Raw genomic sequence first — 53197 nt, forward strand, 5'->3', positions numbered from 1 at the left:
GACGTGCGGGATGCCGTCCTCGTCCAGGGCCAGCCGTTGTGAGCAGGGCCGCGTCGAGCAGCACCGGGTGGATCCCGAGCCCGCGCGGCGGTCCGGCGTCCGCGTCGGGCAGCGCGATCTCCGCGTACGCGTCGTCGCCGTCGCGCCACACGGCCCGCACGGCCCGCAGGGCCGGTCCGGGATCCTGGCCGGTCTCCGCGAGCCGGGCTAGCATCAGGCCGGGGTCGGCGGGGACCGCGCCCGGCGGCGGCCACGCGGCGGCCCGCCAGTCCGGCGCCTCGCCGGCGGCCGCGGTGAGGAACCCGCGGGCGTGGCAGGTCGCGGCGGAGTGGATCGCCACCGTCCGGTGGCCGTGCTCGTCGGGCTCACCGACGCGAATCTGCACCGGCACGCCGTCCGGCGCCGGCATCGGCTCCTCGACGGTCAGCTCCCCGACCACCGGCGCGCCGGCCTGGCGTCCGGCCGCCGCGGCCAGCTCCACCAACGCGGTGCTCCCCCAGGGCTCGGCCCCGGCGGGCGTCCGGCCCGTCAGCAGCCACTCGTCGCCGCCGGGCAGGGCCACGGCGGCGGCGAGCACCGGGTGCTCCACCTTGGTCAGGCCGGCCGCGGCGACGTCCGCCGCCGCGCCCCGGGGCGGCAGCCAGTGCCGCTGCCGTTGGAACGTGTACGTCGGCAGGGTCACCCGCCGGCCGTACGGGTACACCGCCAGCCAGTCGATGCCGATCCCGGCGACGTGTGCCCCGCCGAGGAACGCCGCGAACGCCGCCGGTTCGTCCTCCCCGGCGCGCAGCGCAGCGAGGAAGGCGGCGCCGGAATCCTCGTCGAGCGTCTGCCGGGCCATGGCGGTCAGCACCGCGTCCGGGCCCAGCTCGAGGTAGCGCCGCACCCCCTGCCGGTGCAGCGCGCCGATGCCGTCGTGGAACCGGACCGCCTCGCGGACGTGGCGCACCCAGTACTCCGGGTCGGTCAGCTCGGCGGACGCCGGCTCGCCGGTCACGTTGGACACCACCGGGATCCGTGGCGGCGTGTAGCTCAGCGCCCGCGCCACCTGCCGGAACTCGTCCAGCATCGGCTCCATCAGGTGCGAGTGGAACGCGTGGCTGACCCGCAGCCGGGTCGTCTTGCGGTGCGCCCAGCGCGGCAGCCACTCCTCGATCGCGTCTAGGTCGCCGGAGACCACCACCGCCTGCGCGCCATTGACCGCGGCGACGCCCAACCGGTCGGTGAGGCCGGTCAGCGACTCGCGCACCTCCGCCTCGGACGCCTGCACCGCGGCCATGCCGCCGCCGGCCGGCAGCGCGCCCATCAGCCGGCCGCGGGCGGCGACCAGCGTGCTCGCGTCGGCGAGCGACAGCACCCCGGCCACATGCGCGGCGGCCAGCTCGCCGACCGAGTGGCCGATGAGCACGTCGGGGCGGACGCCCAGCGACCCGGCGAGCCGGAACAGGGCCACCTCGACCGCGAACAGCGCGGGCTGGGTGTACCGCGTGTCGTCCAGCAGGGCAGCGTCGGGGGTGCCGGGCGCCGCCTCCAGCAGGTCGCGCACCGACCGGCCGACGTGCGCGTCGATCTGGTCGCACACCTCGTCCAGGGCGTCCGCGAACACCGGGTACGCGGCCGCCAGGCCGGCGCCCATCCGGGCCCGCTGCGCCCCCTGGCCGGTGAACAGCACCGCCGTGCGGCCGGGCACGACCTGCCCGGGTGCGACGTCCCCGGCGGCCAGACCGGCCAGGCCCGCCAGCAGGCCGTCCCGGTTGGCGGCGGACACGGCGGCGCGGGTCCGCCACTGCGCGCGGGTGGTCGCCGCGGACAGTCCCACGTCCGGCAGAGTGGCGTCCGGATGCGCCAGCAGGTGTTCGCGGAGTTTGCCGGCCTGCGCCCGCAGCGCGTCCGGGCCGGTGGCGGACACCACGACCGGCGCGGGCCGGTGGACCGGCTCGGCCGGCGGCGTGGCGGGGGCGTTCTCCGGGGCGGCGGTCAGCACCATGTGGCAGCACGAGCCGCCGATGCCGAGCGAGGTCACCCCCGCCGCGACCGGCTGCTCGCCGGCCGGCCACCGCTCGTGCCGGTCGGCGACCCGCAGCCCGAGGTCGTCCAGCGGGATGCGCGGATTGGGGCGGCGGAAGTTCAGGTGCGGCACCAGTTCCCGGTGGTGGACGCAGAGCGCCGTCTTGATCAGGCCGGCGATGCCCGCCGCACCCTCCAGATGGCCGATGTTGGTCTTGACCGAGCCGACTACGAGCGGGGTGGCTCGCGGCGCCCCGTACGCCTCGCCGAGCGCCCGCGCCTCGATCGGGTCCCCGACCGCGGTGCCGGTGCCGTGCAGCTCCACGTACTGCACCTCGCCGGGTGCCAGCCCGGCGCGGCGCAGCGCGTCGCCGATGGTCCGCGCCTGCGCGTCCGCGCTGGGCACGGTGAGACCGGTGGGGTCGCTGCCGGTGCCGACCGCGCTGCCCCGGATGACCGCGTAGATGCGGTCGCCGTCGGCGACGGCCCGGTCCAGCGTCTTGAGCACGACGACGCCGCCGCCCTCGCCCCGGACGTACCCGTTGGCGCGCTCGTCGAAGACGTAACACCGGCCGTCCGGCGACAGCGCGCCGGCGGCGCGGGCGACGGCGGTGCTCAGCGGCGACACGTTGAGGTGGACACCGCCGGCGAGCGCCACGCCGGCCTCGCCCCGGGCGAGGCTCTCGCACGCCAGATGCACGGCCACCAGCGACGACGACTGGCCGTTGTATTAAGATCAGACTGGGGCCGCCGAGGCCCAGCGCGTACGACACCCGGTTGGCGATCATCGCTCGGCCCATGCCGGTCAGCGTGTGCCGGGTGACCTCGCCCGAGGACACCACCAGGTCGGCGTAGTCGCCCGCCATGACCCCGAGGAACACGCCGACCGGCGCGGACCCGGACTCCGGCACGACGATGCCCGCGTCCTCCAGCCCCTGCCAGGCCAGCTCCAGGGCGAGGCGCTGCTGCGGGTCGGTCTCCGCGGCCTCGCGCGGCGACATCCGGAAGAACGCGGCGTCGAACTCGTCGACCCCGTCGACGAACCCGCCACGCTCCGGACCGGTCGCCCGCTCCGGGCCCCGGTCCCTGATGGCGTCCACGCCCCCGCTCAGCAGGCGCCAGTACTCGTCCGGCCCAGACGCCGCCGGTGTCCGGGAGGCGATGCCGACGATGGCGACAGGCTGTCCGTGTGCGCGAGTCATCGCACCCCCGTCATGGGTAGTGTCCCTTGGTGTCCCCGGAGACTACGCAGGTGCTCCGCCGACCAGCCCGCGATGACCAGAACCTGTCAGAGTCGGGCACATCCGCGCCGCCCGCGCCGCCCCGGTGGCAGGTTGCGGTCCGTCCACGCCCCCGGTCTGTCGGGCAGGATGAACGGGTGTGCGAGGTAATCACCGGCAGTGGCGCCGCGGACCGGCTGGACGAGGTCGTCGCCCGCTACCGGCCGGGCCGGATCCTGGTGGTCGGCAGCCCACGCCGGGTCGCGGCGACCGGCGTGCTGGACCGGCTCGGCGGCCGCCCGGCGCGGGTGTTCGACGGCTTCCGCGCCAACCCGGTCCTGCCCGACGTGCTGGCCGGCGTCCGGATGCTGCACGAGGTCGGCGCGGACCTCGTCATCGGCGTCGGCGGTGGCTCCGCGATGGACACCGCCAAGATGATCCGCCTGCTGCCGCCCGACCCCGCTGCCGCGCTGGCGCTGCTGCACGGCGACCGCGAGCCTGACGGTGGGCACGTGCCGCTGATCGTGCTGCCCACCACAGCTGGCACCGGCAGCGAGGTGACCCCGTTCGCCACGGTGTACGTGGACGGCCGCAAACACTCGCTCGACCTGCCGGCGGTGCGGCCGGACGTCGCGCTGGTCGATCCCGGGCTGACCGCGGGTTGCCCGGCGGAGCTGACGTTCTCCTGCGCGTTCGACGCGCTGGCGCACTCCGTGGAGTCGTACTGGTCCGTCCGCTCCACCCCCGCGTCCCGCCGCCTCGCCGGCGCGGCCGCCCGCGGCCTGGTCCCTCTCCTCGCCGGCGGCCAGGAAGCTCTTCTGGCCGGCCGGGCCGACCTGTGCGCCCTGGCGACGACGGCCGGGCTGGCGATCAGCGAGACCCGGACTACGGTCGGGCACGCCTTCGCGTACCCCCTCACGATCCGGTACGGCGTCCCGCACGGCTTGGCGGCCGCGCTGTCGTTGTCGGCCCTGCTACCGGTGGCGTCGTCCGGCCGGGTCGAGGATCCGCGGGGCCCGGGCTTCGTCGCCGACCGTCTGGCCGAGCTGGCCGCGTTCTTCCGGGTGCCGACCGCCGGCCACCTGGGTCCCGCGATCCGCGACCTCATCGCCGTTGCGGGCTTCGCCACCGCGCTGAGCGCTTATGGCGTCCGAGCCACGGACCTGCCGTCCATCGCCGCCGAAGCGCAGGCTTCCAACCGAAGCGGAAACGCCCCTGTGGCGTACGACGAATCCACCGCCGTCCAAGCCCTGCGAGAGGCACTCGACAGCGGGGACCTGTCTGTTGGAAACTCGACTTCGCTGCCCCGCCTGGCCATTTCCTGCCGCCCTACAACGCGCCTGCGCTCTTGACACTTCTGCCGTCAAATTGTACGTGTTTAGAGGCCGCGCAATTAGTGCCTCGTCACGCAGCCATGAACGGGTGATCCGGGTGGCGGATCTTGGAGTTGATTGCGAAGCCGGTCTTAGGTCGAGCGTGTTGGTTGCGCCAGCGGATGTAGGCGCCGATGGCGGTGTCCTGCTCGGTGTGGGTGCGGTGGGCAGTGCCGTTGAGTGCGAGGTAGCGCACGGCGGCGAACTCGGCCTGGATCCAGTTCAGCCAGGACGCGTACGTGGGCAGGAACACCAGGTCGACGCGGTTGGCGGCGCACCAGGTACGGACTTCGGGGTGCTTGTGCGGGGAGAATTTGTCGCAGATCAGGCACAGCTTCTGGTCGGGCCAGTGGCGGCGCAGCACCTTGAGGAAGGTCAGGAACTCGCGCCACCGTTTGCCAGTTCCCAGGTGGCGGTCAGGGGGCCCAGGAAGGGTTGAGTGATCCATTCTTCGTTCAGGGGATGCGAGGTTTGGCGTTGCCAGGCCGCCCACCAGGAACCGCGAGAGAGAAGGGTCCAGCCGGTGGGGCGTCGGGATTCGCGGTGGTGGTGGCGAACGCGCCGTCGCCATCCTCAAGACCTGGAAGATCCTGACCAAGCTGCGCTGCTGCCCACGGCGCGCCACCGTGATCGTCCAGGCCATCCTCGTCCTACACGCCGTCGAAGACGACCGTTGCTCAGGATGAAAATGGCTCTATCAACTATCCACGGGTGATCACCACAACGCATCGACATCCCTTGCTCTCGCGGCCCGACGGCAGCCGCGACACCAACGCGAATCCTTGCAGTCGATAGCCACTTCGTCACAATGCGAGCTATGCGAATGCATGCCTGTTGATGCATGCATGTTGATAACATCAACCGAGACAGCAGCACCACACGGCTATCAACGCCCACGGGCAACACGACGCAGCTCGGGTCAGCCCATGCCGAGGACTTCTCGCAATACGATATCCGCCAGGGCAAGCAAACTGGAGTGATCCGGTTCCGGAATAGCGAAGTTCATTTTCATTGCGTGCTCCACGCAATCCCCATCCAACTCCAGATGATAATTCTTGACGTGGAACGACAAATCTTGCCGCCAGACCCAAGTTCCATCCGTCAGAATCGACGATCCTCCACTGATACGAGCATCGCCGCCAATCACGTCGGTTGTCGACTCCATGATGTCAATTAGCGGAATACCTGAGTCCAGGTAGCTGGCAACCTCGTCATCATGCCAACCAGTAATCTCTCTAATGGCGTCGATGATACTGTTCTTGAAAATGCTAAGACTGGCGCACTCGGTGCTGGTACCCGGTGGGCAGACCCGCTCGAGCAGATCCGTGTCGTACTCGTACGACCAGGTCAGCGCGGTGCCCGGGGCGCCCGGGGTGACCGGGTCGGTGGTGACCGTCGCGACGTGTGGGTGGGCGGCGCCCGCCGGGGTGGACCAACCGATCGTCAGGGTACGGTTCGACGTCACCGACCGGAGCTGGTCCACCCGCCCGTTGGTGTCATAGCGCAGGGTCAGCGCCCGACCGGACGCGTCGGTGACCTTCGTCAGGTGGAAGGCACCGCCGCCGGGCGACTGGGTGAACTCGTACCCGGTGGCGTCCTTGTCGGTCAGCGAGTAGCCGCCGGTGATCGCCTTGAAGACGGAGAACCGGCCGGACGGCGGGACCCACGTGCCGTCGTTGTTACGGCCGAACGACACATCCTGCCCGTCGGGATAGCGGATCGTCGCGGTCTGCAGCACCCCGGCGGCGTCCCGGTCCTCCCGGGCGCGCATGTCCAGCAGCGACGACCAGCCACGGCCGAACGCGCTGTCGGCGCGGGTGTCCAGGCTGTTGTAGTCCCGCGTGATCGACAGCGCGGGACCGACCGTGGCGACCTCGGCGTCGCTGTCCGAGGTGGTGTAGTTGCCGACGCCGGCTTCGTAGCCCTTGCCGCCGTTCTGGGCCAGCGAGGAGGTCACCGCCGGCTGCGGCACCTGCGTCGAGAAGGCGTACGTGACGGGGGCGGATGGTCCGGTGGACGGGTGGTCCGCCAGATGCGGCGGGAGTCGGCGAGCGGGTCTTCGGCGTCGAGGGGTGGATCATCCCAGATGCGGGTCCGATGGTGGGTGAGGTCGAACTGTGGCCAGCCGGGGTCTGCGGTGGCGGCGAATCCGGTCCATGCATGGCGGATCTGGCGGGACAGCGGCTCGAACGCGGCGGGTGGCGGCGTGCCGAGGAACCGGCTGGCGTAACCGGAGGTGGCGGTGCCGAAGATCAGGGGGATGTCGAGCCCGTGGCCGGCCCCCAGGCCTGGGCTGGACCAGGCGAGGTCGTACAGCCATGTCCGTCCGCCGGCTGCGGCGTGGGCTTGGGCGGTCCGGATGGTGGGGATTCGGACCAGAGCGTCGGACAGAATCGTGGTGAACACCTCGGCGTCGCCGGCGCGGGGATAGGCGCGCCGATACGCGTCAGCGCCCGCCGATGGCAGGCCGATGGCTTGTGCAACGGCGGCCAGGTCGACGTCGGGCGGTGGTGGTGGGCCCAGGCCGCGGTACTCCTCATGCGTGTACCCGCAAATGAGGTCCACGTCGCGGCCGGTCGCGATGGCCGCCCAGGCCGGTCCGGTGACCAGGTCGCCGTCGATGACGGGCGAGAAGGCGGACATCCCGGCCGCGCGGTCGCGAAGCGGCGTGTCCTGCACGGCGAGGATCGCCTCGGGCGTCAGGGCCGCGAACCCGTCCCAGGTGGCCGCCACGCCGAGGGCCCGGGCGATCGTCGTCGTGACGACTGCGGCCTCGATCCCGGTCCGGCATCCGGCGGGGATGCTCTGGGCGATGGCGCGGCGGAACAACCCGACCGCGGCGGGCGCGCCCACCAGTAGAGCGATGCACGCGGCGCCGGCGGATTGGCCGAACACGGTCACGTTCGTCGGGTCACCGCCGAAGGCGGCAATGTTGGACTGGACCCACTCCAGCGCCGCGATCTGATCGCGTAGGCCCCGGTTGTCCGCCACGCTGGGAAGGTGGCCGAAGCCTTCGAACCCGACCCGGTAGTTGACGGTGACCACCACGACACCACAGCGGGCCAGCGTGGCCGCGTCGTACTGGGGCATGCTCGCCGCGCCGTGTTTCCACAGCCCGCCGTGGATCCACACCATCACCGGCAGAGCAGCCGCGCCGAGGTCCGGGCTCCACACGTTCAGCGACAGACAGTCCAGGCCGTCGCCGGGCCGCCACGCTGACGGCGCGCCCGGCGCGGGGGCCAGCTGAGGTGGGGCGCATCCGAACTGCCCACAGTCGCGGACGCCGTCCCACGCCGACGCCGGCACCGGTGGCCGCAACCGCAGCGGCCCCTGCGGCGCCGCCGCATACGGTATGCCTTTGAACGCCGCGACTCCGCCGACGTCACGCCCACGGACTCGCCCCAGCCCCGTGGCCACCACCGGCTCCGTCACGACCGCACCTGCCGAGCGGGCGTGGAGGTGCCCGATCCGGACGGGCCTCGACGTCGTCCGGCCCTTCTGCGCGTTGGTGTGCCGTTGTCGTCCGGCGCCGCGATCGCCGCGCGCACCAGGCGGAAGAACAGGGCCCTGCGCTCTTGCCACACCTGCGGGTCCGCACTGACCTTCATCAACCCGTCCGCGGCCGCCACCAGCAGCCCCGCGATGTCCTCGGCAGTGGCCTCGACGGCCGACAGCTGCACCTGACCCGCCGCCACCGCCGCGTTCAGCGCTGCGGTCAGCCTGGTCACCAGTTCCGCGTGAGCGTCCCTGACGATGTCACTGGCAACCCCGAGCCCGGCGTCGAGCAGCTCCCCACGGTGGACGCTCGACGAAACCTGCGCCATCAACGCCCCGATGTACGCGGCCATCGCGGTGTCGATGCGTGCCACCACGTCGTCCGGCGCGGCCAACGCCGCATCAACCCGGTCGAGCGCCCAGGAGTGCGCCCGCCGCGACCCCGCCCGGAACAGCTCTTCCTTCGTCGGAAAATGAAGGTAGAGCGCGGCACGAGACATACCGGAGGCGCGGGCGACGTCCTGCATGGTCGTCTTGCCGTAGCCGTACTGGCAGAAGACGCTCATTGCGGCATCCAGGATCTGTTCGCTCCGATCGCTTGTCACGCCAGCAGCTTGTCACGCTGGACAATGATCGTCAACATGTCTAGTCCTGCCGAGGGTCGAGGTCGATGCCGTGGTGTGAACCCTGTTGAGCTGCTGCGCGAGCAGATCGAGGGCGCGTCGCCGGATGTGGGTGTTGGTAAGAATCGCGACACCAGAGGCCAAAAAGATGATCTAGGTGTGAGGGCTGGCATCTCAAACGGCGGCAGTAGCGCGCGCCTTCCCGCACACCTCCAGGAGCGGCAGGCCGGCCGCGTACCGCCGGAAGAAACCGGCGGTCGGGGTGTCCGCCGTCGCGACGGTGTCCGGAGTGCCTTCCGCGACCACCGCACCCCGTTCGGACCGGCTCCCGGCCGCTTCACCAGATCTCTCGTCACGTGGCTGGTCCCGATGCGGCCCGTGCTGCGGATCAGGACTGGGACGCCGCAGTGAGCTTCGCGATGTCGGGGGCGTAGACGGTCATCCAGTGCGGATGCAGCCGGTAGTAGACCACGTCGTTTTCCCAGTCGAAGAAGTCGTCGCCGCCGTAGAAGTCCTTGAAGTACGCGAGCAGGTCGGGCCAGTCCGCGGCCGGCTCGCCGTCCTGGGGGTTGAGGATCTCCACCTTGCCGTGCGTGAACACGCCTAGGTCCTCACCGCGCATATGCGCGGCGCTGACGGCGGGCCGCGCCGCGAGATGGCGCGCCTTGGCGGCGTTGCGCGCCGTGCCAAAGTGCCACTTCCCGTGCAGGAAGTGCCCGTCCACACCGCTGATCCGTGGCTCGCCCTTCGCCGTCACGGTGGACAGGGCGAGGGTGCGCATGCCGGTGAGGACCTGGGTGAGCTGCTCCGCGGTCAGTGTGCTTTCAGCCTTGATGATCGAGCGGAGGTGCGAGGTGGAGCGGGAGAGGGAGGCGTCAAGGAGGGCCTGAAGCTCTTGGAGATCTTCTGAAGTTTCGCGCATGGAGGTCCTTATCTGTCCCATATGTATCCGTGGTGCCCAGTCCGCGCCGTCGACGCCGACCGGTGAAGCCATACTCGACCCAAAGTCTGACACCTTGTGTCATATTTCTTCCTCTGTCTTGCGGACATCACCGCCCCGGTAATCATCGGCAGGATGCCCGGCCATGGATCCCCTAACGAGACGCCAGCACAGACGCCGATGGCCGAGCCCCCACACCACCTACCAAGATCCACTATTTGGCCCCTGGTGCCGCCGTTCTTACCAACACCCCGATGTGTTGCAGGCGATGATCAAGACGTTCGCGCAGGCGTTGATGTCCGCTGAAGCAGACGCGATCTGCGGCGCCGGGTATGGGCAGCGCAGTGACGAGCGGGTGAACTCCCGCAACGGCTACCGGCAGCGCAAGTGGGACACTCGGGCCGGGACGATCGACCTGGCGATCCCGAAGCTGCGGCAGGGCTCCTACTTTCCGGACTGGCTGCTGACGCACCGGCGGCGGGCCGGCGTCGACCGGTTCCGGGCCGGCCACCCGGTGAAGGTGACGGATGCCCTGTTCGGTCTCACCCCGAGCAGCCGGGACGGGTCGCCGTCGTGGATCCGCGTGGACGACGCGCATCTGATCGGCGACGACGTCACGCCGGCAGTCCGCGACGGCGTCGGCATCGACCGGCGCTCGGCCAGCGCCGCCGCGAACTACCTCCACACCCGCCAGGTCCTGCCGGCCGGAACCAGGTTCGCACTGCGCCTGGTCGCCGACACCCCGACCGCCCTGCACGACGCCACGATCCGCGGCGCCGACCTGTCCGACCCCGCCGGCCTGGTCGCCTGGCTCACCGGGGCGGCCCCGGCCAGGCCACATCCACCTGCCAAGGACACCTCGCCGCAGGAAGTTCCGCATGACGGCCGGCTGCGGGTCGCCGTGGCCTGGCGGCCGATCGGGCCGCTGCTGGTCCGCGACTCGCTGCCCGGCACCGTGGTCGCCACGCTGCCGCTGACCGACACCACCGCCGACGGGACGGTGCGGCTGCTGCTGCCCGGCTCGTCGATCCGCGGTGCCGCCGCGCAGGCGCCGTGCCCGTCATGAAGTGTTGTCGGGAACGAGACACCCGGCGGCGTTGCGACCGTGGTCGGTCACCTCGCAGGATCACACCCTCAACGCCATGACGGACGCTGCTTCCCAGTACGTGGCGCTACGCCTGGGGAACCGGCGGAGGCACGGCGGTCGCCCACCTACTCGACGGGAGCCGAACCATGAGCCGGCGGAAGTCCCAACCTGAGGAGAGCGACCCCTCAGTCGGGCGGCTGGTCCTGGTCGAGTACTACCTCACCGAGGACCGGGCGTTGATCTTCTTCATCACTGCGGAGTCCGCCGAGCCTGAGCTGGTGACCGTGCCGGTGGACGCCCGACAGCTCGACGAGCTGGTGGTGCCGATGGTGCACGCGCTGGACCGGGTGGCCGAGGATCCGGCCGCGCTGGAACAGGCCACCACCGTCCTCGGCGATCCGATACTGGTCGGTCTGGTCGCGCCGATCTTCGACCGGATACGGCCCGGCGACTGGATCTACCTGGTGCCGCACGGGCCGCTGCACCGGGTGCCGCTGCACGCCGTGCCTTGTCAGGGTGTGCGGCTGGCCGACGCGCACCCGGTGGCCTACACGCCGAGCGCCTCGGTGCTGCGCTACTGCCAGGCCAACCGGCGTGGTGACCGGTCGACCGCACTGGTGGTCGCCGACCCGCCCGGCACCGAACCGCTGACCTTCGGGCAGGTGCACGCCACCGCGCTCAGCGGAAGGTTCGACTGCGACCGGATGCAGGGCGCCGACGCCAGCCGGGCCGAACTGCTGCGTCGGCTCGGCGGCCCGGCCCCGGACGCGGTGACCGCTGACGCCGGCCACCGGCCACCGCCGGGGATCCTGCACGTGGGTGCGCACGGCGTGTTCGACCCGGAGGAGCCAATGGGTTCCGGTGTCGAGTTGGCCGACGGTCGCCTCACCGCCACCGACATGTTCGGGATGCGACTGACCGGGACCCTGGTGGTGCTGGCCGCGTGTCGTACCGGTGTCTCCGACACTCGGCCCGGGGACGAACTGCTCGGCCTGATCCGGGCCCTGCTCTACGCCGGTGCACCGGCCGTGCTGGTGAGCCTCTGGAAGGTCGACGAACTCTCCACCGCGATGCTGCTCGACGAGTTCTACCGGGGCCTCGGCGACGGGCTGCCAGCCGTAGTGGCGCTGCACCGGGCCCAATCGTGGTTGCGCCGCCGGACCATCGCAGACCTCCTCGCCTACGTCGAGCAGGCCCGGGACCGCGCCGGGCCTGACCACCCGGCGGCGTCGCGGCTTGCCCTCGCCGAGGCGCGGATCCGACTGGTGGCCCGGGACTTCGTCGGCGCGACCAACGCCGCGCAGGCGGCCCTGACGCTGGCCGGCACCGATCGGGACCGCCGGCGGGTGGAGAACGTCCTGCATCGGGCCCGCTTCCTGGCCGGGGCGGGTGTCCGGGTTCCGGTCGACCTCGGTCGCCGGTTGTACGGCAGCTTTTTCTTCTGGGCGCCGTTCGTCCTTGTCGGAGACTGGGACTGACCGGGTGGGACGCGACAACCGACCGGCGGGGCGAGACAGCCTTCGACCGGTGGACCATGGACCCGACCGGCAAACCAGGAAGGAACCGGGAGCGTGAGCCTGACCGCACGGGATCTGATGTGCACCGACCATTGTGTCGTCGAGACAGACTCCGCGCCGCCGGACCGGGCCGACGAGCTGACCCTGGGGGTCGATGAGCGGGGGACACCACGCTGGGTGGTCGGCCCGGGCGGTCGGGGTCCGGCACTGCTCGTCGCGGCGTCGACACCGGTGGACGAGCTGTTGACGTCGAATGCCCTTGTCCGGCTGCTGGACGAGCATCTCCCGGCGCTGGTGGTGGTCGACGACTCCGGGCGTCCGGTTGGTGTCGTTCCCGCCGAGGCGCTCGGGGAACAGCTGTTGCGGCAGTTGGACGGCGACAAGTGGGCGGCCTACGGCACCGACGTGCTGGCGCCCCCGGATCCGGGTGTCATGGGTGATCCGCTCCTGGCCGGGCGGCTGAGGCCCCCGACGGCCCCGATCCGGATCTTCTGCGCGTATTGCGGAGCACTCAACCACCTCGACGAGTTCCCGGAGCCGGACCGGGACTGCGCGGCCGGTGGGCACCGGCTGGAACCGGACTGGCGGTGACGGTGGGCGCCCTCTTCGAGTCCGCGACCGCGCTGCTGGACCGTCGCCAGCTGACTGCGGTGTGGCTACCGCTGCTGGTGTTCGTCGGCACGCTGGGCACGGTGGCCGTGGCCGGGGTCGGGTGGGGGACGGCCCGCACCTGGTGGAGCGGGCTCGGCGCCGAGGGCAGCGCCGCCCTGGTCGTCGCGCTGGCCCTGCTGACCATCCTGCTCGGACAACTGCTGACCGCCTGGCGCACCGGTCTGATCCGGCTGTTCAGCGGCTACTGGCCGGCGCTGCCCGGCCTGACCTGGCTCGGTCGGCAGCTGACCGCCCGCCACCAGCGGGTGCACGCCGGTCGGACGGCCGGGGACCCGACGCTCTTCCTCGGCTATCCGCGACGGGCGGACCGGGTGCTGCCCACCCGGCTCGGCAACGTGCTGCGCGCCGCCGAGGAGCACGCCGACCGGTACGGCCTGGACGGGGTGGCGGCCTGGCCGAGGCTCTACGTGGTGCTGCCCGAGCAGTTCGTCGCCGCCTTCTCCGGCGCTGCCACCAGTCTGGAGGCGGCGGTGACCATCAGTGTCCTGGGCGCCGTCTTCGCACTGCTCGGTGGCGGGCTCGCTGCGGCACTCCTGCCCTGGTACGGCGCCGTCGCCTGCGTGTGGGGCGGGATCGGCGTCGCGCTGCTGGGCTACCGGGCGGCGGCGCGGGCGGCGGTGCCGTACGCGCAGCTGGTCCGGACCGCGTTCGACGTGCACCGGTTCGCGTTGCTGGAGGCGATGCGGCTGGAGTTGCCACCGAGCTTCGGCGCGGAGCGGGAGCAGTGGCGCCAGCTCGGCAAGGTCTGGTATTCCGGTTGGCCGGACAGTGACCGCGCTTCCGCCCTGCGGTATCCGCAGCCGGTCGAGCAGGCGGAGTCGGCGGAACTCACCGGGCCGAGTCGACCGGCGTCCACCGTGTCGTCGGAGGTGTCGCAGCAGCCGGAAACAGCCACCCCGTCGCCCGCGAGTGCTCCGTCGGCCGTCGCCGCGCCGGGCCCCGCAGGTCGGCGCTGGCTCCTTCCGGTTCGGGCGGTCGCGCTCGTGGTCGTCCTGCTGCTCGGGGGCGTGGCGGCCATCGTCGCCACGAGCCGTGCCGGTAGCACACCGGTGGCCGCCCGGGCGGTGCCGGCGTTCCACGTGCTGGCCGCCGCCGACGTGCGGGGACGGCCCGACAAGAAGGAACTCGACGAGCTCCTCGGCCGCTACACCGTTCGTGCCGTGGCAAAGGGCCGGCCGCTGCTTACCCGGGAACTGGGGCCAAAGCTGCCAGGTGGGGCGCTGGCCGGTCGCACCGTCGTGGCGGTGCCCGCCACCGGCCTGGCCGATCGGATCGGGCGGGGCGAGCGGGTGACCCTGGTGGTGGTTCCGGCGGCACCGGAGACGGGGCCGCCGGCACCTCCGGAGCGCTTCGTCGACGTGCTGGTGCTCGACCGGCTCGACCGCGATCCGCGCCCCCTGGTGGTGGCCGTCCCCAGCACCCGGCTCGACCGACTGCTGGCCCTCACCGCCGGTGGCGCGGTGCACGTCGTCGTCGATTGACCGCCCGCCACGGAGGGAGCCAGATGGCCAGCGACAGGAACGCCGGGCAAAGCGGGAACGACGAGCCCGGCCCGGAAGAGCTGCGGCGCCTGCTGAGCGAGCTGCCGCTGCCGGCGCTGGAGCAGATGCTGCGCGAGATGCTCGCCGACCGGCTGCGCGACTCGGACCTGCGCGGTGCCTTCGAGGCGAGCCTGAACCTGACCGAGGTGCTGATCCGACTAGGTCGGTTCCGGGCCGCGTTCGCCGTCAACGAGCAGACCCGTGACCTGGCCGGTAAGGCACCGGTCGGGCTGTGGAGCCGGCGCGCCGCCGAGGTGCAGCACCTGCGCCTGCTGCACGAGTTGGGCCGCGACGACGAGGCCCTGCCCCGGATCGCGGAGCTCCTGGGTGAACTACTCGATCCTGCCTCGGCTGCCGACGAGGTCGCTCACAGGGCTGGCGGCGGGGCCGACGAGGTTGTCGGCGGTGGCGAGGTGCGGGAGGTGTTGCTGGACGTCGGCCGCAGCGCCGCCGTCGCCTTGGGGCAGTGGCATGCCGCGCTCGGTTTCAGCCAACTGCATCTGACCCTCCTCGACGCCCGACAGGCGCCACCGGTCGAGATCGCCAGGGCACAGCTCAGCCGATCGATCGCGCTGCGGGCGGTCGGTGAACTCGATGCTGCCGACACCGTGCTGCTCTACTGCCAGGAGGTCTTCACCGACGCCGACGACGGGCCTAATCTGACCCGGGTGCTGGGCAGCCGGGGCAAGGTCGCCTGGGCGCGGGGAGACCGGGGAGCGGCCGTCGAGTTGCAACTGGCCACCCTCGGTCTGGCCTACCGGTATCCGGATCGGCACACGGTCGCCACCGCGCACCGGCACCTCGCCGATTACCTGCCCGAACCAGCGGCGGCACAGCGGCTGGCGCACGGACTCGCCGCCGCAGTGGTGCACCGCCTCACCGACGACGAGGCCGAACTCGAAGCGACGGTCAGTGAGATCGTCGCCCGCGCGCCCGGCGACGACCTGCTCGACGCGGTGTGCGTCGAGTGGCTGGTCACCGAGGTGGAGCGGGTGGACGGGGTTGGGTTCGTGGCGTTGACGTCGGAGTTCGGCCTTGACGCCGAAGCGGTCGACGCGATCCTCGCCGAACTGGTGCCGACGCTGCGCGGGCGGGCACCGGCCGGCAGCCGGCACACCAACAGGATGCTGCGCCGCTGGGAGCCGGCGATCGCCACCCTGGTCGCCGCCGTCAGCGGCGACGTCCAGGCCCGCCGCGCCCTGGACGAATACCTGGACCTGCGGGAACAGAGTCCGGAGTGGACGCGGCTGGTCGCCGCGCTACGGGCGATGGCCGACGGCGTCCGCGATCCGGACCGGTTCGTCGCCGGCCTGGACGACATCGACGCCCGGATCGTCGGCCACGCGTCGGACGCCCTGGCCGGGCGGACCCGCCTGCTGGCGACGCCGGCGGACCTGCCGGCGGCGCTGTACGACGCCCGGCAACGTCACCGCGAACTCGTCCGGACCGTCGCGGCAGCCGCGCACGGCCACCCTGTCGCGCTGGAGAAGCTTCGGACGTGGCTAGACGCCAGCGCCGGTCTCCCCGATACCGGCCCGCTGCTCGCGGCGGTGGGTGCCATCGTCGTCGACGGACTCGCCAACTCCACCGACAGTCTTGCCGGCCGCCGCACCGATCGTCGCGCTGCCGGTCGTGCCGCCCGTCGGATCAACGTCGGGGCCCTGACGGCGGACCTGACCGACCCGCAGGCAGCCCTGATCCGGGCCATCGTCGACGAGATCGAACTCTCCCCACCGCCGCCACCCGATCCCGGCGAGGCGGCGGCGCTGCGGGTTAGGGCTGCGCTCGACCGGGAACCCGACCTCAGCCCGGAGGAGCTCCGAGGTGCCCTTGAGCATGGAGTGGCGGTGGACGACGTGCTGCGGCGCGTTGGCCAAGCCGTGGACCGCTGGGTCGGCAAGGGAGCCGTCGAGATCGCGGTGACGCTGCTCAACGTGGTGGTCTACCGGCTGCTGAGTCGGGGTGACGCGACCAGGGCACTGGCTCCGGCCGAGCGTCTGGTGGAACTCGCGGTCGCCGGGCTGCCCGATGGCGGCCGGCGCCATCCCCCGGAAACGGACGCGTCATCTGGGAGAGCGCAGGTGACCGTCGAACCGAGCGCGCGCAATCTGATCGACGCGACAGCCTTCGATGTGGCCCACCGGGCCTATGCCGGCACGTCCGCGAGGGTCGGCCCGGCCATCCCGCAGCGCGCTCCGGCCCCGCTCGGCATCAACGTTCCAGCCGAGGAGATCGACCGGGCCCGCCGCTGGGTGGTGCTGGCCCGCCGGCTGCCGACGGAGGACGAGTACACCCGGGCCCGGCTGACGCTGGCCGATGCGCTGGTCAGCTCCGCCGGTGGGGACCTCGACCGGGCGCTCGACCAGGCTCGGACCGCCCAAGGGATCTTCGCGGCCCGGTCCGACGCGGAGGTCGAAACCCTGGCGACGTCGATCCTCGCCGGAATCCACCGGCAGCGGGGTGAACTTCGGGCGGCGCTGACTGGCTACGACCGGCTGATCGAAGCATGGGGCACCGCACCGGACGGCAGGGAACTCGCCCTGGCCGAGACGTACACCACACGAGCTCAGGTGCGGGCCACGCTCGGCCACCACCACCGCGCCCTCGCCGACCTTCAGCAGGCGCTGGCCCTGGTCCGCCGGACACCTGGTCCGCACGGCACCCTCGCGGAGGGGCCGATCCAGGCTGGTCTCGGAAACCTGTACGAGGAACTGGGCGACCTGCCGGCGGCGGCGACCGCCTACGAATGCGCCTGGTCGATCGCGGTACACACCGGGCACCGGACCGCCCAGGCGGCCGCACTGCACACCCTCGGTGGCTTCTTCGGTCGGCTCGCCACTGGAGAACTCGGGCCGGTCAGCGGAGGTGAACTGCTCCGGCTGATCGGGCTGCTACCCCGCCTCGGTCTGCCGCTCGACCAGATCCCGGTGGAGGACGGGGCCCGTTCGGTGGCGATGCTGCTGATGCGTCGGGCCGCCGCGCTCTACCGCGAGAACAACAACGAGCAGGGCTGGGCCCGGGCCACCAACGACCTGACCAACCTGATGCCGCCGGAGCGGGACGCGGAGGCGCTCGACCTGCTAACCGAGGTGTTTCGGGTCAAGGAGTTGATTGGTGGCCGCCTGGATCAGGCGACCACCCTGGCCAACCTGGCCAGCCGGCTGCGGTCGCTGGGCCGGGTCGCCGAGGCGGTGGCGGCATACCGGGACAGCCTGGCGATCTCCCGCCCGGCCGGGTACTTCGAGTCCGCCGCCGCCTCCGCGCGCAGCCTGGCCGACCTGTACGCCGCGCATGGCGAGCTGGCCTCGGCCGAGCCGTTCTACGCCGAGGCAATGGACCTGATTGAGGCCAGCCGCCGGGAACGGCCGCACGACGACCGCTCCCGGATCAGCTATGTGCGCGGCAGACAGGGCGTCTACCAGGGACTGGTGCGCTGCCTGCTGGCCCGGGACGGGGTCGGTGAGGCGTACGCGGTGGTGCAGCGGGCCAAGTCCCGGGCGCTGGTGGAACTGGTCGCCGTCGCGGAGATCCGACCCACCGCCCCGGCCGACGACCGCTTCGCCGCCCTGCTGGAGGCCGAACATCGACACCTGACCACCCTCCGCAGTGGCACGCCCGGCGGTGCCGCCGTCGAGGCACTGGACCAGCTCCAGGCCGTCTACGACGAGATGGCCCGGCACGACCCCGGGTACGTGGCGCTACGGCGCGGATCCGTCGCCACCATCGAGGAGATCCGACACCTCCTCGGGTGATGGCGGCATGAGAGCTACCAATGCAGGTGGAACTTGACCAATAGCCACGTCGTGCCGGTTGTCCCGTCGGCGGGACAACCGGCACGACGGGAGCCTGGTCACCTACGCTGTTTCGTCGAGCGCGGCAGCAGCGGCCTCGTCCAGGATGCCGGCGATCCACCGCTCGAAAGTCCCGGTGCTCCGCTGCGCCGCCGCCTGCCACCGCAGCAGGCGATCCGGTCGGTACCGATGCGCGGACGAGTCACCTCCATCCCGCGACGCCCGGCCGAACCACTGTGGGCGGCTCGAAGGCTTAGGCGCAGTTGGTTACGCGACCACCTGAGATCCTCGGCCCGATCGAGCCCCAGCTCCTGTTGGTCCTCCGGCAGTCCCGCGACCAAGGCCAACGGTCGGCTCGGTGAGGTGCAGGGGCTGGAGTCGAGCCTCAACGCGGCCGTGAACAAGATCGTCAGCCTGGATCGCAGACTCCAACGCCAACAACCCGGACCGGTGGCCCTCGGTCTTCCAGCGCGGCCCTGCCGCTCCCGGAAATGTCGTGTCGGCTCGACTCACACCGTCATCCTGGTTGTGACGGAGCCAGCTGGAACCACCAGGACGGCCATAACTGCGCCCACCACGAGCTGACTCGCCGTCATCGCCAGTCATTGAACGTAGCCGCCGCCCGCACCTTTGGGCGGCGGTTGGCAGCTGGCCGCGCGTTGTCTGCGGCGTGTCAGTGCATCTGATCTTGGTGCGGCTCGGCTACGTCTCGTCGAGGCCGTGGTATCTGGATTCGTCCGTGCCGTCGTGATCGCCGCTTTCGGCAACCATCTCTTCTCCGGTCAAGTGTCAGTTGACATCGTCGCCTGGATCAACCAAGGACTATCGCGGCATCGGGTTTGCCCTGTCCGGAACGGCCGACTCTGGGACCGGAGGGTTAGCATCCGTCGCGGCGCGGACGAACTCCCGTACCCGGGCGGTCGTGTTCGCCTCCAGCCAGACCGGTCCTCGCTCGATCGGCGGGGCGTCATGGATTGGCACGTAGACGATGTCAGGGCGGGGGTGGTAGCGCTCGGTCTGCTCGCCCACCGGTAGCACACCCCGGCCCAACGCGACGAGCGACAGCATTTCCGAGAAGGTCTTGCCGTGTGGGCCCTTGGGAACGGGTCGGCCGGCCGGCGTGTGCTCGGGTGTGCGGTCGCGCTTGAACTCGGCGGAGGTCACCGCCGGGTACTGGACGACCGGGTGATCGGCGAGCACTTCCAGCGACACCGACGTCCGGCCGGCCAGCGGGTGCGTGGCGGCCACCGCCAGCACGCGCCGCTCCACCATCAGCGCGGGCCCGCGGGCCATGCCGTCGAACGGGTAGGCGGCGACGAGAATGTCGATCGAGCCGTCCAGCAGGCTGGCCCGCGAGTTGGACAGCTGCACCTCGCGCACGTCCACGTCGCAGTCGGGATGCCGAGCGGTGAACAGCTTGACCGCTTTGAGCAGCACAGGCGCGAGGTACTCGCCGAGGAACGCTACCCGCAGCCGGCCGGTCACGCCGCGGCCGGCCTCGACCGCCCGGCGCAAGGCCGTGTCCATCTGTTCGACGAGCGGGGCCAGGTCGTCGGCGAGTTGCCGGCCGATGGGCGTGATGCGGACGACGCGACTAGTGCGCTCGAACAGCGGAGCCCCGAGCCGCCGCTCCAGTTTCCTGATGACGTGGCTGATCCGCCCAGTAGTCACCCGCAGGCGTTCGGCGGTACGGCCGAAATGCAGCTCCTCGGCAAGCGTCAGAAAAGTCTCGATCTCGTGTCGCTCCAGCACCCGCCACTCCTTCGTTGAATCCGAATCAACGACCGTAGCCCGATCATGGCTTGGTCAGCGTCACCGGTTCACCGATTGTTAAGGGCGTCACCGAGGCCGCCAGACAGGCCGGGAGCCGCAGCGATGGACCGTCGCCGGCCCAGGCCCCACCAAGCCATAAGGAAAGATCATGCAGACGACAAGCATCGACGACTACCTGACCGGACTCGAGCCCCCGTTATGGGAGATCGCCGAGGCCGCCCGCCGGGTTATCGACGGCGCGCTGGCCGACGCCACCGGCGTGATGTGGCACGGCCATCCGGTATGGGGCCTTGGCGCAGCTCCGGGACGACGACCGATCTGCCTACTCAAGGCCTACAGCTCGTACGTCACCTTCGGGCTATGGCTCGGGCAGGAGATCACCGACCGCTCCGGCCGCCTGACCCCAGGCGCCCGGAAGATGGCCTCGATACGGCTCTCGTCCACCGCCGACGTCGACGCGGCGCTGTTCACCGACTGGCTACGCCAGGCTCGCACCCTGGGGGGGAAGTGAGCACCGTACGGGTCAGGGAACTCGACCACCTCGTCCTCAACGTCGAGGACGTCGAGCGATCACTGGCCTTCTACTGCGGGGTGCTCGGCCTCGGGCCCGTGCGTGTCGACGAGTGGCGTGCCGGGCGGATCAGATTCCCGTCCGTCCGGGTCAGTCCGGACACCATCATCGACCTGGTCCAGCGGCACCGCGGCGAATCGAACGTCGACCACATCTGCCTGGTGGTCGACCCGCTGGACTGGCACGACGTCATCGCATCCGGCGTGTTCACCGTCCTCGAAGGGCCGGTGAGCCGGTCCGGCGCCCGAGGCCAGGCCGTCTCCCTCTACGTTCAGGACCCAGACCGCAACACCGTCGAACTCCGCTGGTACCCCGCCGACGCGGAACCGACGACACCGCCGACCCCATAACAAACAATGCACCTCAAACCAACCAAGGAGCTACCAGTGCGCACCCTGATCGCCACCGCGTTCGTCTCGCTCGACGGCGTCATCGAGGCGCCCGGCGGAGAACCGGGCTACCGCAACTCGGGCTGGACCTTCAAAGACATCGAGTTCGACGAGGCCGCATACGAGATCAAGAGCCGTGAGCAGGACGAGGCCACTGCCATGCTGCTGGGCCGGGTCAGTTACCAGGCGTTCTCCCCGGTATGGCCGGACATGACCGCGGAGTTCCCCGGCTACAACGCGATGCCGAAGTACGTCGTGTCGACCACGCTGCAGGAGAAGGACCTGGTGTCCAACTGGGGCGAGATCAGCATCCTCCGATCACTGGACGACGTCGCTGCACTCAAAAAGACCGAGGGCGGGCCGATCATCATCCACGGCAGTGCCACCCTGAACCGCGAGCTGGCCGATGCCCGCCTGATCGACCGCTACCATCTGCTGGTCTTCCCAGTCCTGCTCAGCGCGGGCAAGCGGCTGTTCAGCGACACCGACAGGGACAAGCAGAACCTCAAGCTCATCGAGAGCGAGTCATACGCCAACGGAATCCAGAAGCTGGTCTACGACGTCATCCGCTGAGCAGCCCGTCGGGGTCGGCCCTGTTCGGAGGCCGACCCCGACGAACACCGTTACCCGCTGCCCGGACAGCTGTTCCCGACAGCTCCGGTTGGGTCTTCCGCAGCTTGCAACAGCGGACCACCACGCCGGGCGAAGGCACTTGTGATGAGTTTCTGGCGAGCACACCTGGAAGACGTCGAGGACGTCATCCTTGGTCTTCACGTGCCGGTACACCGCAGTCGCCGTGACGTCCAGCCCTTCGGCGAGGCGGCGCATCGTCAAGCCCTCGACACCGTGCTCGTCCAGCAGTGTCACGGCGGCGGCCACGATCCGCTTTGGCGTGCCGGGTGCTCTCCCGGCGCGTTGCGCCAGCTCTCGAGCGATGCGGGCGACGGTGCCCGGCATGTCGTCGAGGCGGGCGGCGACCGCGTCGATATGACGGTAGCTGCGCAGGCCACGGGCGGGGATGTGTAGCTGCGGGTCGAGTTCGTGCAGGTGCCGGCGCAGACGGTTGATGACCTTGGTTCGTTCGGCGATGAGGTCGCGGCGGTGGTCGGACAACAGCTTGATCTGCCGCGACGGCCCGTCCAACTCGGCCACCGGCAGGTCCGGCTCCCGCAACGCCGCGTGCGCCACCGCGAGGGCATCGATGGGGTCGGACTTGCCCGGCTGTCGACCGGCACGGCGGGCGGTGGCCATGAACCGGGTATGTACCGTGATGACCCGGAACCCGGCGGCCAGCACGGGCAGCGGGGGCACGCCTTAGTTGAGCGCTCGGCAGGCTTCTATCAAGCCACTCCGCGCCCGACGTGGGGTCCGGCGGGGCCGCACATCAGGACAAGCCACCAACCCGCAGGCCAGGGCAGCGAAATAGCCGGCGAACCCCGCCGGACATCGATCACTCTCGCACTAACGCGAAGTACGCGCTCGCGGCCTTCAGGATCTCGTTCGCCCGCCGCAACTCGGCGACCTCCCTGCGCAACCGGCGGTTGCCCTCCGCCACCTCGCTGGTCGGCCGGTCGTGACGCTCGTCAGCCTCGGCTTGGCGGATCCAGGTCCGCAACGCCTCGTGATGCACGCCGAACTGCTCGGCCAGGCACCGGATCACCGGCTTTGGGTCCGACTCGCGATACAGACGCACGGCGCGCTGACGGGCCGCAGACGCCCAGGCGAGTGCGGCCTGCGTCGTGTCGAACACGGCGGACGGGTACCGGGCATGGTCATCGTTGAAGATCTAGACGGACGGGCGGAGCGGGCTCTGCTGATCGCTCGTCGGTCGACGACGCAGCCCATCCGGGTTGAACGAGAACGAGCCCGAGAAGTCCCCGGGCCGGTGACGCGCCGTGACACCAGATGCGGCGGATTCCACTGTCCTGGAAACTCGGCGCCCGACCCACCGCCGTGGCCTCGCAGACAGCAGCGGCCGCAGTCGAGGCGCCGGAAGCCGCCCTGATACATCAGGACAGAACTCTTTCCACTCCGCGTCGAAAAAGACCCATATCAATCGGCTGAATAATTTACGCCATGGAGTCCGGTCAACTATCCGCTGTACGCTCCAGCAAAACCGTTCGGACCATTCAATCGGCGCGTCGCACGCCCGCCGGAATGGCCGGAACAAAGGGAGGGCTGGGAGATGGGAATCCACCGCCACGCGATCTTCGCCCGCGGGCGTCGAGCCGGAACGGCCGTCACGGCCACGCTCGCCACCGCGACCATGCTCCTCACCACGGCTGCCGGACCGGCCACTGCGGCACCCGCCGCCGAACCGCCGTCCGGGAGGGCCGGCGAGATCCTCGACGCCGGCAACGCCGCCCGCGTGCCCGGCAGCTACGTGGTAACCCTCAAGGAGGGTGGGGGCTCGGTCGGCGATCGGCAGGCAGGCGTAACCCGCCTCGCCGACCGGTACGGCTTCCGCCCGGACCAGGTCTGGGGCGACGCGCTGAACGGCTTCTCCGTGCGGACCTCCGAGTTGGTGGCCCGCCGACTGGCCGCCGACCCGGCGGTAGCGGTCGTGGAGCAGGACCGGTTGACCAGCCTGGCCACCACCCAGACGAACGCGCCGTGGAACCTCGACCGAATCGACGCACCGCTGGGACTCAGCGGCACCTACAACTTCACCAGTGTCGGGACCGGCGTCCGGGCGTACATCGTGGACAGCGGGATCCAGATCAGTCATGTCGACTTCGGCGGCCAGGCGGTATACGGCTACGACGCCGTCGACGGCGCGCTCCCGGCCAACGACTGCAGCGGGCACGGCACGCACGCCGCCGGCACCGTCGGCGGGACGACCTTCGGGGCGGCCAAGAACGTCGTGCTGGTCGCGGTCAAGGTGTTCGACTGCGCCCTGCCGAGCACACTGTCGATGTTGATCAACGGGATCAACTGGATGATCGCCAACCACCTTGCCGGACAGCCGGCCGTGGCGAACATCGGCGTGCTGACCAGCCCCACCGTCGCGCTCGACACCGCCGTGACGAACGCGGTCGCCGACGGCATCACCGTAACGGTTCCCGCCGGCAACTCGAACGTGAGCGCCTGCACCGTCTCACCCGCATCGGCGCCGACCGCGCTGACCGTAGGCGCGACGCTGACGAACGACAACCGGGCAAGCTGGTCGAACTTCGGCCCCTGCCTGGACATCTTCGCTCCCGGCGAGCGCATCACGTCGGCCTGGTGGAACTCGACCACCGCGACCCAGACGATCAGCGGCACCTCACACGCCGCGCCGCTCGTCGCCGGCGTCGCCGCCCGGGTGCTCAGCAACAACCCCACCTGGACACCGGCCCAGGTGGCCAGCTACCTGTTCAGCGTCGCCAACCCGGTCGTGATCAACCCGGGAGCCGGCTCGCCCAACCGTCTCCTGTACCTGTCCCCGGCGCTCTGACCCGGCCCTGACGCCGGCCGGCCCAACGTTGGCGTCGTAGGAGCGCAGCAAGGCGATGCGGGCGCCGTCGGCGGTGACCGCCAGGTCCACGAAGGCGCTCGGCGAATGCCCGAACACCTCCCGCGGCGCCCCGGTGTCGGGGGCGCGGAGCCGAAGCGAGCCCGAATGGTCGACGGTCGCCAGCCACGAGCCGTCCGGGGCCGCCACCACCGGTGCCACCTCGGTGCTGGCGTCGAGCGAGAGCTAAGGCTCAGCCCGCGCCACCGTCCACACCGCGACGCCGCCGCGTGCCGCGGTGACGAACCAGGCGCCGTCCGCGGGGGCGGCGAGGCTGCGGACCTCCGCCTGCGCCACGGCTGGACGGGCTGGCTCGGCCGGGTGCGCGTCCCAGATCCGGACCGTCGAGTCTGTGCCGGCGGCGCGGACATCGGCAGAGCCGCGAACGCGGGCCATGTCCCGGAGGCCAATCAGGCAGCGAGGATGTGGTTGGGGTGCCGGTCGCGGCTCTTGCGGGTTCGGTCGTAGCGCATGGTGGTTCGTTGGTCGGCGTGGCGGGCTGCGATCTGCACGTCGCGGAGGCTGACGTCGGCGTCGAGCATGGTGGTCACGAAGGTGTGGCGCAGCATGTGGGGGTGCATCCTTGGCATCCGGATGCCTGCGGCAGCGGCGAGGTGCCTGAGCCGGCGGCTGGCGGCGTGCGTCCATCCGCCAACTGTGGGTGTTGCGCAGGATCGGCCCGCTGGTGCGCTCGTCGATGGCCCTGGCGACCGCGGTGGCAGCGCGACGAGGACGAGCTTCCGCCCTTGCCGCGCACCCGTAGGACCCGTGGCCGTGTTCCTCGCCCAGGTCGGCGATGTTCGACCCGCAGGCTTCGAAGATCCGCAAGCCGAGCAGGCCCAAGAGCGCGACCAGGGCGAAGTCGTTCGGGTCGGCCGACAGCCGGGCGGCGGTGATCAGGGCCTTGAACTGCAGGTGCCCCAGTTTGAGGGTCGGCGACTCGGCCGGCACCGAGGGCCGACGGACGTAATCGGCGGACGAGTGTTTCAGGATGGCGTCGATGACACAGACCCGGAAGAACCCGACCACGACCGACAGGCGCCGCGACACCGTCGAGGGCTGGTACCGGCGGACGTCTTGCAGCCAGCGCACGTACCGCTCGACATCTACCGCGCTGTGGCCAGGGGGTCGAGGCTGTGGTCGCCGCACCAACGGAGGAAGACTCGCAGGTCGGACTCGGTATGGACGCGAGTCTGCCCACGGTAGCGGCCCAGGAAGACCGATACCGCGGCGGGCACAACGAGTCGATTGGCAGGTACGACACGGAAAGCCGAAGCAGGAGGGATAACGATACATCACCGTGCGTCACCACCGCCGATGAACGCCAGCCCACCCGGGGCGGCATGTGCGGACGGCTGGCCGGAGCTAAGTATTCGCCAGGGGCTCAGCGGCGGGAAGTCGGCGAAGGTCACCTCGTCGGGCTCGGGTGGGATATCGGGTTCTGAAGTACCGGCTGACCACACGGCACCGACCGGGAGAGAATGACCGTGACACGGTGCCAGGACACGATGCCGCGATCAGCGCGCTCACGGGCGGGCGGCCCCGTGGGCGAGCGCCGAAGGGGTCTGGCAGCCGACGATGGCGGGTGCCTCGTGCACTAGCGAGTCGTCCGTGAGGGCCTCAACCATGAAAAGCGCGAAGTCGACCCGGCGCGTCCGGTTGCTGGCGAGGACCGGGTCGCCGACGTGGCGACTCCACACCGGCAGTCCCTGGCTGTCGCCTTCCTCGAGGTCGCTGCCCCGGACGACGGTCCACCGGCGGTCGCTGGCGAAGACGCGTCGGCAGGCCTCCACCTGATCGTCGAGGTCGACGAGCCGCAACCATCGGGCCAGCCGGCCTGCGACGGCGATGAACACGCGCAGCCGGCGCGTGTAGACATCGGCGCCGTCACGCGTGATGTGCCAGCCGCACGAGAAGACCAGCCGCGCCTCCGGCGGGGCGTGGTCGAGCACCGCCTGGGCGGTGCCCGTCGCGTAGCCATGCACTCCCCAGGGCGCCAGCACCGTGAGCACTCCGTCGCATCCGGTGACAGCCTGCGCGATCACGGACGGGTCGTTCGTTGCCCCCGGCACCACCGTGATCCGGTCGGCGAACCCGGCCAACTTTCCCACGCTCTGCGGCCGGCACACCCCGACAACTTCGTACCCCCGAGCCAGTGCGTGCTCGACCATGTAGCGGCCCAGCTTGCCGGACGCGCCAACGACGCACACCCTCAGCGGGCGGAGGCCCTCCACCGGTCGGTCCGTCATGCTTCCGTCCCTCCTGCGACACCCAAACCGAGGCAACCTTACGAGCGTAAGTCCACCTTATGGTTGTAAGGTTGTCAAGAGGTTCGATGACGACGAGAGGGCCCGATGGCACCACGAAGCCGAACGACGCCGCTCAGCCGCGATGCTGTCCTAAGGGCAGCGGTCGAGGTGGCTGACGAGCGTGGCGTCGCGGCCGTTTCGATGCGCGCGGTCGCCCAACTGCTCGGCGTGGAGGCCATGTCGCTGTACCACTACGTTCGCAGCAAGGACGAGATCATCGACGCGCTCGTCGACCTGATCTTCGCTGAGATCGAGTTGCCCACTCTTAACGAGGACTGGCGTGCCGCCATGCGTCGCCGGGCCGCCTCGGCCCGCGCCGTGCTCGGCCGTCATACGTGGGCGGTGTCGCTGATGGATTCCCGCGTCAGCCCCAGCCCGGCGACGCTACGCCACCATGACGCCGTAATAGGCTGCCTGCGCGCTGCCGGCTTCGACATCGCCGGCGCGGCAACCGCGTTCTCTCTGATCGACAGCTACGTGTACGGCTTTGTGATCCAGGAGGCAAGTCTGCCGTTCACGACCGCCGACGAACGGGAGGCCGTCGCAGCCGGGCTGTTCGAACACCTGCCCGCCGACGCATTCCCCCACCTCACCGAAATGGCCGAGCACGCGCTCCGCCCCGACTACAGCTACGCCGACGAGTTCGCCGTCGGCCTCGACCTCATCCTCGACGGCCTGGAGCAGCGCCTACGCAACGGCTCCCCCGGCAGGCCGGCACCGTCCCTGGGTCCGGGCACGGGATGAGCGGCACCTACGGGATTGTCGCGCTCGACACGTCCTCGAACGCCCGACCGGCCCGTGGTTGCACCTCACCCGTCCTATCCGGGTCACGACGCCTGGGCGATGCTCGGCGCCAATGGATGTGGGGCGAGCCCGGTACACGTCGAAGCGACACCGATCCGCTTCGACGTCGCCGTCCCCGGCGACCTGCTCAACGCGCTGACCTGGCGCAACCGACGCGGAGAACAGCGCACCTTGAAGTACGTCGTCAACGGCCGTCTCGAACGCTCCCTCAGCATCCAGGGCGTCTATCGTCTGACCGACGAATCCGCCGCTCAATTGGGCGCCCTGCTCGATAGGTCGCCGACCCCGAGCCAGAGGGCAGAGGCCAACCACGCGCATCATGGTCGGCAGCCATCCGTGACGGTCGACGCGCGTTGACGGCGGCATGAGAGCGCTCGTGATCTTGTAACGGCGAGAAGACGTGGTCGTGCAGACTGGCGTCGTGGCCGACAGCGGTGTTGTGCGTGAGTTCCACGTGGACGAGGGCTGGGGAGTTATCGACGGACCGGCCGTCCCGGGCGGTTGTTGGGTGCATTTCTCGGCGATCGCGATGGGCGGTTTTCGGCATCTCGCAGCGGGCCAGTTCGTATGGCTCCGGGCCGAGGCTGTCGAGCAAGACGGGTTCAGCTTCCGGGCGGTGAAGGTCTGGACGGAGGACGTTGAGCCGGCCAGTCCGCTGAGGTCGAGACACTCGTCTGGAGGCGCTTACCACAGCCGCTTGGTTCTCACGTTCGATGGGCCGGAAGGGGGCGGCGAGCTTGACAACGAGTGACCTGGCCGACGGGTGGACAGCGGCAGTTGTGCGCCCTGGATCCGAGAACTCCTACTCGTACACGCCGGTCCAGAGCTTCACGGCTGGACACATTCGGCATGGGTCTTGTGGCACCGAGGCTCGCTCACCGGCGAGCGCCGGCCGGTGTCATAGTGGGACTATGCTGCCCGTCAATCCGGCGACGCTCATCCTGCTCGGTTTCGTTGCGGCGCTCGGATCCACGGCGTTGCTGATCAGAGAATCCGGCCCCATGCGGGTCGCCGCTGCCGTCATGCTCGTGATGGCGATCGCCATGCTGGCGCATGGGGTGTGGGGCGCTTGGCGCTGGTCACGCGAGCTGCGCGACTCGCCAGAGTGGAAGATCGCCAGCCGAGGCCGCGACGTTCCGGACCACCAGGTTGACGACACCTGGGATCCTGCCCCCGGAAGTCGGCCGCCGCCTGCGCATCGTCGAAGCGATGAGTGGTGAAGAATCCGGGGGAGGCCGGGGCTCGGATGCACGGCAATCAGCAGTTGAGCACGCCCGCGCTCGCGCAACTCATCACGCTAGGTAGCGAGCGGATCGCGGCAGACATCCCATGGTTCTTCGATGTCAAGTGCTGGATCGGAGATGGGCCCAGGCGGTGGCCTCGTCGTAGGTGGTTCCGGTCTTGAGGCAGCCGTGGAGGATGCCGACGAGACGATTGCTGAGCTGGCGCAGGGCGGCCTGGTGACCGGTGCCGCGGTCGCGGAGGGCCTGGTAGTAGGCGCGAGCGCCGGGTGAGCCGCGCATGGCGCAGAACGCCCACTGGTGCACGGCGTCGGCGAGACGGCGGTTGCGGGCGTAGCGGGCGAGTACGACCCGGCGGCTGCCGGACGCCCGAGTGATCGGCGAGGTGCCGGCGTAGTTGCGGCGGGCCTTGGCATCGACGTAGCGGTGCGGGTCGTCGCCGAACTCGCCGAGGATCCGGGCACCGAGAACTGGGCCGAGGCCGGGCAGGCTCAAGTAACGCTCAACGTCACGGTGCCGGCCAAAATGTGAGGCCACCACCTGACCGAGTTCGGCGATCTCGATGTTGAGAACGTTGATCAGCTGGACCTGACTGGACACGATCGCCGCGTAGGCGTTCTGCACCGGCTGCGGCTGACGCAGCTGCTCAGCGCGCAGTGTCTGCTGGATCGCGGTAGCTTTGCCATCGAGATCACGACGACCGGCACGCCGCAGCGCGGCGACGATCGTGACCCGCGGCAGGCGAGCACCCCGCTCCGGATCCGGTGCCCGGTCCAGCAACTCAAGGGCCTCACCGGCGGCCAGGTCGTCGAAAGCCTCTAACGCGGCGGGATAGAACTCCCGCAACGCCGAGCGCAGCCGCAGCACCTGCCGGGTGCGGTCCCAGACAAGGCTCTGATGCGCCCGCGCCACCAGCTTCACCGCTTCCGCAAGAGAGCTGTCACCAGCCACCTGCCGGTGATGGGCATGATCCAGACGCACGATCTCCGCCAGCACGTGCGCATCCCCGGCGTCGGACTTCGCACCAGAAGTGGAATGCCGCTCTCGGTACCGCGCCACCGACATCGGGTTGATCGCATACACCTGATACCCCGCCGCGACCAGCGCCTGCACCCACGTGCCACGGTCGGTCTCGATCCCGATCCGCACCCGCCCGGCCGCCTCGGCCGGATCCAGATCCGCCCACGACGCCGGCATGTGCTCAGCGATCAGCGCATGCAACCGACCGACACCTTCAAGACCCTCCGGCAACCGCGCCCGGACAAGCCGGCGCCCGTCCTCGCCAAGGATCTCCACGTCGTGGTGGTCCTCGGCCCAGTCATCGCCTACCCAGATCATCCTCGCCTCCCACACAGACACCCGCCCGTATCAGCAGCGTGGAGAAGACGCCGGCGATCTAATAGCCAAGTGCTCACCAGGCCCAGAGGGCGGGGCACGTCATCCCATCAGCCGTCCCGTCTCCTCACGACCAACGGGCGCACGGTCTGCCGCAAGACCTCAAAGGGGTCCGAAGAGTGCAGTGCTGACCCGCCAGCCGCTACCGGAGCCATCCTGCACCAGCAGGCTGACGGAACCTATTAGAAGAGCATGCGCCGGTCGCGCTGCATGAACGGTTGCAGCAGGCCACGGGATTCACAATCAGAGCTGGTCCAGAAGAAGGACGCCGTCCGGTGAGTAGAAGTAGTCGCGTACTTGCCGAGCCCAGTCTTCGATCCTCGGGTCTTCCGCGTGCAACAACCACTCGGAAAGATGCGCGCACTCGTCGGTGTACCCATTCTCCGCGAGCCACCGCAGCGTTTCGTGCCGACCGGCACCGAAGATGGCTTGCGCGTCAAAGCCGACGCCCAAGTCCATGTCACCGGTTCGGAATTTCGCGCCATACAGGCGGCACGAGTCTGCCGGATCACCGATCAGAAACAGCAAGAAGGCTGTCACGTAGATCTGCTCGTACTCGTCGCTCTCGCCACTGTCCGGGCCTTCGCGCCAAGCCCTCTCATGGTCGAAAATATCCCGCAGCATCGCGTGATGGGGACGAGGGTCACCGACATCCACCATCCGGAGCGCTTCCCGGCGCGAAGCCGGACTCGACAGGTCCACAGGCTTGGGCACGCATGCACGGTAGTCCAGCGGGGCTCATCCATCATGTGGAGGCCATCGGAAGCGGGTTGGACCCTCCGGCCGTCACGCGCGCTCGGCGGTAGATCCGGATGCCGTATACGGCGCTGGCCGTGGCATCAAGCGACGCAGAACTCGTTGCCCTCGGGGTCCTGCATGACGACGTGCCCGAGGACGTCGCCGTACCACTCCTCGCGGACCACCGTCGCGCCGGCGGCGACCAGGTCGGGCACTTTCTGCCGGATTAGTCGGGCGCGCTCGACCATGTCCCAGGGGCCTGGACCGGCCACCCGGATATCGATATGCATACGGTTCTTGCCGGACTTGCCCTCGGGCACCTTCAGGAAACCAATGGCAGGGCCCCGGCCATCCGGATCGACGATGGAGGCGTTGTCCGGCTCGTCGAAACCGGATTCTTTGACATAGCCCAGGGCTAGCGCCCAGAAGGCAGCGATCCGGTGAGGACCGTCGGCATCGCATCCCAAGGTCCAAAAAGTCGCCACGGCGTCAACGTACGCGGGCTACGACGCGCTGTCATCGGCATGAGCGCACACCTGATCTTGGCAGAACCGGAGCGGCGTCAGCCACTTCCCGACCGGACGGGAGGCGGCCCGTGGGTTTCCCGCTAACGGTCAGGTCCTATCGGACGTATCCCCGCCGGCCAAGGTGCTCGGTTGCCGTGCTGTCCGGCTGTGCCTTCGACCGCAACTCTCCCACCCTTGCCGCGGCGTTGGTGGCGGTTCGGCCGCCGGGGGAAGCGGCCAGCCGGGTCAGCGCGGGTCCGACAGCTCGTAGCGCGACTCCTGCGGCTACCCAGCATTCGGGTCCTGCCACGACGCAGGCCGCGGTTCCCGCTACGAGTGCTACCGCGACGAGGCCGGCCAGCCCTCCCGAGTTCGATTTCCAGGAGATGCTGTTGCAGCTTGCTTCCGACAGGCCGAGCATGTGGTAGCAGGCGTAGGAGCCGTGGGCCGGGTCTTGGGCGGCCCACTCATATGCATCGCCCCAGGTGAAGACACCGTCGGAGTCTCGATAGCCGCTGGCGAGCACGTAGTCAGGAATGCCCCCGGGTACCGGGGTGGCCAAGTGGTTGGCCCACTCCTACCTTGGGGTATCCGGAGGGCTGGCAGGCCTCGCTGCAGCCGTCGTTCTCGCCGGGAGCGATAGTCAAGACTTGTGGATGAGGATCTTGATCAGGCCGCTGCTGCGGTCGTGGTGATGGGTTCGGCGGGTCGTTCGACGAGCTGGCCTCGTTCGGAACACGCACCGGCTCGGACCAGCGCGACGAGGTGCGGTGCGTTGACCGCTCGCCACCGCTGTTGGGCGGCCTCGATGAGCTCCTTCGCGAGATAGGCGGCTGCCTTGCGCAGGATCTCCTCCTCCTGCCGCAGCTCAGCTACCTCGCGGCGCAGCCGGGCGATCTCGGCGTCCTTGTCCGCCACTGACAACCCGTCACCCGCCGATACAACCCCGGCCGACCTGCTGTGCTGATCTTCCTTACGGACCCAGTTCCGCAGCGTCTCGTGACTCATCCCGAGCTCACGAGCGACCTGGTTGATCGGCCGTCCTGACGAACAGACCAGATCGACCGCGTCACGCCGGAACTCTTCCGTGCACTTCGATGGACGCCCCAGCGGGGGCACCCCTTCTCTGGACCAGCGTCCAGTCTCAGGGTGTCCACATCTCAGGGGAAGCCCACCGGGGCGGCCGCTTTGACACCTGATGGTTGGTGGGCACCTGGCGTCAGCCTGCTGCCAGGGGTCGGGCCAGCCAACTGGAGAGCCAGTCAAACGCGGTTGGCTCCATCGCCAGCCAGGTGCCAGCGTTGTGGCCACCGCCGTTGACGTATCCGGTGGTGACGCTCACCGGCGGGCGGGCTAGCCGGGCCAGGGTGGTGGTGCTGCGCAGGGACGGGTGGTCAGCGCGGGCGCAGCCAAGGTAAAGCGCGATGGCGGGTGGCGGTAGGTGCTGCAAGCGCCAGGCATCGTTGTTCAGGGTGTGCTCGGAGCCGTCCCCGACGGTGATGCCTGGGCTGGTGTAGCCGGAGAGGCTGGCCGCGGCTGCGTATTCGGTCGGGTGGCGCAGGGCCAGGTTGGCGGCGCAGAAGGCACCGGCCGAATAGCCGATCAGCCCCCAGCCGGCCCGGTCGGTCCGTACGCGCAGTTGGCTCTTGACGGCCGCCGGCACGTCGACGGTCAGGTACGTCTCGGCCTGCGGTCCGTGGCTGAGGTTGGTGCACTCGGTGTCCAGCAACCGATCCGGCGTTATGTACGGGAACAGCATCACGGTCGGTGCCATCCGACCCGCGGCGATCTCCTGGTCCAGGTATTCGGGTGCGCGCAGGGTCTTTGTCCACCCCATCGGTGAGGATGGGTAGCCGTGCAGGGCCTCGATGACCGGGAAGCGGGCGGTGGGGCGCGCGTCGTAGGCGGCCGGCAGGTACACCATCATCGGCAACGAGAGACCGCTGGCCTTACCGGGGACGGTGAGGTTGACCAGGCGTCCACCGGATCCACCGCCGGGCGGCGGCGGATCCGAAAGCGCAGCTGCGGCCGGTGGTGCGCCCGTCAGATCGGACCACGAGGTGTAGGTTTCGACCTGGCGGTTGACCCATACCAGGGCAGCGGCGAGGGCGGTTGCTACGCAGAGGCTGGCGCTGCCGGCCCTGATCGGATCGGCCGGCTGATGGCGGTGCGGTCCCAGGCCACTGCCAGCGCGACGGTGGCGACGACGGCCGCCGCGACGGCGAGCAGCAGGAGCGCGAGGCTGTCCGGTGCCATCTTTCTCTCCTAAGCGGACGTGTTGGCAGTGCCTGCGGGCGGCTGCACGGGGCGGGGCGGCGGTGCCGGGCTGGGCTGGCCGTGCGGTGTACGCACCTGCCGCACCAGTGGCGCGGACTCGGGCAGAGGGGCGGGCAACTGCCGGATCGCCCAGATCAGGGCCGCCCGCAGGGCGTCCAAGCCGGACGGCCCGGTGGAGCCGACACGGGGCGCTGCGGCCGGGCTGCCGGTGGCGGTACGCGCCGGAGTGCCCAGCACAGCTACCGTCACGCCCACCGGCAGCCCTTGCGGTGTGGCCGCGCCAGCGGGCCGGCCGCGCCCCGCACCGGTGGGAACCACCGCCAGCGCCGGATAGCGGCCGGGTGCGGCCAGCACCACCTGGCGGGCGAACGGCTCCTGCCGCGCTGACGACACCAGGGCCCAGCTGTGCCCGGTGACGCGCAGGTCCCGGCTCAGTTGGTCGGGCAACGTCATGGCCAGCGCCGGTACCGACGTTGCCGGGGTGGTGTGGGCGAAGATCAGCACGGCCGGTCCTGCCGCCGTCTGCGCCGAGCGGGCCAGATCAGTCGGGGCCGCATTGCCCCATCCGTCCTCCGCGCTGGTGAGGACCAGCAGCGCCGGGTACCGCCAACCGGGGTTGCGCAGGTAATCGGTGGGTACGGTGACGGTTGGTGGGGCGGCCAGGTGCCAGTCGGCCCACCCGTTCGGTCGCCACTGCAAGGCGAACGGCTGCGCGGAGTCGCTGTGGTCGTGCTGGCGCACCCACTGGTCCAGCTTGCCGGGCGTGCTGACATGGTGACGGTCGCCGGCGGTGGCCTGAGTCAGCAGGTCGTCCCAGTTCGTGTAGAACTGCGCGGAACGGTTGACCGCCAGCCCCACGGTCACCAGCACCAGGGTCTGCGTCAGCAGCACGCCCACCACCCGCGCCGGGATGCGGAGCCGGCCGAACTGCCGCCAGCCGACAACGGTTGCGGCGGCCGCCCCGACGGCAGCCAGCCCTGCCAGGACGAGTAACGAAATGCCAGTCAGTGCCATGTACACCTCCACGCCCTGAACCGTGCCGGGTAGGGCTGATGGTCCACCTGTTGGCTGTGAGAAGCTGCAGCATTTGCTGGAGGATCGCTGAACGCGGCGGTGTGGGCGGCTCAGGTCATTCACAGCGTGCACGCTGGTCGGGCTCAGCGAGGCGGCCGATGATGGCCTGATGACGTCGCACGGAGGCACGGCATTCGCCGGCGAGCCTTGGCGGCCACGCCCGCCGCTGACGCGGGCCGGCGTAGCCCGGCTTGTACAGGCGGCCGGCGTGTTCACCATCCTCACCTGGCTCCTGCCGCCGCGTCGTGGCGGGCTGGAGGTCCTGGCGGAGTACCTGCCGATGACTGGCGTCCTCACCGCCCGCGCGGCCACGGCGGTCAGCGGGGCGCTGCTGGTCTACCTGGGCGCGGGGCTGCGGCGGGGCAAGCGCAGCGCCTGGCGGTTGGCCGTCTTCCTGGCCAGCATCGGCATGGTCCTGCACATCGCCAAGGGGCTCGATTTTGACGCGGCGGCGGTCTCGGGCGCACTGCTGGCCATGCTGGTCGCGGTGCACGGCCAGTTCCGGGCGGTCACCGATCCGCGCAGTCCGTGGCGCGCGCTGGCGGCGTTCGCCGGCTTTGCGGGCGCCGGATTCACGCTCGGTATGCTGGAGATAGCCCTACGGCCGAACCGCCTGGTCGGTGCGCCGGGCGTGCGGCTGTGGGCAGAGCACGCCGCGCTCGGTCTGGTCGGCGCACCCGGCCCGCTGCGATTCCGGCACGCGCTGGGCGCCGAGGCGGTGAGCCTCACCACCGGCGCGTTCGGGCTGCTCGCGGTCGGCGCCGCCACGGTGCTGCTGCTGCGCCACGTCCGGCGCGATGCCGACGAGCGGACCGTGGAACAGGACCACCGGCTACGCGAGCTGCTGCGCCGGTACGGCACGGCCGACTCGCTGGGCTACTTCGCCTTGCGCAGGGACAAGCTGCTGATGTGGGCGCCATCGGGGAAGGCTGCCGTGCCGTATCGCGTCATCAACGGGGTCAGCCTCGCCACCGGTGACCCGATCGGCGACCAGGATGCGTGGTCGCAGGCGATCGACGCGTGGCTGGCCGACAGCGCCCGGCATGGGTGGACCCCGGCGGTGCTCGGCTGTGGCCCTTCCGGCGGACGTTCGTACCGCCGCAGTGGCCTGGACGTGGTGGAGATCGGCGACGAGGCAGTGGTGGACGCGGCCGGGTTCAGCCTCGAGGGCCGGCCGATGCGCGCCGTGCGCCAGGCGGTTGCCCGCGCGAGGCGTGCCGGGTACACCAGCGAGGTGATTCGCCAGCGCGACCTGCCGCCGGCCGCACTGGCGGAGGCGGTACGTGCGGCCCGCCAGTTCCGGGACGGACCGGTGGAGCGCGGCTTCTCGATGGCGCTGTCCCGCATCGGCGACCCGCAGGACGGCGACTGCGTGCTCGTGCTCTGCCGCGACAGCAGCGCGCGGCTGCGTGGCGTGCTGCAGTTCGTACCATGGGGAGACGACGGGCTGTCGCTGGACCTCATGCGTGGCGACCGCTCCGCAGTCAACGGCGTGATGGAGCTCATGGTGGTCAGCGCGATCGAGGCGGCACCCGGCCTGGGCGTGGGGCGGCTGTCGCTGAACTTCGCCGTGCTGCGCTCGGTCTTCGCCCGAGCCGAGGGGCTGGGGGCCGGGCCCGTCCTGCGGATCTGGCACCGACTGCTGCGGCTGGCCTCCCGGTTCTGGCAGATCGAGTCGCTGTACCGGGCGAACGCCAAGTACCAGCCGGAGTGGCAGTCGCGTTACCTGTGCTTCCCTACTGCCCGCGACCTGCCCCGGATCGCCATGGCCGTACTGAAGGCGGAGGCGTTCCTGCCGACCGGGTGGCGCCGGGCGCGGCGCGGCGACGGTGGCGCCTCCGTGCCATCCCTCGAACCGCTCGGGGTGAGGTGATGGCAGAGGGGGCGCGGCGACGCACCGCCCTGCGACGCGTCGCCGCGATCGCCGTGCTCCTGGCGCCTGCGATCAGCGCCGGCGAACCGCCGCCGCCACCCACGGCGGGGCCCGCCGCCCCGGGCGCGGTGGTCGCGCTCGGCGACTCCGTGCCAGCCGGGTCGGCCTGCGACTGCGTGCCTTTCCCGGACCTGTACGCCCGCATGCAGGTGCCTGCCGTCCCGTCCGTCAACCTCGCTCGCGGCGGCTTCAGCTCCGGCGATGTGTGGGCGCAGCTCGAGTCCCCTGACACGGACGACGACCTGCGCCAGGCTGGCGTCATCATGATCATGGTTGGCGCGAACGATCTGGCCGCCGCGTTCGACGCCGACGGCGACGGCGACGGCACCTACCGGCAAATCGCGGCGCGAGTCGGGGCCAACGTGGCCGCCACGATTGACCGGATCCGCGAGTTGCACGACGGCCCCGTCACGGTGCTTGTGCTCGGCTACTGGAACGTCGTAAAGGACGGCTCCGTGGGGCTTGCCGAGTACGGCGATGCCGGCATGGCGCAGTCGGCGACCGCCACCCGATACGTCAACCATGCCCTGCACGACGCGGCCGCTGAGACGGCCGCACTCTACGTGCCCACCTACCCGGCATTCAAGGGCATCACCGGAGACCAGGACCCCACCGACCTGCTCGCCGACGACGGCGACCACCCCAACGCGTTGGGCCACGAACTCATCGCCCGCACGGCGCACGCCGCCGTAGCTGCCAGCAGATGACCATGGCGCAGCCATCCCATGACGAGCCCGAACCCGGGCCTGACGTGGACGACGAGCGCGACGCCACGAACTTCTCCTACGTCTCCCGGGCAATATCGTCCGCGCGATGACCCTGACCGTGGACACCCGGGCAGGGAACGACCCACGCCTCCGCTGACTGTCAGCATGGCGCGGGCGACGATCGCCGGATAGGCCACCTCCAGCCACGATCCACGCCTCACCCGCTACGGGAAGGAAGCGGAATCGTACGTCCATTCCGATCCACACGCTTCCCTGATGAAAGCCCGGATATTCGGCGAGACACTGGCCAAGTACCTCGTCAGGAGAACACGAGCCCGGATCCGCAAGGACGCCAGGCAGGAAATGCGAATCCAGGCGCTGGCAGCGGCCAGAGTGATTACCCCTGAAATCGAGGAAGCCTTCCACGCCATACGCCACGCCGGAAATCGGGCGGCACACGCTGATGCCGGGGACACCGAACTTTCCCTCTCGGTCCTTCGGCACTGCTTCGATCTGGGACGGTGGCTCCATCTGGCAGCCGACCCGGACGCGAGGGTTGGGCCGTTCGTGCCGCCAAAGAGGACGGGCACCCCGAAGCCGGACGCACTGAAGCCGCAGAACGGCGTACCGCTGAAGTCGCAGAACAGCGGGATACCGAGGCCGCAAAACGGCGTGCCACCGGACCCGCCGACCGTGGTAGCCGACGCGCCTCCCTCCGCCCGGTCGACACCGGGTCCTCGAAGCGCGAGATCCCTGCCGGACCGCAGGACGAGGCGGACAAGCTCCACAGGTCCCCCAGCAGCGCGGCACAGAGCCGGAGAAGATACCGCCGAGCACGCCTCCCGAGAGAGTGAGCAGCAATGGCATATCCCTCCTCAGCCACCTGAAGTCGGTTCAGCAGTCCGCCGGGACGCCGGCCATGCTCCTCGTGGCCGCTGCGTTCGAGACATCTCTCCTCATCATCGCGTACGTAGCATTCAGCGGAGCCCTTTTCGTGGTCCATTAGATCCGCCGCCAGTCGTAGAGTACCGACTTCGGCCGCCCCGGAACGGGCGCCCGAACTGTTATGCGGGGTCTTCGGCCACGCCTGACTGCGGAGGTCCCCCAGTCCGCCGTCCCACGACGAGCCAGTGACAGCCGACGCCGGGCGCGGGACGGTGGCGTGAGCATTGCGCACACCACCGCCCCACGCATCGGATCCCTCTGCACCGGGTACGGCGGGCTCGACATGGCCGTCGAGCTGGTGCTCGGCGGCCAGCTCACCTGGTACGCCGAAACCGACCGCCACGCCCACACAGTCCTGGCCACCACTTGGCCCAGATCAGCCGAGGCTCGGTTCTTGCTCGTCAATGGAGTTCAGCACCTGTGGCACCCGGCCCGGTCCTGCACACTGGCTGCAGGACCAGAGCGGCCGGGAACGGCGTGCGGGAGTCAGGCAACCGCTCACGTACGGGCCTTAGCAGATGTGCTGCCGCTCGGTTGCCGGATTCCTGTCGCAGGACGGCTCACCGCCCGCCTCACCGGCGCCGTGTAGGCCCGCGTACCGATCGACCGGTCGACGTTGCGGCCAACCGATCGAGGCGTTGGCCGGGTGCCGGCTCGTAGCGTGCGCGTCGTGACGATAGAGACGGCGTTGTTCCTAGGCCGGTTCCTGCAGAACCCGCGGCGCGTCGGCGCGGTGGCACCGAGTTCGTCGCGGCTCGCGTGGCGGGCCACGGTGCCGGTGCCGGACACCGGTCATCCTGTGGTGGTCGAGCTCGGGCCGGGCACTGGCGCGTTCACCGAGCTCATTCAGCGCAGGCTTGGCGGTCGAGGGTGCCACTTGGCGTTGGAGGTTGACCCGGTGTTCACCGCGCTGCTGAGGCGTCGGTTTCCGATGGTGGACGTGGTGGCGGCGGCCGCCGAAGACCTGCCGGACGTGCTCGCCGCGTACGGGCTGCCACCGGCCGACGTGGTGGTGAGCGGGCTGCCCTGGACGGTGCTGCCCGCCGCGCTGGTGGACCGGACGATGGCGGCGATCGTCGCCGGCATGGCGCCGCACGGCGCGTTCACCACGTTCGCGTACCTGCACGCGAGCTGGACCAGCCCGGCCCGGCGGCTGCGCAACCGACTAACCGGCGTCTTCGAGGAGGTGGTGGTCGGCCGCACGGTGTGGGCGAACCTGCCGCCGGCGCTGGTCTACCACGCTCGCCGGCCACGGCATCAGTCCGCCGGTGCCCGACATGGGCGGAACTGCTCGTCGACGAGGCCGAGCCGGTGAGCGAGGATGCCGGCCTGCACCCGGTTGCGAATACCGAGCTTTTCCAGCAGTGCCACGATGTGCGTCTTCACCGTCGTCACACCGACGTTCAGGTCACGGGCGATCTCGGCGTTGGAAAGCCCGACGCCGACGAGGCTGAGCACGTCGCGCTCGCGGGCGGTGAGCGCGGCCAGGACCGCGGTGTCAGGCTGCTCGATGTCGCCGTTCCGGTCGGCGGCGTGGGAGCGCCGGGCCCGGTCGACGACGCGGGCGAGCACGGACGGTGCGAGCAGCGGCTCGCCGCGCGCGGCCCGGCGCACCGCGTCGAGCATGTCGGCCGGCTCGCCGTCTTTGACGAGATATCCCACCGCACCGGCGCTCAACGCGCCGTAGACACTATCGTCGTCGGCGAACGTCGTGAGGATGAGCACGTTCGTCAACGGTGCCGCGGCCAGCAACCGCCTGGTCGCCTCGATTCCGTCGACGCGGGGCATGCGGATGTCCATCAACACGACGTCCGGGCGCAACCGCTCGACCAGCCGCACCGCGTTGTGCCCGTCGGCCGCCTCCCCGACCACCTCGATGTCGGGTGCGGTGTCGAGCAGGACCCGGATGCCGGCCCGGACCAGGCCCTGGTCGTCGACGACGAGCGCACGGATCATGCCTGCCCCTTGCCCGGCAGGTTCGCCTCGACCCGCCATCCCGACCGGGACGTCGGGACGGCGGTCAGCGTGCCATCGAGCACGGCGACCCGCTGCCGCATCCCGTCCAGCCCCTGACCGGATGCCGGAAGCGGCATCGGTCCCGGCCCCGACGGCGGCGCGTTCTCGATCACCGCGCGCACCGCGCCGGTGCCGGAAACCGTGACGCCGACCGTGGTTTCCGTGCCCGGGCCGGTGTGCTTGAGGACGTTGGTCAACGCCTCCTGCACGACCCGGACCACCGTGGTGCGAACCAGCAGCGAGGTGTCGGCCAGCCGCGGGTCGACCTCGGAGGTGACCGGCATGCCCGCCCGGCGCAGCCGGTCGATCGCGTCGACAAGTGTCGCCTCCGGGTCGGTCACCAACGCCGACCCCTCGCCGGCGTCGACCGCATCCGGGTCGCGCAGCACCGCCAGCACGCTGCGCAGCTCGTCCAGCGCCTGACGCCCGGCCGTGGCGACGTCGACGAGCGCGGCGCGGGCCACCGCCGGGTCGCCGCCGTTGTCCAGCGCGAGCGTGCCGACGCTGGCCCGCAGCGTCATCGCGCCCACGTGGTGCGCGATGATGTCGTGCAGATCCCGGGCGAGGCGGGCCCGCTCGGCCAGCCGCGCCGCATGGGTCTCGGCCCTGTGGCGCGCCTCGGCCTCCGCGGCCCGCTCCTCGGCCACTCGCCGGGCCCGCTGCAGGCCGGCCAGGTAGCGGCCGGCCACCACTGGCAGGGCAGTCATGCCGAGCAGCGTCGACAACGGCGCGTCGATGTCGCTGCCGAACGACGCCTGGACCACCAGCGCGGCGTATGTCGCGACCGCACCGGCCAGCGTGACCGGCCAACGCGCACGGTGGCCGAGCACGCCGAGCGCGACGAGGAGGAACAGCAGCGCTGCAGCATTGGTGAATGGCGAGAACCACGTGGTCAGCACGACCACGACCGCCTCGGCGCCGACCGCGACCAGCGGCCACCTGGGTAGCGTGCCGAGCAGCAGGCCGCTCGCGACGGCCAAGGCGATCGCGATGCACCGCTGCGCCGTCCCGATCGGCCAGTCGAGCAGCGTGTTCACTACGGCGACAACGGTACCGGTCGTCGTGCACAACAGCACCGGGCGGGCTGGCCAGCGCGCTGTCACGTCCACACCGCGACGATACGGACCACCACCGGCCGAAGGGTCTCGTTCGATCGGCCGGCGTGCCTCGATCCACCGGTCGGCCGGCCGACGCACCGGCCGCGTCCGGGCCCGATCGATCGAGGCCGGACGCCCTGCGGCCCGCCTACGGTCAGGAAATGGATCTGGGAATCTGGCTGGTGGAGCGGGGGTCGCAGCTGCCACCTGCGGCCGTTTACGCCGCCGGTGCGCTGTTGATCGCGGCCGAGGTCGGGGTGCTCCTCGGCGCGTTCGTGCCGGCCGCGTCGGTCATGCTGGCACTCGGCGCACTGTCGGCCACCGGCACGCTGGACCTGCCGGTGACGACCGCAGTCGCGGTGCTGGCCGCGCTGCTCGGCGACTCGGTCGGCTACTGGGAGGGCCGCGTCATCGGCCCCCGGCTGCGCACCGGTCGACTGGGCCGGCGCATCGGAAGCCGACGCTGGCGGCATGCCGAGCACCTGGTGCGACGCGGCGGGATCGCCGTCACGATCGGCCGGTGTACCGCGTTCGTACGCACGCTCGTGCCGCGGGTGGCCGGCGTCGCTGGCATGCACTACCGCCGGTTCCTCGTGTACGACGCCGTCGCCGTCGCGGTGTGGGCACCTGGCACCATCCTGATCGGCTACGCCGCGGGTACCGCGGGATAACAGCACGGCAGCACAGCGCCGGCCCGACTCCGCGACGCTCCTGCTCCGATCTGAACCGCCGATCCGAAACCGAACGGAGTTCCTGACCCGGCATCTGCACGTTGTTGATCGCCATAGGGCCGCGATCACCGAACAACGCGATCATGATTGCGCGCTCGCTCGTGTCCGCGGCTCAGGTGCCCAGATGTTGAGTGACGCTCTCGGCGGAGGGCGAGAGGCCGGCCACCATTCCGTTCCGGCTACTTTCCGCGGGCCTTCTGGGTGCTGCCGTTGTTGGCCTCGACAGATCCGCCTTTTCATCCGTGACCGGCCACGGATATCGAGCTTCCTCTCCAGGCCCATCAGGTGTTCCTTGCTGACGTAGGCGTCGGTCGGCTCCGCCAGGGGACTGTACAAATAACGGCCCTGTCTCACTTTCGGTGGTGACGGAGGGTGCGTGCTGTTATCCGAGGAGGATGCGGTGGCGGAGCAGGGTGAAGCCTGTTCGTCCGTGCATTTGGCGGGCGATCCGTTTGGTTCTGGTGTTGACGCCTTCGGTGGGGCCGTTGCTGTAGGGAAGCGTGAGCGCGGCGTTCACGGCGTCGCGGTCGCGTTGCAGGCCTCGGGTGAAGGCGTGCAGATGAGGTAGGTCGGCCGCGCGGACCTGGACGGTCCAGAGCGAGAGCCGGTCGACGTTTCCCGGTTGAGGCGTCAGGAGTTCGGCGAAGCGCCCGACTATGGCGGCGAGTTGGGTCATCTCGGGGCAGGCTGCGGTGAGCTGTGCCAGTAGATGTCGATGCTCGGGTGTGAGGTTGTCGGGTCTGGTGAGGATCACCCGGGCGAGCCGGCGGGGGCACTGTCCGCCAGTGATAGCCGTGGACCGTCCCGACGACGCCCCGCACCTCGGGCAGACCGCGGTGTCCCGCGGCGTCCGGGCGAGCACCAGGATCCGCTCACCCTCGTCGGTCACGTCCTCGACGACCAGCGGGGACAGCCCGAGAACACCGTCTGTACAAGTCTGTTGACGTCCTCCACATAGGAACAACGACACCGGCCACTGTCTGTCACCACCGAAAGTGAGACAGGGGTGTTAGCTTGACACTCCCAGCCGGGCCTGCCTCCGAACTGTTCCCGGAGTACGTCACGAATCCGCGTTACGAGTAGTAGCTACGCGAGGAGTGTTCGGGCAGGCTCCTGGGCGAATGAAACCCGTCCCGCCCCTGCGTACACTGCGGTGGCGACTGGTCGAGGACGTATCGCACGTCGTGGACGGGCCCGCCGATGCGTGCCGACGGTGCGTAATCGGGTTCCGTTGATCAGTGCGTGACAAGGCGCGGTGTACGTCAGTGGCCCGGTACGGCTGCGACCGACGTGTGGGAGGTAGACAATCGTGGGCGACCGACAGCGGCGCGCCTTCGAGCGATGGTTCGATCGTCAGGGGCTGCCCAGTTTCACTGTCGGTGTCCGCCCACTGACAGCCGCTCGCGTACTGCCGCCCCTGCTGCTGATCTCGACCTGGGAGCTTCTGTCCACCGCCCTGGACGCACTGCAGCAGGGCGGGCCGCAGGCGGAGCAGCCATTGCGCCCCCTGCAGCTCCTTGTCCTGGTGGCGCTCCTGGTCCTACCATTGCTGGCGGCCCGATGGGCGGCTCGGCGGATCGATTCCACCATGTCCCGAACGCTGCCGGTCGTTACCGCGGTCGTGGCGACCGCGGTTGCCGTCGTGCTCGCGCCGTATCTGAACTCCCTGATGGGCAACGACTTCGTCAGCGACGTTGCCGGCAACATCGCTGCCACTGCCGTGCTGGTCCTTTTGAACTACCTGGGCGTCGGGTCGCTTCTTGCCTGGTCGGTGCGCGAAGGGCTGCGGCAGACAACGGCGCTGCGAGAGATGACCGGGCGTGCGCTGCCCCTGTTTGTCCTGCTGTCCGTATTCGGCTTCCTGGCCGCCGAGGTATGGCAGGTCGTGTCCGCACTCGACGGGTCACGGTTCTGGGCCATGGCGGCCGTGCTGACCTGCGCGGTGGCCGGCTTTTCGGCGACGATCTCCTTCAGCGAGATGAAGGAGATCGTCGCCTCGGATTATCCGCGCGAGGCGAATGCCGCCCTCGCCCACGAGGCGGATCGGCCGCCTGGGGTCTTGCCGAACGGGGACGCGCACCCGCCGCGCCGGCCTGTGTCCCGCCGCGAGCGGGTCAACATCGTCGCCAAGCTGGCGTTGGCCCAGACCTTCCAGGCGGTGCTGTTCTCGCTGGTCGTGTTCGTGTTCTTCGTGATTTTCGGCATGGCGGCGATCGGCACAGACATCATCGAGACCTGGACCGGTCGTGTGCCACAGGTGGCGCAGGTTCTCGGTATCGAGGTGTTCGCGTCATGGGAGCTGGTCCGGACCGCTGCTTTTCTCGCCATGCTGTCCATGGTGTATTTCGCGGCATCGACCTCGACAGACCCGAAGTACCGGACCGCCTTCTACGACCCGTTGTCGCGCAGCATCTCCCTGAGCCTGCTGGTCCGTGACAACTATCTGGCCCGGGTCAGCCCGCCCGGAACGCGGCGGCGTAGGCGCGGCCGGCGAGGAGGTCCGCCCGCTGTGGTTGCTCCTGCCGATGAGCTGCCCGGCCAGGGCCTGTCCCAGCAGTAGCTCTCGGATGGGCCGAGAACCGGGCTGTGACTGGTACCGACTTGAGCGTGACCAGGCCGTAAACAGCCACGCGACTGCGGGTGACGGCAAGGCTCGAAAGCGGTAGCGGAGGCCGCTTCATCGCTGCGGCAGGTGAGCGAGGAACACCGCGTGCGCCGCCCGGCTGACCGGGCACAGCAACAGCGGGGATGACCGACGAACTGGCGTGTGACGTCGCAGCTCTCATACCCAGCCTGCCACTACGAGCAGTGCCGGGCTCCGTCTCAGAGGAGTTTTGGCGGTGGTCAAGCATACTTGACCACCGCTACGTCATACGGTGCACAAATGATACGTACCGGTGTCCGAGGGGGGACTTGAACCCCCACGCCCTATACGGGCACTAGCACCTCAAGCTAGCGCGTCTGCCATTCCGCCACCCGGACTTACTCGCCCAGCCTACCGTGTCGGTCAGCAGGGGTCTCACCACCCGCTGGCCGCCCCGGTGGGCCGCACGGGGCATTACTGTACACGGCCTTCGTGGATCATGCACATCAGCTTCCAGCCGCGCTGTCCGCCCAGGTCGGAGTGGGTGGCTGCCAGCCAGGGAGCGCCTCAGATCGATCATGGCGGGCACGGCGGGTGGCGTCGGGGTGCCCTCTGCGGGCAGCATGGCTGACGTGTCACAGCCCTCTCCCCTGGCCGCACTCCAGCACCAGGCGCTCGCGCTGCGCGCCGCCGGCGACGTCGCGGGTGCGTGCCGGCTGCTGGCCGACGCGCTCAACCCGCTCCGGGCCAGCTATGGCGAGGACCATCCGGATGTCCTGGGCAGCGCCCACCTGCTGGCCCGGCTACACCGGGAGGCCGACGACCCAGCCGCCGCACGGCGCGTACTGGAGGAGGCCATCGCGGCCGGCGAGCGCCGATGGAATCCCGCCGACCCGCTGATGCTCGCGTTCTCCTTCGAACTCGCCTCGGTCGCCGAGGAGCTGGGCAATCGACACGAGGCTCGCCGCCACTACTCCCGAGTGGCCAGCTCCGGCCCTGCGGTGCTCGGCGTGGACCACCCGGCGGTGCAGGCGGCCCGGCACTATCTCGGGGGCGCGGGAGTGGGCACGGCGCAGCCCGTCCCTCCCCTGCCGCACGAATCGGCCATGACCCTGGCGCCGGTCTCCACGCCCCCACGCCAACTGCCACCCCCGCCGCCGGTTTCCGCCCAGCCGCAGCAGCCACCGCCGCCACCTCCGCACCGGATCCCGGCACCGTCCCGGCCGCCGAGGCTCGCCCCACCGGTCCCCACCCAGCGAGCTCCGGAGCCGGCGCATCCGACAACAGCGCCGGCCGTACCGCCGACACCACAGGCCTCCGCGCCGCCACCGCAGGCTGCGGCGATGCCCGCTCCGCCTCCGCGCACCAACGTGCCGCCGCAGCAGCCGGTTTCACCATGGGCTCCCCAGGCGGCACCACCGGCACCGCGGATCCCGGCCCCTCCACGGCCCGAATCCGCGGGCCAGGGCGGGGAGCCGACGCACCGGCCAGCCATGCCTGCCGCGCCCGGCGGAACGGTCGCGCCCCGGCAACCGCCGCTGGCGGCGGCGCCGGCCGCCGGGCCCACGCCGGCCGCCGCGGCTTCGGCATGGGCGCCGCAACCCGCGGCCGAGGAAAACCGCCAGACGCCCACGGTGCCGGCTCCGACCCCGGCTGCCCCGGCCCCACCGCTCCAGGCCGCACCCGCCTCGCCGGCGCCGTGGGCGGCCGCCGAGCCGGCACCGCAGCCGTCGCCACCGCCCGCCCGGGCGCGCGGTTGGGACAACCCCACCGTCCAGGTTCGGCAGATCGACCCTCTGCTCCGGGAGGAGGCCGCCCGCTCGGCGGCCAGATCGGTCGGCGACGGTTCCGCGGCACCGGCGAGCGGGGTGGCGGGTCCCGGCGGGAGCGCTTCCCCGGTCAGCGGCCAGCCCATGCCCGAAGCGTCCTCCAGCCCTGCGGTGAGCGGGCCGCCCGTGAGCGCACCACCCGTCAGCGGGCCACCCGTCAGCGCACCACCCGTCAGCAGCGCTCCAGTCAGTGGCACCCCGATCAGTGGATCACCCGTGCCGCCGTGGGGAATGACCGCGCCGCCCTGGAGCAGCGCCGCGCTGCCGCGTTCGCTGGCTCCGGCAGTTGGCGGCGAGCCGGCCGGGCCGGGCCACCCACCCGCCGAAAGCGCGGGTCTGCCCTCCCCCGGGCCCCCGCCGGGGCCTCGCCCGACGCCGGTCGGGCCCAACACCGCCCCGGCACCGCCCACGGCGCCATCGCCACCGCAGGCGTCACCGTCATCCGACCCGACGCCGGTCGGGCCCAACGCCGCCCCGGCACCGCCCACGACGCCATCGCCACCGCGGGTGTCACCGTCATCCGAGCAGCAGCAACAGCAACAGCCACCACCGCAGCCGCAGCCGATCTCTCAGGCCCAGTCGCAGCCGATCGGCCGGGGCCAGGCGGCACCGCATCCCAACGCGCCCGTGCCCCCGCCGGATCCCGGCCCCCCGCCGGGGCCTCAGGGCCACCGGACGTCCTGGCCCGAGCACGCACAGACAGGGCACGGCCCGACCACGCAGGGGCCGGACGGGCAGCGGACGCCGGACGGGCCGGCATGGCCTGAGCAGGGTGGACGGGGAGTCGACGACGACTACCCCTCCCCGCGCGAGGCCTGGCAGACGACGTACCAACAGGAGGAGAACGCCGGGCGCGGCCGGGTGATGATCGTCGTGGCCGTGGTGGTGGCCCTGGTCGTCCTCGTGATCATGGTCGGCGTCGCAGTAATGGTCTTCGGCCGCGACGCGGCACCTCCGCCGGAGACGGGGCCGCCGGCGGCGTCGGCAACGCCGACGGTGGGCGGACCGCCGCCGGGTGACCTAAAGCTGCGCGACGACAGCAGCACGATCACCCTGACCTGGACGGACCCGTCGGCCGGCGCGGTGCCGTTCATGGTGGCCGGCGGCCGGGCCGGGCAGAAGCTGGGAGTGATGGCCACGGTGGACCCGGGGCAGACCAGTTACACGGTGAACGGACTGAACGCCCGGGTGGACTACTGCTTCACCGTCCTCGCGGTGTACTCGACCGACGCGTTCGCCACGTCTGGGCAGGTTTGCACGCAGCGGGAGCCGGGCGCGACACCGCGCTGAACATCCGTCCACCTGGCACGCACGCTGGGTACGCACGGCGAGACGGTGCGGGTTTCCCCTGTCTCAGGGTGGCCATATGATGGCACCCGGCTCACGGGAGGGTCGCCGGTGGACGGTGCCCCACCTGCCACGACGAACGGGGAGGTAGCCGCTTGTGGCCACCATCGACGACGCCGTGACCACGGAGCCGGGTGCTCCACGCCGCCGCTGGCGCGGCGGGCTGGTCACCGTCGGCACGGTGACCGCGCTGCTGGCCGCGATGGGGCTCACCGTCCTCGGGCTGGGTGCCGCCGACAACGCGGTGGCCAACTACGACGCCAGCAGCTGGCTGTGGAGCGCGGCGCGCAGTGAGCTGGCGCGGGTCAACGGCGTGACCGCGCGGGTGGACACCCGGGTGGAGGTCCCCGACTCCCGACGACACCCGATGCAGGTAGCCCAGACCGATCGGCTGCTGATCCTGCGCGACCTGAACACCGGCCAGGTCAGCTCATTGGATCTGGCCACCCTACAGATCACCGCCACCACCCGGACCACTCCCGGGCTGGGCGTCAACGTGGCGCTGCACGAGGACGCCGCGTTCGTGGTGGACGCCGTGCAGGGCATCGTCCGGCAGCTCGACCCGCGCTCGCTGGCCCCGTTCGGCGAGCCGGTGCGCTACCCACCGGGTATCACCGGCGGGGCGTTCGACGGCGAGGGCCGGCTCTGGATCGCGGTTCCGGCCGAGGGCACCGTCTCGGCGATCACCGCGGCGGAGCTGCCGTCCGAGCCGGGCTCGGCCGCGCCGCCCGGCGGCGGCATCTCGCCGAAGAGGATCGAGACATACGACGTCGCGGAGGCCAGTCACGAGTTGGTCGTCTCCACGCTGGACGACGGCGTGGCGGTGCTCGACCGCACGGCCGGCGCGCTGGTGCGGGTGCAGCGCGGCGAGGTGGTCCGTACCCCGCTGACGATCGCCGGGCCAGGGTCGCTACCGGCGCGCACCAGTGGCCCGAAGGTGCCGGTGACCGTCCCCGCCGAGCGGAAGGTGCACGTGATCGGCACCGGCGGCGAGGAGCGGCAGTTCACCGTGCCGGGCCGGGGCGACGGGCTCAGCCCGGCCGTGGCCTGGGCGGACCGCTACTACTGCGCCGACGAGACGACGGGCACCGTCTACGCCTTCGACGCCGCCGGTCAGCTCGTCGACACGATCGGCGGCAAGGGTTCCACCGGTCCCCTGGAGCTGGAGGTGCGGGAGAACCGGCTGTTCATCAACGCGCCGGACTCGTCGACGGCGCGGGTGGTCGACGACAAGCACCGGGTGCGCGAGGTCAACAAGTATGCCAACGACGTGCTCGGCGGCGACCCGCCACCGGTGCCCCCGCCGCCGCCCCCGCCGAAGAAGCCGAAGGTCGGCAAGCCGAGCGCGCCGCGCAGCGTCACCGCGTCGGCCGGCAACACGCAGGCCCGGGTGAGCTGGCGGCCGGCCGCCGCGAACGGCGCCGAGATCATCCGGTACGTGGTGCAGGGTGCCGGCCAGCGCCGCGAGGTGGGCGCCAACCAGCGGTCGGTGGAGATCACCGGCCTGACCAACGGCGAGACGTACCGGTTCTCGGTGCACGCGGTCAACGCCAAGGGCGAGGGCCCGATGCGGACCAGCAACCCCGTCACCCCGACTGCGGCGGTGCCGGACCCGCCGTCCGGCGTCACCGCGCAGGCCCGGCCCGACGGCACGGTGCTGGTGACGTGGCCGGCCGCGAACGGCCAGGGCAACACCATCGCGAAGTACGCGGTGACGGCGACCTCGGCCGGCACGAACGCCCCGGCCGGCGAGTCGACGAAGACGGAGCTGGTCGTGCCGGCCGGCGAGCTGGAATACGGCACGCAGTACGCGTTCACCGTCGTCTCGGTCAACGACCGGGGTGCCGGGTCGGCGGCTTCCCCGGTGAGCAACAGCGTGGTGCCGTTCGCCGCGCCCGGCGCGCCGGTCGACCTGCGGGCGACGACGGTGGCGAACCGGTCGGGCACCATCGCGGTGCAGTGGTCGCCGGCTGCGGCCAACGGTCGGCCCGTGACGAAGTATCTGGTGGACGTTGGTGGCCGGAGCAGCGAGGTGACCGACACCCGGGCCACCGTGGACGGTCTGGGTGACGGGCAGAACGTCACGGTGGCGGTGAAGGCGGTCAACGAGGCGGGTCCGGGCGCGGCGGCGACGGCCACCGCCCGCACCGTCGCGCCGCCCCGGGTCACGGTCACCGGCTCGTCGGCCACGGCCACGGCCGTCACGGTCACCTTCACGGTGGACGCCGGGGGCGGGCAGGCCACCTGCACGGTCAGTGTCCCGGGCGAGAATCCGGTCACCGCACGCAACTGCGCCAGCGCCACGGTGCCGGGCCTGACGCCGGGCACCGCGTACACGGCGACGGTGACGGCGAGCAACGCCGCCGGCGAGGGCACCGCGAGGCGGGCGCAGAGCACCGACCCGCTGTACGGGGTCGCGACGTGCAACAACGGGCCCGACGGCGACCAGCGGACGTACTGCGACAGGGAGGTAGCCGGCCGCAACGGCAACGAGGTCTTCCGGGTCGCCCGGCAGGACAACGACCAGCAGGTCGGCTGGGCCAGGCCCGGCACCCGGCTGAAGGCGTACTGCCGGAGGCAGGGCGAGAACGTCGACTCCTGGATCTACAACGACCAGAAGCAGAGCACCTGGTGGGTACGGGTCGAGTTCGAGGGTAGGAACTACATCCCGTGGGCCTGGCTCAACCTGGAGGGCGGCGACAACATCAACGTCCTGCCGACCTGCTGACCGCGCCACCAGGCAAGGAGCACCGCCGTGAACACCCACGAACCGCTCACCCAGCCGGAGGTGCAGGGCTTCGCGGCCCTCGCCGCGCGGCTGGCGGAGAACGTCAACTCGGTGGTGCTGGGCAAGCCACAGGTGGTCCGGCTGGCGTTGACCGCGCTGTTCGCGCAGGGCCACGTGCTGCTGGAGGACGTGCCGGGGGTCGGCAAGACCACCCTGGCCCGGGCGATCGCCGCCACGGTGAAGGGGCGGTGGCGGCGCATCCAGTTCACCCCGGACCTGCTGCCCTCGGACGTGTCCGGGGTGACCATCTTCAACCAGGCCACCCGGGGCTTCGAGTTCCACCCGGGGCCGGTCTTCGCCAACATCGTCATCGCCGACGAGATCAACCGGGCGTCGCCGAAGACCCAGTCGGCGCTGCTGGAGGTGATGGAGGAGCGCACCGTCACGGTGGACGGGGTGCGCCATCCGGTGCCGCAACCATTCCTGGTGGTCGCCACGCAGAATCCGGTGGAGATGGACGGCACGTACCGGCTGCCGGGAGGCGCAGCTCGACCGGTTCCTGGTGAAGCTGTCCGTCGGGTATCCCGACGAGGCGGTTCGAGGTGGATGTGCTTGCGCGGGGCGACGGTCCGCTCCCCCCGAGGCGCTGCCGGCGATCGCCGACACCGAACACGGTCGGTGAGATGGTGCGGATGCCCCGGCGGGTGCACATCGCCGAGCCGCTGTACGCGTACGCGGTCCCGCTGGCCGCCGCGACCCGTGGTCACCCGCAGGTGCGGGTGGGGGTGAGTCCCCGGGGGGTGATCGCGTTGACCCGGGCGGCGTGCGCGTACGCGCTGATCGACGGGCGTGGCTGGATCATGCCGGAGGACCTGAAGGCCCTCGCCGAGCCGGTGTTCGCGCACCGGCTGCTGCTCAGCTCCGACGCGCAGGTGCGCGGGGTGACCGCCGCCGAGGTGCTGCGCCAGGCTGTCGCCTCGGTGCCGGTGCCGCTGCCGTCCGGCCAGGTCGCCCCGGCGGCCGCCCCGGTGCGGGGCTGAGGCGGGCTGCGGGGCGTGGGGATCACCGCCCGGGGCGCCGGGCTGCTCGTGGCTGCCGTGGCGCTGCTCGCTGCCGGGTTCCGGTTCGCGTACCCGGAGTTGACGCTGCTCGGCGCGGCGGCGGCCGTGGCGGTGGGGTACGCGCTGCTGGTGGCGTTGTGGCGGCCCCGGCTGGAGGTGACCCGGCGCGCCGACCCGGACCGGGTGTCGCGGGGCGAGCCAGCGCGGATGGTGCTGACGGTGCGCAACGCGGGGCGCCTGCGGGCGGCGAACCTGCTCGCGGAGGACCGCTGCGGCGAGCGGACGGTGCCGGTGCCGGTGTTGCGGCTGCGCCCCGGCCGGGACACCACGGTCGGCTACGACGTGCCGACCGACCGCCGGGGGGTGGTGCCGGTGGGGCCGCTGCGGGTGATCCGGCGCGACCCGTTGGGGCTGGTGGCGCTGGCCCGGTCGTACTCGTCGACGGTGCCGGTGTGGGTGTACCCGCGCATCCACCCGCTGACGGCGGTGCCGACGGGGGCGGGGCGCAGCCTCGACGGCCGGGTGGACGGGGTGCCGCACGGGTCGATCACCTTCGACTCGCTGCGGGAGTACGTGGTGGGCGACGAGTTGCGCCGGGTGCACTGGCGGACCAGCGCGCGGGTGGGCGAGCTGATGGTGCGGGAGAACGTGGACACCAGCCTGCCCCGGATCGTGGTGCTGCTGGACAACCGGGCGACCGCCCATCCGGCCCCGGAGTCGTTCGAGGCGGCGTGCGAGGCGGCGGCGTCGGTGGTCGCGGCGGCGGTGCGCGCCGACCTGCCGGTGTCGCTGCTGCTGGTCGCCCCCGAGGGGCCGGGCGGGGGTGCCCCGGAGGGTCCCGTCGGGGGCGGGGGCGGCCGGTGGGGCGCGGGGCCGGTGGGCCGGCTGCGCGCCCGGTTCGGCGCGGCGGCGACGCCGCCCGGCACCGTCGGGACCGCGGGGGGCACCGGCGCGGGGAGCGGCCCGCTGGACCGGCTCGCCGCCGCCGGGCTGGACGCCGGGGACGCCGCGGCGGCGTTGCGCACGGCGACGGCCCGGCTGCGGCGGGAGCGGCTCGGCGACACGCTGGTTTTTCTCACCGGGCCGGGTGGTCGGGACGAGCTGGGGCACCTCGGCGCGCTGCGCGGGGCGTACCCGTCGGTGGTGGTGGGGGTCTTCGGGGCGACGGAGCCGGCGCCGGTCGGCGTGACGGGGATGGTGGTCGTCGACGCCGCCGACGGGGCCGCGTTCGCGGCCGAGTGGGACGGGGTCCGCCGGTGGTGAGGGTGCTGCGAGCCGCGCCCCTGCCGCTCGCGCTGGTCGCGATGGTCGCGCTGACCGGGGTGGTGCTCGGCCGGGTGTACGCGGGCGGGCTGCTGACCTGGCTGGTGGTCGGTGCGGCGG

At 70.9% G+C, this 53197-nt stretch carries 40 protein-coding genes, 1 tRNA gene and 9 pseudogenes; 26 read left to right on the top strand and 24 right to left on the bottom strand.

The window, feature by feature from the left end:
• Together MCAG_RS35600 and MCAG_RS36125 are read right to left on the bottom strand one after the other, a co-directional pair.
• Positions 1-2707 (bottom strand): type I polyketide synthase (locus tag MCAG_RS35600; protein ID WP_255348977.1); only part of this gene is annotated, 2707 nt, incomplete at its 3' end.
• A 46-nt stretch (positions 2708-2753) separates the two neighbouring features.
• A pseudogene (locus MCAG_RS36125) lies at positions 2754-3209 on the bottom strand (polyketide synthase); the annotation flags it as partial.
• Between the two features lie 176 nt (positions 3210-3385).
• Here MCAG_RS36125 and MCAG_RS29540 point away from each other — a divergent pair.
• A complete protein-coding gene (locus MCAG_RS29540) occupies positions 3386-4579 on the top strand; it encodes a phosphonoacetaldehyde reductase (RefSeq protein ID WP_050777874.1) in 1194 nt (397 codons plus the stop codon).
• A gap of 52 nt (positions 4580-4631) precedes the next feature.
• Here the strand turns inward: MCAG_RS29540 and MCAG_RS04880 are convergent, their stop codons facing one another.
• Complete coding sequence (locus MCAG_RS04880) at positions 4632-5171, bottom strand: transposase (protein WP_369751354.1); 540 nt, start codon at positions 5169-5171, stop codon at positions 4632-4634.
• Between MCAG_RS04880 and MCAG_RS32200 the strand changes: the two are divergent.
• Positions 5152-5286, top strand: a pseudogene (locus MCAG_RS32200) (IS5/IS1182 family transposase); the annotation flags it as partial. The gene MCAG_RS04880 and the pseudogene MCAG_RS32200 overlap by 20 nt on opposite strands.
• Positions 5287-5519: 233 nt before the next feature.
• Here the strand turns inward: MCAG_RS32200 and MCAG_RS04885 are convergent.
• The 4 genes from MCAG_RS04885 to MCAG_RS04900 all read right to left on the bottom strand — a co-directional run bounded on the left by MCAG_RS04885 (position 5520) and on the right by MCAG_RS04900 (position 9640).
• Entirely contained in the window at positions 5520-6557 is a 1038-nt protein-coding gene (locus MCAG_RS04885; protein ID WP_157547898.1) for a DUF6531 domain-containing protein, read from the bottom strand.
• A complete protein-coding gene (locus MCAG_RS04890) occupies positions 6554-8032 on the bottom strand; it encodes a carboxylesterase/lipase family protein (protein ID WP_198141503.1) in 1479 nt (492 codons plus the stop codon). The genes MCAG_RS04885 and MCAG_RS04890 overlap by 4 nt, the downstream gene beginning before the upstream one ends.
• A complete protein-coding gene (locus MCAG_RS32205; RefSeq protein WP_007071860.1) occupies positions 8029-8700 on the bottom strand; it encodes a TetR/AcrR family transcriptional regulator in 672 nt (223 codons plus the stop codon). The genes MCAG_RS04890 and MCAG_RS32205 overlap by 4 nt, the downstream gene beginning before the upstream one ends.
• Before the next feature lie 406 nt (positions 8701-9106).
• Positions 9107-9640, bottom strand: a complete 534-nt coding sequence (locus MCAG_RS04900; RefSeq protein ID WP_007071861.1) for a pyridoxamine 5'-phosphate oxidase family protein — start codon at positions 9638-9640, stop codon at positions 9107-9109.
• 274 nt (positions 9641-9914) lie between these two features.
• On the opposite strand from MCAG_RS04900, the pseudogene MCAG_RS33425 reads away from it, so the two are divergent.
• The 5 genes and pseudogenes from MCAG_RS33425 to MCAG_RS04925 all read left to right on the top strand — a co-directional run.
• Positions 9915-10142: pseudogene (locus MCAG_RS33425) on the top strand (transposase); the annotation flags it as partial.
• A gap of 749 nt (positions 10143-10891) precedes the next feature.
• Positions 10892-12223 carry a CHAT domain-containing protein gene (locus tag MCAG_RS04910; RefSeq protein WP_036372386.1) on the top strand — a complete coding sequence of 444 codons (1332 nt, stop codon included), beginning with the start codon at positions 10892-10894 and terminating at the stop codon, positions 12221-12223.
• A gap of 93 nt (positions 12224-12316) precedes the next feature.
• The gene (locus MCAG_RS04915; RefSeq protein WP_007071864.1) at positions 12317-12853 is read left to right on the top strand and encodes a hypothetical protein; all 537 of its coding nucleotides are present in this window, start codon (positions 12317-12319) and stop codon (positions 12851-12853) included.
• Positions 12850-14415 carry a hypothetical protein gene (locus MCAG_RS04920; protein ID WP_007071865.1) on the top strand — a complete coding sequence of 522 codons (1566 nt, stop codon included), beginning with the start codon at positions 12850-12852 and terminating at the stop codon, positions 14413-14415. The genes MCAG_RS04915 and MCAG_RS04920 overlap by 4 nt, the downstream gene beginning before the upstream one ends.
• A gap of 23 nt (positions 14416-14438) precedes the next feature.
• Positions 14439-18227, top strand: a complete 3789-nt coding sequence (locus tag MCAG_RS04925; protein WP_007071866.1) for a tetratricopeptide repeat protein — start codon at positions 14439-14441, stop codon at positions 18225-18227.
• Positions 18228-19088: 861 nt separating this feature from the next.
• Here the strand turns inward: MCAG_RS04925 and MCAG_RS04930 are convergent.
• Positions 19089-20018, bottom strand: a complete 930-nt coding sequence (locus MCAG_RS04930; RefSeq protein ID WP_007071867.1) for a LysR family transcriptional regulator — start codon at positions 20016-20018, stop codon at positions 19089-19091.
• 169 nt (positions 20019-20187) lie between these two features.
• Between MCAG_RS04930 and MCAG_RS04935 the strand changes: the two genes are divergently transcribed.
• The 3 genes from MCAG_RS04935 to MCAG_RS04945 are packed head-to-tail and all read left to right on the top strand — an operon-like array spanning position 20188 to position 21572.
• Entirely contained in the window at positions 20188-20550 is a 363-nt protein-coding gene (locus MCAG_RS04935; protein ID WP_007071868.1) for a DUF1801 domain-containing protein, read from the top strand.
• Positions 20547-20960, top strand: coding sequence for a VOC family protein (locus MCAG_RS04940; RefSeq protein WP_036372389.1), 414 nt, complete (start codon positions 20547-20549; stop codon positions 20958-20960). The genes MCAG_RS04935 and MCAG_RS04940 overlap by 4 nt, the downstream gene beginning before the upstream one ends.
• A gap of 36 nt (positions 20961-20996) precedes the next feature.
• Positions 20997-21572, top strand: a complete 576-nt coding sequence (locus tag MCAG_RS04945; protein WP_036372391.1) for a dihydrofolate reductase family protein — start codon at positions 20997-20999, stop codon at positions 21570-21572.
• Here MCAG_RS04945 and MCAG_RS34450 read toward each other — a convergent pair.
• Both MCAG_RS34450 and MCAG_RS35605 read right to left on the bottom strand, forming a co-directional pair.
• Entirely contained in the window at positions 21525-22295 is a 771-nt protein-coding gene (locus MCAG_RS34450; RefSeq protein WP_050777876.1) for a transposase, read from the bottom strand. The genes MCAG_RS04945 and MCAG_RS34450 overlap by 48 nt on opposite strands.
• Before the next feature lie 154 nt (positions 22296-22449).
• The gene (locus tag MCAG_RS35605) at positions 22450-22749 is read right to left on the bottom strand and encodes a transposase (protein WP_007071872.1); all 300 of its coding nucleotides are present in this window, start codon (positions 22747-22749) and stop codon (positions 22450-22452) included.
• A 435-nt stretch (positions 22750-23184) separates the two neighbouring features.
• Between MCAG_RS35605 and MCAG_RS04960 the strand changes: the two genes are divergently transcribed.
• Entirely contained in the window at positions 23185-24435 is a 1251-nt protein-coding gene (locus MCAG_RS04960) for a S8 family peptidase (RefSeq protein WP_007071873.1), read from the top strand.
• A 467-nt stretch (positions 24436-24902) separates the two neighbouring features.
• Here the strand turns inward: MCAG_RS04960 and MCAG_RS35610 are convergent, their stop codons facing one another.
• The gene (locus tag MCAG_RS35610; protein ID WP_198141713.1) at positions 24903-25214 is read right to left on the bottom strand and encodes a site-specific integrase; all 312 of its coding nucleotides are present in this window, start codon (positions 25212-25214) and stop codon (positions 24903-24905) included.
• Positions 25215-26018: 804 nt separating this feature from the next.
• Positions 26019-26741: an NAD(P)-dependent oxidoreductase gene (locus MCAG_RS04975; protein WP_036372393.1), complete on the bottom strand. Its 723-nt coding sequence runs from the start codon at positions 26739-26741 to the stop codon at positions 26019-26021.
• Positions 26742-26846: 105 nt separating this feature from the next.
• On the opposite strand from MCAG_RS04975, the gene MCAG_RS04980 reads away from it, so the two are divergent.
• The 4 genes from MCAG_RS04980 to MCAG_RS04990 all read left to right on the top strand — a co-directional run bounded on the left by MCAG_RS04980 (position 26847) and on the right by MCAG_RS04990 (position 28825).
• Entirely contained in the window at positions 26847-27545 is a 699-nt protein-coding gene (locus MCAG_RS04980; RefSeq protein ID WP_007071877.1) for a TetR/AcrR family transcriptional regulator, read from the top strand.
• 99 nt (positions 27546-27644) lie between these two features.
• Complete coding sequence (locus tag MCAG_RS30430) at positions 27645-27962, top strand: hypothetical protein (protein ID WP_232290088.1); 318 nt, start codon at positions 27645-27647, stop codon at positions 27960-27962.
• A 64-nt stretch (positions 27963-28026) separates the two neighbouring features.
• On the top strand, positions 28027-28356 hold the full coding sequence (locus MCAG_RS04985) for a cold-shock protein (protein ID WP_036376405.1): 330 nt from the start codon (positions 28027-28029) through the stop codon (positions 28354-28356).
• 160 nt (positions 28357-28516) lie between these two features.
• Positions 28517-28825 carry a hypothetical protein gene (locus MCAG_RS04990; RefSeq protein ID WP_007071880.1) on the top strand — a complete coding sequence of 103 codons (309 nt, stop codon included), beginning with the start codon at positions 28517-28519 and terminating at the stop codon, positions 28823-28825.
• Positions 28826-28948: 123 nt separating this feature from the next.
• Here the strand turns inward: MCAG_RS04990 and MCAG_RS04995 are convergent, their stop codons facing one another.
• The 8 genes and pseudogenes from MCAG_RS04995 to MCAG_RS32230 all read right to left on the bottom strand — a co-directional run bounded on the left by MCAG_RS04995 (position 28949) and on the right by MCAG_RS32230 (position 34776).
• Positions 28949-30184 carry an IS110 family transposase gene (locus MCAG_RS04995; protein ID WP_007071881.1) on the bottom strand — a complete coding sequence of 412 codons (1236 nt, stop codon included), beginning with the start codon at positions 30182-30184 and terminating at the stop codon, positions 28949-28951.
• A 300-nt stretch (positions 30185-30484) separates the two neighbouring features.
• Positions 30485-30955: a hypothetical protein gene (locus tag MCAG_RS05000; protein WP_007071882.1), complete on the bottom strand. Its 471-nt coding sequence runs from the start codon at positions 30953-30955 to the stop codon at positions 30485-30487.
• A gap of 125 nt (positions 30956-31080) precedes the next feature.
• Positions 31081-31464, bottom strand: coding sequence for a VOC family protein (locus MCAG_RS05005; RefSeq protein WP_007071883.1), 384 nt, complete (start codon positions 31462-31464; stop codon positions 31081-31083).
• 690 nt (positions 31465-32154) lie between these two features.
• A pseudogene (locus MCAG_RS34465) lies at positions 32155-32328 on the bottom strand (IS256 family transposase); the annotation flags it as partial.
• An 87-nt stretch (positions 32329-32415) separates the two neighbouring features.
• A pseudogene (locus MCAG_RS36130) lies at positions 32416-32796 on the bottom strand (transposase); the annotation flags it as partial.
• Positions 32705-33412 (bottom strand): esterase family protein, encoded by a 708-nt coding sequence (locus tag MCAG_RS32220; RefSeq protein WP_157548410.1) that lies wholly within the window; start codon positions 33410-33412, stop codon positions 32705-32707. The gene MCAG_RS32220 and the pseudogene MCAG_RS36130, both read right to left, overlap by 92 nt.
• Before the next feature lie 188 nt (positions 33413-33600).
• Positions 33601-33741, bottom strand: a complete 141-nt coding sequence (locus MCAG_RS34475) for a hypothetical protein (RefSeq protein WP_157547900.1) — start codon at positions 33739-33741, stop codon at positions 33601-33603.
• A 9-nt stretch (positions 33742-33750) separates the two neighbouring features.
• Positions 33751-34776, bottom strand: a complete 1026-nt coding sequence (locus MCAG_RS32230) for a hypothetical protein (RefSeq protein WP_157547902.1) — start codon at positions 34774-34776, stop codon at positions 33751-33753.
• 169 nt (positions 34777-34945) lie between these two features.
• Here MCAG_RS32230 and MCAG_RS05020 point away from each other — a divergent pair, with 169 nt between their 5' ends.
• The 4 genes and pseudogenes from MCAG_RS05020 to MCAG_RS05030 all read left to right on the top strand — a co-directional run bounded on the left by MCAG_RS05020 (position 34946) and on the right by MCAG_RS05030 (position 39736).
• Positions 34946-36709, top strand: a complete 1764-nt coding sequence (locus MCAG_RS05020) for a phosphatidylglycerol lysyltransferase domain-containing protein (RefSeq protein WP_050777878.1) — start codon at positions 34946-34948, stop codon at positions 36707-36709.
• Between the two features lie 128 nt (positions 36710-36837).
• Positions 36838-37476 carry an SGNH/GDSL hydrolase family protein gene (locus tag MCAG_RS05025; protein ID WP_050778154.1) on the top strand — a complete coding sequence of 213 codons (639 nt, stop codon included), beginning with the start codon at positions 36838-36840 and terminating at the stop codon, positions 37474-37476.
• 243 nt (positions 37477-37719) lie between these two features.
• Positions 37720-38610: pseudogene (locus MCAG_RS36135) on the top strand (DUF4145 domain-containing protein); the annotation flags it as partial.
• A gap of 481 nt (positions 38611-39091) precedes the next feature.
• Positions 39092-39736 carry a class I SAM-dependent methyltransferase gene (locus MCAG_RS05030; RefSeq protein ID WP_050778155.1) on the top strand — a complete coding sequence of 215 codons (645 nt, stop codon included), beginning with the start codon at positions 39092-39094 and terminating at the stop codon, positions 39734-39736.
• On the opposite strand, the gene MCAG_RS05035 is transcribed toward MCAG_RS05030, so the two are convergent.
• A complete protein-coding gene (locus MCAG_RS05035) occupies positions 39679-40377 on the bottom strand; it encodes a response regulator transcription factor (protein WP_007071892.1) in 699 nt (232 codons plus the stop codon). The two genes, MCAG_RS05030 and MCAG_RS05035, sit on opposite strands and share 58 nt — an antisense overlap.
• Positions 40374-41474 (bottom strand): sensor histidine kinase, encoded by a 1101-nt coding sequence (locus tag MCAG_RS05040; protein ID WP_050777879.1) that lies wholly within the window; start codon positions 41472-41474, stop codon positions 40374-40376. Before MCAG_RS05040 ends, MCAG_RS05035 begins: the two co-directional genes overlap by 4 nt.
• A 221-nt stretch (positions 41475-41695) precedes the next feature.
• On the opposite strand from MCAG_RS05040, the gene MCAG_RS05045 reads away from it, so the two are divergent.
• Positions 41696-42205: a DedA family protein gene (locus tag MCAG_RS05045; RefSeq protein ID WP_036372397.1), complete on the top strand. Its 510-nt coding sequence runs from the start codon at positions 41696-41698 to the stop codon at positions 42203-42205.
• A gap of 442 nt (positions 42206-42647) precedes the next feature.
• Here the strand turns inward: MCAG_RS05045 and MCAG_RS05050 are convergent.
• Positions 42648-43076 (bottom strand): annotated as a pseudogene (locus tag MCAG_RS05050) (transposase); the annotation flags it as partial.
• Positions 43077-43574: 498 nt separating this feature from the next.
• On the opposite strand from MCAG_RS05050, the gene MCAG_RS05055 reads away from it, so the two are divergent.
• Positions 43575-44825: a hypothetical protein gene (locus MCAG_RS05055; protein ID WP_007071896.1), complete on the top strand. Its 1251-nt coding sequence runs from the start codon at positions 43575-43577 to the stop codon at positions 44823-44825.
• A gap of 338 nt (positions 44826-45163) precedes the next feature.
• Here the strand turns inward: MCAG_RS05055 and MCAG_RS05060 are convergent.
• A tRNA-Leu gene (locus MCAG_RS05060) sits at positions 45164-45247 on the bottom strand.
• Positions 45248-45472: 225 nt separating this feature from the next.
• On the opposite strand from MCAG_RS05060, the pseudogene MCAG_RS34480 reads away from it, so the two are divergent.
• From MCAG_RS34480 to MCAG_RS05085, 5 genes and pseudogenes are all read left to right on the top strand, one after another.
• A pseudogene (locus MCAG_RS34480) lies at positions 45473-45655 on the top strand (hypothetical protein); the annotation flags it as partial.
• A gap of 1887 nt (positions 45656-47542) precedes the next feature.
• Positions 47543-47968: a fibronectin type III domain-containing protein gene (locus tag MCAG_RS33435; protein ID WP_050777880.1), complete on the top strand. Its 426-nt coding sequence runs from the start codon at positions 47543-47545 to the stop codon at positions 47966-47968.
• A 154-nt stretch (positions 47969-48122) separates the two neighbouring features.
• Positions 48123-50753, top strand: a complete 2631-nt coding sequence (locus tag MCAG_RS05075) for a fibronectin type III domain-containing protein (protein ID WP_036372399.1) — start codon at positions 48123-48125, stop codon at positions 50751-50753.
• A 27-nt stretch (positions 50754-50780) separates the two neighbouring features.
• A pseudogene (locus MCAG_RS05080) lies at positions 50781-51793 on the top strand (AAA family ATPase).
• 15 nt (positions 51794-51808) lie between these two features.
• Positions 51809-53077 (top strand): DUF58 domain-containing protein, encoded by a 1269-nt coding sequence (locus MCAG_RS05085; protein WP_007071902.1) that lies wholly within the window; start codon positions 51809-51811, stop codon positions 53075-53077.
• Positions 53078-53197 lie beyond the last annotated feature (120 nt).

Source organism: Micromonospora sp. ATCC 39149 (assembly GCF_000158815.1).
Classification (GTDB): domain Bacteria; phylum Actinomycetota; class Actinomycetes; order Mycobacteriales; family Micromonosporaceae; genus Micromonospora.

Excerpts from the sequence above, each read along its gene's own strand:
- MCAG_RS04960 (WP_007071873.1), top strand. The coding sequence starts at position 23,185 with ATGGGAATCCACCGCCACGCGATCTTCGCCCGCGGGCGTCGAGCCGGA.
- MCAG_RS04990 (WP_007071880.1), top strand. The coding sequence starts at position 28,517 with ATGCTGCCCGTCAATCCGGCGACGCTCATCCTGCTCGGTTTCGTTGCG.
- MCAG_RS04900 (WP_007071861.1), bottom strand. The coding sequence starts at position 9,640 with ATGCGCGAAACTTCAGAAGATCTCCAAGAGCTTCAGGCCCTCCTTGAC.
- MCAG_RS30430 (WP_232290088.1), top strand. The coding sequence starts at position 27,645 with ATGCTCGGCGCCAATGGATGTGGGGCGAGCCCGGTACACGTCGAAGCG.
- MCAG_RS04880 (WP_369751354.1), bottom strand. The coding sequence starts at position 5,171 with ATGGCGACGGCGCGTTCGCCACCACCACCGCGAATCCCGACGCCCCAC.
- MCAG_RS05020 (WP_050777878.1), top strand. The coding sequence starts at position 34,946 with ATGACGTCGCACGGAGGCACGGCATTCGCCGGCGAGCCTTGGCGGCCA.
- MCAG_RS04975 (WP_036372393.1), bottom strand. The coding sequence starts at position 26,741 with ATGACGGACCGACCGGTGGAGGGCCTCCGCCCGCTGAGGGTGTGCGTC.
- MCAG_RS34475 (WP_157547900.1), bottom strand. The coding sequence starts at position 33,741 with ATGGCACCGGACAGCCTCGCGCTCCTGCTGCTCGCCGTCGCGGCGGCC.
- MCAG_RS04995 (WP_007071881.1), bottom strand. The coding sequence starts at position 30,184 with ATGATCTGGGTAGGCGATGACTGGGCCGAGGACCACCACGACGTGGAG.
- MCAG_RS04980 (WP_007071877.1), top strand. The coding sequence starts at position 26,847 with ATGGCACCACGAAGCCGAACGACGCCGCTCAGCCGCGATGCTGTCCTA.
- MCAG_RS33435 (WP_050777880.1), top strand. The coding sequence starts at position 47,543 with ATGATCGTCGTGGCCGTGGTGGTGGCCCTGGTCGTCCTCGTGATCATG.
- MCAG_RS04910 (WP_036372386.1), top strand. The coding sequence starts at position 10,892 with ATGAGCCGGCGGAAGTCCCAACCTGAGGAGAGCGACCCCTCAGTCGGG.
- MCAG_RS04935 (WP_007071868.1), top strand. The coding sequence starts at position 20,188 with ATGCAGACGACAAGCATCGACGACTACCTGACCGGACTCGAGCCCCCG.
- MCAG_RS05045 (WP_036372397.1), top strand. The coding sequence starts at position 41,696 with ATGGATCTGGGAATCTGGCTGGTGGAGCGGGGGTCGCAGCTGCCACCT.
- MCAG_RS32230 (WP_157547902.1), bottom strand. The coding sequence starts at position 34,776 with ATGGCACTGACTGGCATTTCGTTACTCGTCCTGGCAGGGCTGGCTGCC.
- MCAG_RS05035 (WP_007071892.1), bottom strand. The coding sequence starts at position 40,377 with ATGATCCGTGCGCTCGTCGTCGACGACCAGGGCCTGGTCCGGGCCGGC.
- MCAG_RS32220 (WP_157548410.1), bottom strand. The coding sequence starts at position 33,412 with ATGATGGTGTACCTGCCGGCCGCCTACGACGCGCGCCCCACCGCCCGC.
- MCAG_RS04925 (WP_007071866.1), top strand. The coding sequence starts at position 14,439 with ATGGCCAGCGACAGGAACGCCGGGCAAAGCGGGAACGACGAGCCCGGC.